The organism is Streptomyces lanatus (genome assembly GCF_014655715.1).
GTDB classification, from domain to species: Bacteria; Actinomycetota; Actinomycetes; order Streptomycetales; family Streptomycetaceae; genus Streptomyces; species Streptomyces lanatus.
In genome coordinates this window covers 1,088,475-1,146,145 of the sequence record NZ_BNBM01000001.1, presented here as the reverse complement: position 1 = coordinate 1,146,145, position 57,671 = coordinate 1,088,475, and the positions used below count along the sequence as shown (strand labels likewise).

Below are 57,671 nucleotides of genomic sequence, written 5' to 3'. Positions count from 1 at the left end.
CAAGGACGGCGCCCCCTTCTGGCTGATGGAACAGACCCCGTCCACGACGGCCTGCCGCGACGTCAACCCCCTGCGCAGACCGGGGGAGTTGAGGCTCGCCACCTTCCAGGCCATCGCCCATGGCGCCGACGCAGCCCTGTACTTCCAGATGCGTGCCTCGCGCGGCGCCTGCGAGAAGTACCACGGCGCGGTGATCGGCCATGCCGGTCGTGACGACACCCGGGTGTTTGGTGAAGTGGCCGATCTGGGGCGGGAATTGGAGACCCTCGGCGACGCGACCCTCGGCGCCCGCACTCCCGCCCGCACCGCCCTCCTCTTCGACTGGGACAGCTGGTGGGCCCTGGAGATCTCCGATGGCCCGTCCCGGCTGGTCAAGTACCAGGAAGTGGTCCACGCCTACTACCGGGCCGCCCGCGAGGCCGGCGCCGACGTGGACGTCGTTCCGGTCACGGCCGACCTCACGGCGTACGACGTGGTCCTCGCGCCGGTCCTGCACATGGTCAAGGGGGACCTGGCGCAGCGCCTGGAGGCCGTGGCAGCACGCGGCGGCACGGTCCTGACGACCTTCCTCTCCGGCCGTGTGGACGAACACGACCGAGCCTTTCTCACCGACGTCCCCGGTCCGCTGGCCCCGCTCATGGGCGTCCGCGTCGACGAATGGGACGCCCGGCAGCCGGAGTTCGCCCAGCCCGTCCCGGAGCTGGACTCGGAGGCCCGCCTTGTCTTCGAGATCGTGCAGCCGCGCGGCGCCGAGACCGTCGCCACCTACGGCACCGACTTCTACGCGGGCACCCCGGCCGTGACCCGGCACGAGTACGGCGACGGCGAGGGCTGGTACGTCGCCACCGCCCTCGACCAGCCCGGCGTCGACCGGATCATCCGCCGCATCCTGGCCCGCCACGACCTGATCGGCCCCTACGCCGACCACCCGACCGTCGAGACCGCGACCCGCGTCGCCCCCGACGGCACCCGCCTCCTCTTCCTCCTCAACCACGCCCCCGACCCGGCCCACCTGACCGCCCACACCACCGCCACCGACCTGCTCACCGGAAAGCGGATCGAGGAGGGGGAACCCCTGGACCTCGACCCGATGGGCACAGCCATCCTCCGGATTCAGGTCTCCGTTGTTTGTAGTGTGCGGAAATGACAAGAAGCGAGCGGCTCGCGGAGCAGTTGGACTGGTACTGGCGCAAGAACCTGCGGCCGCGGCTGGAGGGTCTTACCGATGAGGAGTACTTCTGGGAGCCGGTGCCCGGCTGCTGGAGCATCCGCCCACGTGGCATGTCGGGCGCACCGATGTCGGCAGGTTCGGGGGAGTGGACGATGGACTCCGCGTCCCCCGACACGGTGCCGGCGCCGGCACCCGTGACCACGGTTGCCTGGCGGCTGGCGCACATCATCGTCTCGTGCCTGGGCTATCGGGTCGGATGGTACTTCGGCGGCCAGGACGTCGACTCCGAGACATTCGCCTACGCGGGGACGGCTGACGAGGCGCTGAAACAGCTCGATGAGATGTATGGGACATGGAACGCGGGGGTCCGCGCACTCTCGGACGCCGACCTGGAGAATCCGCCCACGGTGGGTCCCGAGCGGTTTCCCATGGAGAACAGGGTCCTGCACGTCAACAGGGAACTGATCCATCACGGCGCCGAGATTTCCCTGCTGCGCGACCTCTACCGCTGGCAGGACGGAGCCGTACCGCAACCTACGTGGACCCCGTGAGGCCCCGTGGCTGCGAGCTTCAGTGGATGCGGCGCCCATGTGCGTCGGCCACACCCGACTTGCGCAGAAAGTAGCTGTTGATCTGATCGCGCCATTCGCGGGCACTGCGGAGCTGCTCCTCGTAGCGCTCGGCGACCCGCGCGTGGCGCGCCGGGGCCACGAGGCCCGCCAGCCCCTGCCACACCCGCTGAGCCGCCTCCACCTCCTCCACGCCCTCGAAGTGCGTGTCGTACATGTGCTGGATCACCGTCTTCCCGCTGTGGAGGACGTGGTCGTACAACACGTGGTGGAAGAACAGCAGCAGCTCGTCGGGGCAGGAGGTGGGTGATTCATACACCTCGGACCATGGCTTGGCGTACTGGCCGGCGTATCCGGTGCCGGTCGCCACGGTCCGGTCGACGCCGATGCCGTCGCGGTCGGCGAAGTGGTAGGTGCCCCAGGGGCTGTACTCGTAGCCGTCCACGCTCGGCCCGTAGTGGTGGCCGGGCTGCACCATCCAGCCGACCCCGAGCGGTGCCGTGTACTTCTCGTACGTCCGCCATGAACCGTCGAGCACCACGCGCACCCCGGCCGCCGCGTCGGCCTCGAAGGTGAGCCCGATCCATTCGTCGAGGATGCGCCCCGGAACCGCGTCCGGCTGCCAGGCGAGCCGCCCGAAGGTGTACAGGTTCGCCTGGGCCAGCGGATGCCCGGTCCAGAACGGGTCGTCGCCGACGTTCGACACGGCGACGAGCCCGCCACGCGCCAACTGCCCCACGGACGCGCCCTCTTCCGGCCGGAACCGCAGCACCTCGCTCCACATCGGTCCCAGCCAGCACACGTGCCGCTGCTGCCCGGTGTACTCCTGCGTGGCCTGCATCTCCACCGCGAGCCGGGTGCGCGGCATGGCACCGATGAGCGGCGAGACCGGCTCCCGTACCTGGAAGTCCATGGGCCCGTGCTTCACCTGGAGCACGGCATTGGCCGCGAACTGCCCGTCCAGCGGCACGAAATGGTCGTACGCGGCCCGCGCCCGGTCCGTCGTCCGGTCCCGCCAGTCCTGGCGATGGTCGTACACGAACGCCCGCCAATGCACCGTGCCATCGAACGGCTCCAGCGCCGCGGCCAGCACGTTCGCGCCGTCCGCGTGACTCCGGCCGTACGCGAACGGCCCCGGCTGTCCCTCGGAGTCGGCCTTGACGACATACCCGCCGAAGTCGGGGATGGCCTCGTACACGCGTGAGGTCGTCTCCGCCCACCAGCCGCGCACGCCCTCGTCCAGCGGATCGGCCGTCGCCAGCCCGCCAAGGACCATGGGCGCCGCGAAGGTCACCGACAGATGGACCCGGATGCCGTACGGCCGCAACTCCCTTGCGATGTCGGCGACCTCACCGATCCGGTCGGTCAGCAGGTGGGCCTCGGCCTCGTGCACATTGACGTTGTTCACGGCCACGGCATTGATCCCACAGGCGGCGAGCAGCCTGCCGTACGCCCGGATCCGGTCCATGTCGCCGCGCGCCCGGCCGTCCGACCAGAACAGCGATCCGCCGGCGTATCCGCGCTCCACCTGCCCCATCACCGGGTGCACGGCCACGTTGTCCCAGTGGTCGAGCATGCGCAGCGCAAGCTCGGGCCGGTGCTCCACACGCCCGTGCGAGCCCTGGAACGCCGCCTCTCCGAGCCGTACGACGTGGAAGAGGCCGTACAGCAGGCCGGGTCCGCCGGACGCCGTCACCGTCGTACGACCGCCCTCCCGCTCGTAGGTGAAGGCCTCCGAGGAGTCGTCGCCGGTCAGCTCCAGTACGAGGTCGAACGGCTCGGGGGCCGCGTCGCGCTCGACGCGGCCCCCGAACTGCTCACAGGCTCTTGCCACTTCGCCGTGCACGGTGTCCACCAGTGGACCCGTGCCACGGATCAAGGTCCGCCGGGTGCCGATCGGCCGGAACGCCCTGTCCGGCAGCCAAGCCGGATCGACACCCTGCATGAGACCCCAACTCCCTTGTTCAGCCGAGCAGTTCGACCTCCGAAACCACCGCCTCGCCGTCGAACACCAGGCGGTACTTCCCGTACGTACCCGGTGACCCCACGGAGAACGCCCGTGTCTGGCGGTCCCATGCGAAGGACTGCCCGGAGCGCGCGTCCAGAGTCCGCCAGGTCGCCCCGTCGTCCTTCGACGCCTGGAGCTTCCAGCCGGTCGGCGCCTTTGTGCGGTCGGCCGGTGACGTCAGCGTGTACTGCACGGCCTTGGCGCCCTCGGACACCGGCAGGTCCACCGAGGTGACAGCCGCCTCCGTCGCCGAGGTGTTGTCGAACAGCGCGCCGTCGCCCTTCAGCACGTCCGTCCGAGGCGTCGGCACCTTGTCGTCCTGGGTGATGGACACGGGCGCGGCGTTCTTGCCGGTGCCCCAGGACGACGGCTTCGAGCCCATGTCGAACTCCAGGACCCCGCCCTTCGCGATCAGCGAGTGGGGGAGTGAAGTCGACTTCCAGGAGACGCCGTTGACCTTCAGGCCCTGGACGTACACATTGCGGGCGCTGTTCTTCGGCGCCTTGACGACCAGCTCGCGGCCGTTCTCCAGATGGATGGTCGCCTTGGTGAACAGGGGCGAGCCGATGGCGTACTCGCCGCTGCCCATCACCAGCGGATAGAAGCCGAGGGAGGAGAACAGGTACCAGGCCGACTGCTCGCCGTTGTCCTCGTCGCCGTGGTAGCCCTGTCCGATCTCGCTGCCGACGTACAGCCGCGACAGCACCTCACGGACGTTCTTCTGCGTCTTCCAGGGCTGACCGGCTGCGTTGTACATGTAGTTCGCGTGATGGGCGACCTGGTTGGAGTGGCCGTACATGCCCATCCGGACGTCCCGTGCCTCCGTCATCTCATGGATGACGCCGCCGTAGGAGCCGACGAAGTCGGGGGAGGCCGTCTCCGGGGTGGCGAAGTACTCGTCCAGCTTGTCCCCGAGCCCGCTCCGGCCGCCGTAGAGGTTGGCGAGGCCCCGGCTGTCCTGGGGCGCCGTGAAGGCGTACCCCCACCCATTGGTCTCGGTGTAGTCGTAGCCCCACACGCGCGGGTCGTACTTCGAGGACTCGACGCGCCAGTCGCCCTTTGCGTCGCGGCCCTGGAAGAAGCCGGCTTTCTCATCGAAGAGATTCACATAGTCCTGGGCGCGGTTCAGGAAGTACGCCGACTCCTCCTTGTAGCGCTTGTCGCCGGTCTTCTTGTAGAGCGCCTGGCTCATCTTCGCGATGCCGTAGTCGTTGAGGTAGCCCTCCAGCGCCCACGACAGGCCCTCGTGCGTCTCGGTGCTGGTGTAGCCGAGGAAGGGCGAGGTCTCCATGCCCTTGCGGCCCACGCCGGACGACGGGGGGACGACGGTCGCGTTCTTCACGGCCGCGTCGTACGCCGACTTCGCGTCGAAGTCGACGCCCTTGACGTAGGCGTCCGCGAAGGCGACGTCCGATGAGGTGCCGGTCATCAGGTCGGCATAGCCGGGGGAGGACCAGCGGGAGGTCCAGCCGCCGTCCTTGTACTGCTGGACGAAGCCGTCGACCATCTCGCCCGCCTGGCTCGGCGTGAGGAGCGAGTAGGCCGGCCAGGTGGTCCGGTACGTGTCCCAGAAGCCGTTGTTGACGTACACCTTGCCGTCGACGATCTTCGCGCCGGTGTGCGTCGGGGTGTCCGGGTTCGGCATCGGCGAGAACGGCGACGCGTACTGGTACTTCGAACCGACCTTCTCGAAGCCGGAGTTGGGGTACAGGTACAGCCGGTACAGGCTGGAGTACAGCGTGGTCAGCTGGTCCTGTGTCGCGCCCTCCACCTCGACCTTGCCGAGGATCTTGTCCCACTGGCGCTGAGCGCGTGACTTCACCGTGTCGAAGGAGGCGCCGTCGACTTCCTGGCGGAGGTTGTCCTTGGCCTGGTCGACGCTGATGAGGGAGGTGGCGAGGCGGAGCGTGACGGTCCGGTCGTCGCCGGCGTCGAAGCGCAGATGCCCCTTCACCCCGCTGGAGGCCCCGTCGGTCACGGGCTTGTCGAACTCGCCGTAGATGAAGAGCCGGGTCGCCCCGGTCGACAGGCCGGACTTCACGTCCGAGTAGCCGGTGAAGGTCCCGCTCTCCTTGTCGAGCGTGAGCCCCGCCTGGTCCGTCACATTGTCGAAGACGACGCTCGCGTCGTCACCCGGGTAGCTGAAGCGCAGCACCGCCGCGTGGTCTGTGGGCGCCATCTCGGCCTTCAGGCCGTTCTCGAACCGCACCCCGTAGTAGTACGGCCGCGCGGTCTCGTTCTCGTGCCGGAAGGCCAGCTCGCGCGCCTCGCGCCCGGTGTCCGGGGTGCCGGACGCGGCCGACGGCATCACCTGGAAGGTCTGCCGGTCACCCATCCAGGGGCTGGGCTCATGGCTGGCGCTGAACGCCTGGATCGTCGGCAGGTTGTCGTCGTTGTTCGCGCGGGCGTAGTCGTACAGCCAGCTCAGCGAGCCCGCGTTCGTCACCGGCGTCCAGAAGTTGAAGCCGTGCGGCACGGCCGTCGCCGGGAAGTTGTTGCCGCGCGAGAAACCGCCACTGGAGAGGGTGCCTCGGGTGGTGAGCGCGTAGTCGGACAGGTGCGCCTTCGGCTTCTCGGGCGCCACGGACTTCAGCGCGATGTCGTCCAGCCAGCCCCGGAACTTCGCCGGGCCCTTCGGGGAGTCGTACGCCACGAGAATCCGGTCGACGGTCTTGCCGGCCGCGACCGACCCGATCCGCGAGGCGACGTTGTTCCACTGGTTGACGTACAGCACCTTGGCGTCGCCCTGTCCGCGCGGCGACAGCGGGAAGCCGTGCTGGTCGGTGGCGCCGAGGTCGCTGAGGTGGGTGCCGTCGGTGAAGGCGAGGTCGACGGAGACGTTCGTGGCGTCGTAGTCGCGGTCGCCGTCGGCCATCGACGGGAAGATCCGGTAGGAGAGGCGGGTGTCGCGGCCGACGGCGACATCGACGTCGTACACCTTGTTGTACGAGTACGCCCGTCCGTCCGCCGTGTGCCGCCCGGCGTAGCGCAGTGCCCGCTTGCCGGTGAAGCCGGCGCCCGCCTTCGCGGTGGGCGAGCCGCTGGGGCCGCGGTCGACCAGGGAGAGCATGTCCTGCGGTATCGGGCCCTCGCTGCCGCCCGTGGAGAACTGGACGTCGGAGAGTTGCAGGATGTCGGCGCCGTTGTTCTTGGTGACCTCCAGGCGGAAGTGCTGGTACTCGGCCGGTTCCGCGAGGTCGTACGTCTTCGTCTGGAACCGCTCGGCGAAGGTCTCACCCGAGCGGGTGTCGACCGTCTTCCAGTCCTTGCCGTCCGAGGAGCCCTGGAGGGTCCAGTCCTGGGGGTCGCGCTCGGCGAAGTCATTGGCCGAAGTGAGCGCGTACTTAGCGATTTTTACCGGTTCGTCCAGGTCGAACTCCACCCATCCGGTGGGGGCGAAGACCAGCCATTTGCTGCTGGGCTCCCCGTCGACGAGGTTCTCCTTCACCTCGCCGCCGCCGGTGTTCTCCCCGCTCGCCCGTACGTCCGTGACATGGTCCGTCACATTGCCCGGGATGCCGCTGCTGTAGCCGCCGTCCACACCCGAGGCGCGCTTGGTGCCGTCCGGGGCGGTGTCGACGGTGTTGAGCCAGTCGGGTGCCGGGTCGCCCGCCTCGAAGGAGGAGGCGAACTCCCGGTCCGCTGCCGCGGGGGCGTCGGGCAGGGCGACCGCCGCGCCCTGCGAGCCCACGGCCAAAACAAAGGCGGCCGCCGACACGACCGCCGTACCCCATCTGTGCCGAGCTCTCTGCTGCATAAGCCGGTACCCTCCCTGCGCACGGGACAACGTTGTCAACTTCGCTGCGCAAGGATCAGTTGTGGCTCAAGTGCCAAGTATTGTCAAGGGTGTTGGGTGTGGCATTCGGGGCTTATGTCGCGGATTTTTCGGGCAAGCCTCGCACAGGCCGCTCATATTTCCGTGAGGTCTCAACTCGGAAAAGACCACCGGCCAACCTTGCATTCGATCTTGCTCCGCTGGCGGGAAGTGGACTATACCTGTCGGCACTTCACATGATTCCGCACTTCCTGCACAACCCAGCTTGACCCGACCGCGGTGCCGGGGAGGATCCGGTTCACCGCCTGAGTCCTGGAGAAGGCGAGGACTTGAGCATGGGATCCACTCCGGCCCAGAATCCCGAGAACAACGGCTCCGCGCGCGTCGGACGCCGCGATCTGATCAAGCGGTCCGCCGCGCTCGGCCTGATCTCCGTCCCCACGATGAGCTTCCTCTCCGCCTGTGCCAGCGGCGGCGGGAGCGACAACGGGGACAAGGCCAAGGAAGGCAAGAAGACCGCGAAGAACCCGCTCGGCGTCAATGACACCGCGCAGATGGAGTTCGTGCTGTTCGACGGCGGCTTCGGCAAGGAATACGCCGAGGACGCCGTGAAGATCTATGAGAAGAGCTTCCCCGACGTCAAGGTGAAGTTCTCCGCCACCCAGAAGATCCAGTCCACCCTCCAGCCCCGCTTCAACCAGGGCACCCCGCCCGATCTGGTCGACAACTCCGGTGCCGAGCAGATGGACATGGGCATCCTCTCCAGCAAGCAGCAGCTCGCCGACCTCACCCCGCTGCTCGACGCCCCGTCGTACGACGACCCGAACAAGAAGGTCCGCGACACCCTGCGCCCCGGCATCGTGGAGATGGGCCAGCTGGAGGGCGACCCGGTCTGGATCATGTACTACGCCTACACGGTGTACGGCGTCTGGTACTCGCAGAAGGCCCTGGACTCGCTCGACGCCACGTACCCCGAGACCTGGGACGAGATGCTCGCCGTGTGCGAGAAGGCCAAGAAGAAGGGCATGGCCGCCTGGACGTACGCCGGCAAGTACCCGTACTACCTGCCCTTCTCGCTCTACCCGATGATCGGCAAGGTCGGCGGTGTCGAGGTCCTCGACGCCATCGACAACCTGGAGCCGAACGCCTGGAAGCACCCGGCGGTCAAGGCCTGCCTCGAGGCCTACTACGAGCTCTACAAGAAGGGCTACGTCCTCAAGGGCACCCCGGGCCTGGACCACATCCAGTCGCAGACCGCCTGGGCCCAGGGCAAGGCGCTGTTCATCCCGAACGGCTCCTGGGTGGAGAACGAGTCGGCGAAGGTCATCCCGGCCGACTTCGACCTCGCCGTCTCCGCGCCGACGGGCATCGACAGCTCCGACAAGATGCCCTTCGGCACGATCTGGGCCTCCGGCGGTGAGCCCTTCATCGTCCCGGCCAAGGCGAAGAACACCGCGGGCGGCATGGAGCAGCTGCGCATCATGCTGAGCGAGGCCAGCTCCAAGAACTTCACCAGCAAGGTCAAGTCGCTCACCGCCTACAACGGCGGCACCGACGGCATCACCCTCACCCCGGGCCTCAAGTCCGGTGTGGCGGCGCTGGAGAAGGCCGGCCAGAACGTGGTGAACCCGCGGATGCAGGACTGGTACGTGCAGCTGCAGAAGGAGAAGATCGGTGTGTCCTGTCTCGGCGAGATGATGGCCGGACGTCTCACCCCGGCCGAGACCATCAAGAAGATCCAGGCTTTCGCCGACGAGACCGCGAAAGACACGTCGATCAAGCACTACAAGCACCAGTAGGTCCCGTGAGGAACCGTCACCAGCGGCTGCGTCCGCGCGCAGATCGGGGTCGATAGCAATGCAGCACGGCAAGTACAAGTTCATCGTGGGGTTCCTCGCGGTGCCCCTCGGGTTGTACGCGCTCTTTGTCGTCTGGCCTTTCATCCAGTCCATCTACTACTCGTTCACGGACTGGACCGGGCTGAGTCCCGAATTCAAGATGGTCGGCTTCGACAACTACGAGCGCATGCTCGACGACGAGATCTTCTGGAAGTCGTTGCAGCACAGCTTGTGGTTCGCGTTGTTGCTGCCGCTGGTGACCCTGAGTTTCGCGCTGTTCCTCGCCTTCATGATCAATGTGGGCGGACGGCGCAGAAAGGGCGGCCCGGCGGTCAGCGGTGTCCGCGGGTCGGGGTTCTACAAGATCGTCTATTTCTTCCCGCAGGTCCTTTCCATCGCGATCGTCGCGCTGCTGTTCGCTTTCGCGTACAACCCGGACAGCGGCGCGATCAACTCGATCCTGCGCGGAATCGGCCTCGACAGCGTCCAGCCGCTCTGGCTGGGTGACCCGAACCTCGCCCTGTGGGCCGTGATGGCGGTGATCGTCTGGTCCACGGTCGGCTTCTTCGTGGTCCTGTTCTCCGCCGGTATGGCCTCCATCCCGGCGGATCTGTACGAGGCCGCGCTGCTCGACGGGGCCGGCCGCGCCAGTACGTTCTTCCGGATCACCCTGCCGCTGCTGTGGGACACCGTGCAGTCCGGCTGGGTCTATATGGGCATCCTCGCCCTCGGCGCCGAGTCGTTCGCGGTCGTACACATCATGACGACCGGACCCGGTGGCCCCGACTACTCGACCACGGTCATGGTCCTGTACGTGTACCAGAAAGCGTTCCGTGACGGGCAGGCCGCCTACGCCACCACGATCGGGGTGGCCCTGCTCGTCGTCACGCTGGCCTTCGCCGCGATCGTGATGCGGCTCGGGCGGCGCGAGCGGCTGGAGTTCTGAGAGTTGACGTTCTCGTGCCTAAAGGCGGGAGATTCCACGGGTCGCCCCGTGGATTTCCTGCTTCGTCGCCGACTGCCCGCCCGGAGTTCTCCGTTGAGGTCTTACACCAGTTCCACAGGCCGACACTGCCCGTCCGGCAGCCAGAAGATTCTTCGCCGCGTTCACGTCCCGATCGTGGGTCGCTCCGCAGTCACATGTCCAACTTCGGACGTTCAGCGGCATCCTGTCCTGCAAGGCACCGCAGGCGGAGCACAGTTTGGAGGACGGGAACCAGCGGTCCACGACCACGAGGTTCCGCCCGTACCAGGCGCACTTGTACTCCAGCATGCCCCGCAGCTCCCGCCACGCGGCATCAGAGACGGCGCGGGCGAGGCTGCGGTTCTTGACCATGTTGCGCACGGTCAGGTCCTCGATCACAAGCGTTTGGTTTTCACGCACGAGTCGAGTGGTCAGCTTGTGCAGCCGGTCGCGGCGCCGGTCGGCAATCCGGGCGTGGATCTTCGCGACCTTGCGTCGGGCCTTGGCCCGGTTGGTGCCATCACCTTTGGCCTTGCGGGACAGTTCCCGCTGGGCGCGGGCGAGGCGGGCACGGTCCTTGCGTTCGTGCCGGGGGTTGGCGATTTTCTCGCCGGTGGAGAGGCTCACCAGGTGGTCCAGCCCCGCGTCAATGCCGATCTCGGCATCGGTTGCGGGGAGTGGAATCACGGCGGGGTCCTCGCACAGCACCGAGATGAACCAGCGTCCGGCCGCATCCTGCGAAACGGTCACCGTGGAGGGGCTCGCGCCTTCGGGCAAGGGCCGGGACCACATGATGTCCAGCGGCTCCGCCATCTTGGCCAGAGTGAGCTTGCCGTCACGGAACCGGAAGCCGCTGGTGGTGTACTCCGCGCTCTTGCGCGACCTCTTGCGCGACTTGAAGTGTGGGTACTTGGCTCGCCTGCCGAAGAAGTTGGTGAACGCACCTTGCAGATGGCGAAGTGTCTGCTGAAGCGGCACCGAGGAGACCTCGTTGAGGTATGCCAGTTCCTCGGTCTTTTTCCACGCCGTCAGCATCGCGGAGGTGGCGTTGTAGTTGACCCGTTCCTGGCGTGCCCATGCCTCCGTGCGAGCGGCGAGCGCCATGTTGTAGACCTTCCGGACGCAGCCGAAGGTGCGCGACAGCTCCGCTGCCTGCGCATCCGTCGGATAGAAGCGGTACTTGAACGCCCGCTTCACCTGGGTCTTGGCCACTCTCACAAATTAGTGCGCCAGCAAGTAAAGATCAAATCTGTCTGCCAGTGCACTGCGATCCGCCCTGAAGGACGGAGCATTCCCGGAGGCATCAGATGAAGACGACCGAGACCACCGCTCCCGTACCGGCCGAGTCCGGTATGCCCATCACCAAGATCGACGTGACGGCGAAGAAGCCGGGCCGGAAGAAGAAGGAGGGCACCACCCTCAACGTCTTCTCCCACGGCGTCCTCATCATCTGGGCGTTCATGGTCGTCATGCCGCTGCTGTGGGCGGTGATGACGTCCTTCAAGGACGACGCCTCCATTTTCAGCTCGCCCTGGTCACTGCCGGACGAACTGCACTTCTCGAACTGGTCGCGGGCCTGGACCGAGGCCAATATGAGCGACTACTTCCTCAACACCATCCTGGTGGTGGGGGGTTCGCTGATCGGCACCCTGGTGCTCGGTTCGATGGCGGCCTATGTGCTGGCCCGCTTCGACTTCCCGGGCAACCGCTTCATCTACTACCTCTTCATCGGCGGCATGAGCTTCCCGATCATGCTCGCGCTGGTCCCGCTGTTCTACGTCGTGAACAACATGGGGCTGCTGAACACGATCCACGGCCTCATCCTGGTCTACATCGCGTACTCGCTGCCGTTCACGGTGTTCTTTCTCACGGCCTTCTTCCGCACGCTGCCGACCTCGGTGGCGGAGGCGGCCTTCGTGGACGGTGCCTCGCACAGCCGTACGTTCTTCCAGATCATGCTCCCGATGGCCAAGCCGGGACTGATCAGCGTCGGCATCTTCAACTTCCTGGGCCAGTGGAACCAGTACATGCTGCCCACGGTCCTCAACACCGACCCGGACAAGAAGGTCCTCACCCAGGGCCTGGTCCAGTTGGCCGTCAGCCAGGGCTACAAGGGCGACTGGTCGGGGCTCTTCGCCGGTCTGGTGATGGCGATGCTGCCGGTGCTCGCGGCCTACATCATCTTCCAGCGGCAGGTGGTGTCGGGGCTGACGGCGGGGGCGTTGAAGTAGGGGGCCGGGCGTTGAAGCCGTGAAGTAAACGCTGTCTGTTGGCCCCAGCGTGAGGGCCGTGTCACTCCACGTCGACAGTGAGCCACCCCACTAAGGGGTGGCTCACGTGTGCGTGTACACATTCCCGGATCCGGTTCAACCTCTTGACGGGAGGCAACCCGAACGGCTCAGCTTAGAGTTCACTAGTTGGACACGAACGGGGTCTCATCGAAGCGGCCCCGCGCGCAGGAGGTCGTCGTGGAGACTCCGGGGTCGCAGTCGTCGCTGCACCGAGCCAATCTGGAGCGGGTCGTGCGGGCCGTACGGCTGGCCGGATCTCTCACCCAGGCGGAGATCGCGAGGACCACCGGTCTGTCCGCCGCGACGGTCTCCAATATCGTCCGTGAGCTCAAGGACGGCGGAACCGTCGAGGTCACGCCCACGTCGGCGGGCGGCCGCCGGGCCCGCAGCGTCTCGCTGAGCGGGGACGCCGGCATTGTCATAGGGGTCGACTTCGGCCATACGCATCTGCGGGTCGCGGTCGGGAACCTCGCCCATCAGGTGCTGGCCGAGGAGTCCGAGCCGCTGGACGTGGACGCGTCCTCGACACAGGGGTTCGACCGTGCCGAACAGCTGGTCAACCGGCTGATCGCGGCGACCGGCGTCGACCGCTCCAAGATCGCCGGGGTCGGCCTCGGCGTGCCCGGCCCGATCGACGTGGAGTCCGGCACCCTGGGCTCCACCGCCATCCTGCCGGGCTGGACCGGCACCAAGCCCGCCGAGGAGCTGCGGGGGCGGCTCGGCGTGCCCGTGCACGTGGACAACGACGCCAACCTGGGCGCCCTGGGCGAGCTGGTCTGGGGCAGCGGGCGGGGTGTGCGGGACCTGGCGTACATCAAGGTCGCCAGCGGTGTCGGCGCCGGTCTGGTCATCAACGGCAAGATCTACCGCGGCCCGGGCGGCACGGCGGGAGAAATCGGTCATATTACCCTTGATGAATCCGGCCCGGTCTGCCGCTGCGGAAACCGGGGCTGCCTGGAGACCTTCGCGGCGGCGCGCTATGTGCTCCCGCTGCTCCAGTCCAGCCATGGCACCGATCTGACCATGGAGGGCGTCGTACGGCTGGCCAGGGACGGAGATCCGGGCTGCCGTCGGGTGATCGCCGACGTCGGCCGTCATATCGGCAGCGGAGTCGCGAACCTCTGCAACCTCCTGAACCCGAGCCGCGTGGTCCTGGGCGGTGATCTCGCCGAGGCCGGTGAGCTGGTCCTCGGGCCCATCCGGGAGTCCGTCGGCCGCTACGCCATTCCCAGTGCCGCGCGCCAACTGTCCGTTCTTCCCGGGGCACTTGGCGGCCGTGCCGAGGTGCTCGGCGCACTCGCGCTCGCGCTCAGCGAGATGGGTGATTCAACCCTTTTGGACAGCACCCTGCATGCCGCCGCGCCTGCCTTCACTTAGAGAACGGATGGCACCGTTGCCAACCCGTTAAGGATTTACTTCTTGACGTCGCACGTGTGGCCGAGTTGACTTCCAGCCACCTCGGCCGCAACGACGCGGCCTCGTCAGGGAGGTTTCTGAAGTGAACACGCGTATGCGTCGTGCCGCCGTTGCCGTTGCCGCAGGTGCGATGGCCATCTCGCTGGCTGCCTGTGGCAGCGCCGAGGAAGCGGGCGGCGACAACGACTCCACCGCCAGCGCCAGCAAGGGTGACGACATCAAGGTCGGTCTCCTGCTGCCGGAGAACAAGACGGCCCGGTACGAGAAGTTCGACCGTCCCTTGATCGAGAAGAAGGTCAAGGAGCTCACGAACAACAAGGCGGAGTTCCTCTACAACAACGCCAAGCAGGACGCCAACCTCCAGGCCCAGCAGGTCGACACCATGATCACCAACAAGGTGGACGTGCTGATCCTGGACGCCGTGGACGCCAAGGCGATCCAGAACTCCGTGCAGAAGGCCGTCGACCAGGGCATCAAGGTCGTCGCCTACGACCGCCTCGCCGAGGGCCCGATCAGCGCCTACACCTCCTTCGACAACGAGGAGGTCGGCCGGACCCAGGGTGAGGCCCTGCTGACCGCCCTGGGCGACAAGGCCACCAAGTCGACCAAGATCGTCATGATCAACGGCTCGGTCACCGACCCGAACGCCGCCCAGTTCAAGAAGGGCGCGCACTCCGTCCTCGACGGCAAGGTCACCATCGCCAAGGAGTACGACACCAAGGAGTGGTCGCCGGACAACGCCAACTCCGAGATGGAGGCCGCGATCTCCTCCGTCGGCGCGAAGAACATCGCCGGCGTCTACTCCGCGAACGACGGCATGGCCGGCGGTATCATCACCGCCCTCAACGCCGCCGACCTCAAGATCCCGGTCACCGGCCAGGACGCGGAGCTCGCCGCGGTGCAGCGCATCGTCGCCGGTGAGCAGTACATGAGCGTGTTCAAGTCCTACCCGTCCGAGGCCGAGGTCGCCGGTGAGATGGCCGTCGCGCTCGCCAAGGGCGAGAGCCTGGACTCCATCGCCAAGGACAAGGTCGCCAGCGGCAGCGCGAAGGACATCCCGTCGGTGCTGGTCCCGGTCGTCTCGCTGACCACGGACAACATCAACGACACGGTCATCAAGGAAGGCTTCTACACCGCCGCCGAGATCTGCACCGGCAAGTACAAGGCCGCCTGCGACAAGGCCGGCATCAAGTAAGGCCGTACCGGCCACAAGACTCCTCCGGCGTCCCGCGCATACGTCAGCCCCGCAAGCTCGGCGCGGGGCGCCGGACGGAACCCCCCAAAACTTTTCTCTGCACAACCCTTCCGCCGGGTCAGGCGGCGAAGGAGATGGTTCACGTGTCCGCTACGCCCGTGCTGGCGTTGCGCGGGGTCTCCAAGCGGTTCGGTGCCGTTCAGGCGCTCACCGACGTAGAGCTTGAGGTCCACGCCGGTGAAGTGGTCGCCCTGGTCGGCGACAACGGTGCCGGAAAGTCCACGCTGGTCAAGACGATCGCCGGCGTGCACCCCATCGATGAGGGCGTCATCGAATGGGACGGCAAGGCCGTCTCGATCAACCGGCCGCACGACGCCCAGAGCCTGGGCATCGCGACGGTCTACCAGGACCTCGCGCTGTGCGACAACATCGACGTCGTCGGCAACCTCTTCCTGGGCCGCGAGCTGAAGAAGCGCGGCGTCCTGGACGAGGTCGAGATGGAGCGCCGCTCGCGCGAGCTGCTCCAGACCCTGTCGATCCGCATCCCCAGCGTGCGTATCCCGATCGCCTCGCTCTCCGGCGGTCAGCGCCAGACCGTGGCCATCGCCCGCTCCATGCTCGGCGAGCCCAAGCTGGTCATCCTCGACGAGCCCACCGCCGCCCTCGGCGTCGAGCAGACCGCACAGGTCCTCGACCTGGTCGAGCGGCTGCGCGAGCGCGGCCACGCCGTGATCCTCATCAGCCACAACATGGCCGACGTCAAGGCCGTCGCCGACAAGGTCGCCGTGCTGCGCCTCGGCCAGAACAACGGTGTCTTCGAGGTCAAGACGACCTCGCAGGAGGAGATCATCTCCGCCATCACGGGCGCCACCGAGAACGCCGTGACCCGCCGTGCGGCGCGCACGACCGGGGAGGTTTCCAAGTGAGCATCGACAAGACCTCCGCCACGGCGCAGGACCACGAGGTACTCAACACCGAGGCCGCCGCGGCCGCGGTCACCGCGGTCGACCCGCGCCTGCTGGTGCAGGAGCAGGGCCTGGCCGGCTACCTCACCGAGTTCCGGCGCAAGCTGAAGGCCGGTGAGCTGGGCTCCCTGCCGGTCATCCTCGGCCTGATCGCCATCTGCGTGATCTTCCAGAGCCTGAACTCGGCCTTCCTGTCCGCGCAGAACATCAACGACATCACCGTCACGATGGTCGGCACGGGCATGATCTCCGTCGGCATCGTCTTCGTGCTGCTGCTCGGCGAGATCGACCTCTCCGTCGGCTCGGTCAGCGGCGCGTCCAGCGCCATCGCGGCCGTCCTCGCGGTCAACCAGGGCTGGCCCGAGTGGGCGGCCGTGCTCTTCGCCGTCGCGGCGGGTGCCCTCATCGGCGCGGCGCACGGCTTCTTCTTCGCGGTGCTCGGCGCCCCGGCGTTCGCCGTCACACTCGCCGGTCTGCTGTTCTGGCTCGGCTTCATGCTCCAGACGCTGGGCGAGAACGGCACGATCAACCTCGACAGCGACGGTCTGATCGGCAAGCTGACGACGTACTTCTTCACGGACGTGGCCGCCGCGTACGGCCTCGCGGCCGTGGTGACCGCGGTGTTCTTCATCACCTCGTTCCTCGGCAACCGTCGCCGCGAGGCCGCGGGCATCCCGTTCCGGCCGCTGAGCGACACCGTCCTGCGGACGGTGCTCCTGGGCATCGTCTCCTTCGCCGCGGCGATCATGTACAACCAGTACAAGGGCCTGCCGCTGGCCACGGTGATCTTCCTGGTGTTCCTGGTCGGCACGGACTTCCTGCTCCGGCGTACCTCGTACGGCCGCAAGATCTTCGCGCTCGGTGGCAGCGTGGAGGCCTCGCGTCGTGCGGGTATCAACGTCACCGCGGTGCGGATCTCCGTGTTCGCGATCTCGGGCGGGTTCGCGGCCATCGGTGGTCTCTTCCTGGCCTCGAAGATCGCCTCCGCCAACCAGAGCGCCGGTACGGGTGACCTGCTGATGAACGCGATCGCCGCCGCGGTTATCGGTGGTACGTCGCTGTTCGGTGGACGTGGGCGCACCTGGAACGCGCTGCTCGGTGTGCTGGTCATCGTGTCGATCCAGTACGGGCTGCAGCTGGAGTCCATCGCCGAGCCGGTGAAGTACATGATCACCGCAGGTGTGCTGTTGACCACCGTGGTCATCGACTCGATCACCCGTAAGACGCAGAAGACAGCCGGTCGCGCGTAGCGCGGGACGCCGTAGGGGCGTGGGTGGATTGTCGTGTGCCGGTCCGTTGTGGCTGGTCGCGCAGTTCCCCGCGCCCCTTTCGGCGTTGTGCGTCGCGCCCACGCGGCGGTAGCCGCATATGGACACAGCCCCGCGCCCCTGTCGGCGTTGTAGTACGGGGTGTTGTTGGGTAGAGCCGTTTGCGTGACGTATGACAGGTGGGCCGGGAACCTTCCGCTGGGGCGGAACATTAGACTCGACAGGCCCGGCAACAGCTCTACTGCAAGGAGGCACGGGTGCCGCTGCTGACCCGCATCACGGGACCGCGCGATCTGGACCGGCTCAGCCCTGAGCAGCTGGACCAGCTGGCAGAGGAGATCCGGACCTTCCTCGTCGACGCCGTTTCCAAGACCGGCGGCCACCTCGGCCCCAACCTCGGTGTGGTGGAGCTGACCATCGCCCTGCACCGGGTCTTCGACTCGCCCAAGGACAAGGTGCTGTGGGACACCGGCCACCAGTCCTATGTGCACAAGCTGCTCACGGGCCGCCAGGACTTCAGCAGGCTGAAGAAGAAGGGCGGCCTGTCCGGCTACCCCTCGCAGGCCGAGTCCGAGCACGACGTCATCGAGAACAGCCACGCCTCGACCGTCCTCGGGTGGGCCGACGGGCTCGCGAAAGCCAACCAGCTGCGTAACCGCGACGACCATGTCGTCGCCGTCATCGGTGACGGCGCGCTGACCGGCGGTATGGCCTGGGAGGCGCTGAACAACATCGCCGAGGCCAAGGACCGCCCCCTCGTCATCGTCGTCAACGACAACGAGCGGTCGTACGCGCCCACCATCGGCGGCCTCGCGAACCACCTGGCGACCCTGCGCACGACGGACGGCTACGAGCGCTTCCTCAGCCGCACCAAGGAGATCCTCGACCGCACCCCGGTCGTCGGCAAGCCCCTCTACGAGACCCTGCACGGCGCCAAGAAGGGCCTGAAGGACTTCATCGCCCCGCAGGGCATGTTCGAGGACCTCGGCCTGAAGTACGTCGGCCCGATCGACGGACACGACATCGAGGCGCTGGAGTCGGCTCTGGCCCGCGCCAAGCGGTTCGGCGGCCCCGTCATCGTGCACTGCCTCACCGAGAAGGGCCGCGGCTATCAGCCCGCCCTCCAGGACGAGGCCGACCGCTTCCACGGCATCGGCCCCATCCACCCCGACACCGGCCTGCCGATCAAGGCCTCCGGCGCCGACTGGACGTCCGTCTTCGGCGACGAGATGGTCAAGCTCGGCAAGGAGCGCGAGGACATCGTCGCGATCACCGCGGCGATGCTCCAGCCGGTCGGCCTGAAGAAGTTCGCGGACACCTTCCCTGACCGGATCTACGACGTCGGCATCGCCGAGCAGCACGGCGCCGTGAGCGCGGCGGGCCTCGCGACCGGCGGTGTGCACCCCGTCTTCGCCGTGTACGCCACTTTCCTCAACCGTGCCTTCGACCAGGTCCTCATGGACGTGGCCCTGCACAAGTGCGGCGTCACCTTCGTCCTCGACCGCGCCGGCGTCACCGGCACCGACGGCGCCTCCCACAACGGCATGTGGGACATGTCGATCCTCCAGGTCGTCCCCGGGCTGCGGCTCGCCGCCCCGCGCGACGCCGACCAGGTGCGGGCACAGCTGCGCGAGGCCGTCGAGGTCGAGGACGCCCCGACCGTCGTCCGCTTCTCCAAGGGCGCCGTCGGCCCCGCCGTACCCGCCGTGGGCCGCGTCGGCGGCATGGACGTGCTGCGTGAGCCGGGTACGGACACGCCCGACGTGCTGCTGGTCTCCGTGGGCGCGCTGGCCCCCATGTGCCTGGAGATCGCCTCGCTCCTCGACAAGCAGGGCATCACCACCACCGTCGTCGACCCGCGCTGGGTCAAGCCCGTCGACGAGGCCATGGCCCCGCTCGCCGAGCGCCACCGCGTCGTCGTCACCGTCGAGGACAACTCCCGCGTCGGCGGCGTCGGCTCGGCGATCGCCCAGGCCCTGCGCGACGCCGGCGTCGATGTCCCGCTGCGTGACTTCGGCATCCCGCCGCGCTTCCTCGACCACGCCTCCCGCGCCGAGGTGATGACGGAGATCGGCCTCACCGCCCCCGACATCGCCCGCCAGGTGACCGGTCTGGTCTCCAAGCTGGACGGCCGGTACGGCGCTACGGCCGCCGAGGTCGACTCGGTGGAGCCCGCGCGCGACTGACGGCCACTGACGGTCGGATGGGCCGGTTTCAGCACCCATGACGGTGGTGAAACCGGCCCATCTGTATGAATCCGCCCGCGTCGGGGCATGCGTACACCGCCCCCTCTCGATCATGTCGAGGACGACAAGCGTGGGAGGTACGACCGTGAGCAGCACACTCTTCCGGACGAAGAGAGTCGAGCAGTCCATCCTCGATACCGAGGAGCCAGAGCACGCGCTCAAGAAGTCCCTGTCCGCGCTGGATCTGACCGTCTTCGGCGTCGGCGTCATCATCGGCACCGGCATCTTCGTGCTCACCGGCACCGTCGCGAAGAACAACGCCGGACCCGCGGTGGCCCTGGCGTTCGTCGCGGCCGGTGTCGCCTGTGCGCTGGCCGCCCTCTGTTATGCCGAGTTCGCCTCCACGGTCCCGGTCGCCGGGTCCGCCTACACCTTCTCGTACGCCTCCCTCGGCGAACTGCCCGCCTGGATCATCGGCTGGGACCTGGTCCTGGAGTTCGCGCTCGGCACGGCGGTGGTGGCCGTCGGCTGGTCGGGCTATATCCAGTCACTGATGGACAACGCCGGCTGGGAGATGCCCGCGGGGCTCGGCAGCAGAGAGGGCGCCGACGCCTTCGGCTTCGACATCCTGGCCGCCGCGCTCGTCCTCGTCCTCACGGTCATCCTCGTCCTCGGTATGAAGCTGTCCGCGCGGATCACGTCCCTGGTCGTCGCCATCAAGGTGACCGTCGTGCTCGTCGTGATCATCGCCGGCGCGTTCCTGATCGACGGCGACAACTACGACCCGTTCATCCCGGACACCAAGACCGTCGAGGCCGGCAGCAGCCTCCAGGCCCCGCTGATCCAGCTCATGTTCGGCTGGGCCCCCTCCAACTACGGCGTGATGGGTATCTTCACCGCCGCGTCGGTCGTGTTCTTCGCCTTCATCGGCTTCGACGTCGTGGCCACGGCCGCCGAGGAGACCAAGAACCCGCAGCGGGACATGCCGCGCGGCATCATCGGTTCGCTCATCATCTGCACCACGCTGTATGTCGCCGTGTCGATCGTCGTCACGGGAATGCAGCACTACACCAAACTGTCCGTGGACGCCCCGCTCGCCGACGCGTTCAAGGACACCGGCCATCCCTGGTTCGCGGGCTTCATCAGCTTCGGCGCCGCGGTCGGTCTGACGACGGTCTGCATGATCCTGCTCCTCGGCCAGACCCGCGTCTTCTTCGCGATGAGCCGCGACGGACTGCTGCCGCGCTTCTTCTCCCGGGTTCACCCGAGGTTCAAGACCCCGTACCGGCCGACCATCCTGCTCGGTGTGATCATCGCGGTCCTCGCCGGCTTCACCCCGCTGAACGAACTGGCCGCCCTGGTCAACATCGGCACCCTGTTCGCCTTCGTGGTCGTGGCGATCGGCGTGATCATCCTCCGCAGGACCCGCCCCGACCTGCACCGGGCCTTCCGCACCCCCTGGGTGCCGGTCATCCCGATCCTGTCGGTGTGCGCCTCCCTGTGGCTGATGATCAACCTGCCCGCCGAGACCTGGGTCCGCTTCGCCATCTGGATGGTGGCGGGCTTCGGCGTGTACTTCCTCTACGGCCGCTCCCACAGCCGCCTCGGCCGCCACGAGGAGACGACCGTCGCCGAGGTCGAGAAGGGCGAGGGACAGGCCTAGGGCCCGTCCGCTCCCGGGGCCGCGTACGGAGAACCACCCGGCTACGGCCGGACCGTACGCGGCCCTGTCACATCCGCCCCCAACTCCGTCACCCGCCGCCGCAGTTCCCGGTCCGCCGTCACCACCAGACACGGCCGCCCCTCCGAGCGCGCGACGAGGTCGACCATGTGGTCGTCGCCGCTCCCGGCGGCCGACTCCACCCGCACGCCCGGCACCGTCCCGACGCCCCGGGCGGCCCCCTCCACCACGAGCACGATCTCCACCGGCCCGGCATGCCCAGGCACCCCGTCCGCCGCCAGCCGGTCCCGCAGCCGCTCGGCGGCCCCCCGCCGGTCCCGCCACCACCCGTCGGGCACCGAGCCGACGACGTTCGCGGCGTCGACGATCACGAGGAGGGGGACGTCATCGTTCATGGGGCAAGGGTCGCACGGCTCAGTCGGAGGCCACGTCGGGGAAGCTGGCGAAGTACGCCGCCGCCATGTCCTCGTCGCCGTGCCCGAGCCGGGCCGCACGCTCGAAGCGCTCCGCGCTCGCCTCGGCCACGTCCAGACGTACGCCGTGCCGCTCGCCCGCCTCGACGATGAGCCGGGCGTCCTTGGCCGCCGTGCCCACCGCGAACGCGGCCGGGGACAGCCCGCCGTTCAGCACCAGGCCCGTCTTGGCCCGCAGATACCCCATGTCGAGCGGCCCTCCGTCGATCACCTCGAAGAACCGCCGCGGGTCCACGTCCAGGGCCTTGGCGAGGGCCAGCACCTCACCGGCCGCGTTGGTCACCGCCAGCACCCAGCTGTTGGCGACCAGCTTCAGCCGGGTCGCGCTGCCCTCCCCGCCGTCCTCGCCGGTCCACACCGTCCGGGCACCGACCGCGTCGAACACCGGCGTCACCGTCTCCCGGCCCTCGGCCGGCCCCGCCGCCAGCACGGTGAGCTGACCGGCCTCGGCGGGCTGACGGGTGCCCAGCACGGGGGCGTCGTAGAGGACCAGGCCGTGCTCGCGGGCGAAGACCGCCAGGTCGGCGAGGGAGTCGATGCCGGCGGTCGTCGACTGCATCCACACGGCACCGGAGCGCAGCCCGGGCGCCGCCTCCCGCATCACGTCCAGCGTCGCGGGACCGTCGTACAGCATGGTCAGGACGACATCGGCGCCCCGGACCGCCTCGGCGGGACTGTCGGCGACGAACGCGCCGTCGGCGGCCAGCGGCTCGGCCTTGGCCCGGGTGCGGTTCCAGGCGCGGACGGTGTGCCCGGCCCTGACCAGGTTGCGGGCCATCGCGGCGCCCATGATCCCGGTGCCCAGGACGCTCACGGTGAGCTTGTCGGTCATGTCGTCGACTTCCTGTTCTCGTGCGGACGTTACTGCTGTGATCCAGCTTGCCCGGGGTCGGGGCACCCTGGGGCTCCGCCCCCGAATAGAGTGAACCGGTGAACGGCGACTGGCTCATCCGCGGCCGCGACGGCCGCCTCAGCGTCTATCTGCCGACCGAGGACGCCGTGCTGTGCCGGGCGGAACTCGGACCCGGCGGACCCTGGGAACCTCCGCGCAAGGTCGGCGGCGACCAGAAGCTGCGCCCCGGCCCCGCGGTCGGTCAGGGCGCCGACTCCTACGCCCATCTGGCCGCCTGGCGCCCCACCAAGGCGGGCGAGGCGGGGCTGGTGCACTCCACACACTTCCGGCCGCGGCTGGCCGCCCTGGACTGGATCTCCATCGGCCACCCGAACCAGTCCGGCGACAGCACCGGCACACCGGCCGTCACGGTCGACGCGCAGGGGCGGGCCCATGTCTTCGTCCGTAACAGGGGCGGCGGCGTGAGCATGCGCGGCCAGAAGGAGGTGGGCGGCTGGGGTCCGTGGCGTGATCTGAAGGGGGCGGAGGTCGACGACCTGCTGGCCGCCGTGACGGGGGAGTCGGGGCTGGTCGAGCTGTATGCCGCCGTCCCCGGAGCCCTGCTGCACTGGCGCCAGGAGAAGCCGGGCAGCGTCCCGGTCCTGGAGGAGGCGATGGAGACCCCGGTCCGCGCGGGCACCCTGCACGCCCTGGCCACCTCCGCCGACCACACCACGCTCTTCTACGCCGACGACTCAGGCGACCTGTGCGCCTGGCGCCCCGGCACCAAGCCGGTGACCCTGCTGACCTCCGCCGGTCCCGGCCCGGTCTCCGCCATCCGCTGCCAACTCGACGGCCACGACTGCACACTCCTCGCCCAACGCTCGGCCAGCGGCCGCGTCGCCTTCGCCGCGTATCCCACGGAGCAGGAGTCGGCGGGCGCGTGGTGGACCGAGTCCGGACCGCAGCTCCCGGCGGACGCGGTGGTGGGACTGGCGGTGGACGAGGACGAACGGGTGGTGGCGGCCACGGTGTCGCCGTCGGCGGGGCAGCTGCTGGTCACGCGGCGCAAGGATGAGCCGGGGTTGGCGCTGGAGGCGTGGCGGGAGGTCTGAGCGCGGCAGGTATTTCGCAGGACCGTTCAGGTACGTCTGCGCGAGGATGGCCGTCATGGACACAGAAAGCCTGGTCGAGGTCTGGCGGCGGATCCTGGGGCCCTCGGGGGCCTCTTGGGTGCTCTTCGAGCACGGGACGTGCGTGGTGCTGAAGGAGCCCGCGGGCGATCTCGCGGGACAGGCCTCGGGGATTCTCGGCGAGTTCGGCCCGGTGCACGTGGGCTCCTCGGCCGGTGACTTCAATGTGCTCACGCTCAAGGACAACCTGGGCTGGCTGGTCACCGGCCATCACCCGGACGTCGTCACCCACGTCGCCCTCGACGAGCCCGTCGACCCGTCGCACCTGGCCATCGGCATCCACGGCCGCGACAAACGCCACCAGGACGGCACGTCCCTCCATGTCGTCCATGTCGAGGACCGCCGCCCGGACGCCGGCTGAGAACGCCGGTGCCCCGCACACCAGCAGGCATGCGGGGCACCGGAATGCACAGCGGAGCGCTTACGCGGGGACGCTCGCCACGCCCGGCTCCAGGAACTTCTTGCCGTTCACGCGCTCCGAGACGCCCTCGCGGTCCAGGTACGGCGTGATGCCGCCCAGGTGGAAGGGCCAGCCGGCGCCCGTGATCAGGCAGAGGTCGATGTCCTGGGCCTCGGCGACGACGCCCTCGTCGAGCATCAGGCCGATCTCCTGCGCCACCGCGTCCAGGACATGGTCACGGACCTGCTCCTCGCTGAGGACCGAGTCGCCCTGCTTCAGCAGCGCGGCGACCTCCGGGTCCAGCTCCGGCTTGCCGGAGTCGTAGACGTAGAAGCCGCGCTTGCCCGCCTTGACGACGGCCGCGAGGTTCGGGGAGACCGTGAAGCGGTCCGGGAAGGCCCGGTTGAGGGTCTCCGAGACGTGCAGGCCGATGGCCGGGCCGACCAGTTCGAGGAGGACCAGCGGGGACATCGGCAGGCCCAGGGGCTCCACCGCCTTCTCCGCGACCTCGACCGGGGTGCCCTCGTCGATGACGTTCTGGATCTCACCCATGAAGCGGGTCAGGATGCGGTTCACGACGAACGCCGGGGCGTCCTTCGTCAGCACCGCGGTCTTCTTCAGCTTCTTGGCCACCGCGAAAGCGGTCGCCAGCGAGGCGTCGTCCGTCTTCTCGCCGCGCACGATCTCCAGGAGCGGCAGGACCGCGACCGGGTTGAAGAAGTGGAAGCCCACGACCCGCTCGGGGTGCTGAAGCTTCGACGCCATCTCCGACACCGACAGCGACGACGTGTTCGTCGCGAAGATCGCGTGCGCCGGGGCGACCGCCTCGACCTCCGCGAACACCTGCTGCTTGACGCCGATCTCCTCGAAGACGGCCTCGATGACGAAGTCGGCGTCGGAGAAGCCCTCGGCCTTGTCCAGGACACCGGTCACCAGCGCCTTGAGGCGGTTGGCCTTGTCCTGGTTGATACGGCCCTTGCCGAGCAGCTTCTCGATCTCGGCGTGGACGTAGCCCACACCCTTGTCGACGCGCTCCTGGTCGATGTCCGTGAGGACGACCGGGACCTCCAGGCGGCGCAGGAAGAGCAGCGCGAGCTGGGAGGCCATCAGGCCGGCGCCGACCACGCCCACCTTGGTGACCGGGCGGGCCAGGTTCTTGTCCGGGGCGCCCGCCGGGCGCTTGCCGCGCTTCTGCACCAGGTTGAAGGCGTAGATGCCGGAGCGCAGTTCGCCACCCATGATCAGGTCGGCGAGGGCCTTGTCCTCGGCGTCGTAGCCCTGCTGCAGGTCGCCGTTCTTGGCGGCGGCGATGATGTCGAGGGCGCGGTAGGCGGCCGGAGCGGCCCCGTGCACCTTGGAGTCCGCGATGAAACGGCCCTTGGCGACGGCCTGGTCCCAGCCCTCACCGCGGTCGATCACCGGACGCTCGACCTCGACGTCGCCCTTCAGCACCTGGGCGGTCCAGATCAGCGACTGCTCCAGGAAGTCGGCGCCCTCGAAGATGGCGTCGGCGATACCGAGGTCGAAGACCTGCTGGCCCTTGAGCTGCTTGTTCTGGTTGAGGCTGTTCTCGATGATCACCGAGACGGCCTTGTCGGCACCGATCAGGTTGGGCAGGATCGTGCAGCCGCCCCAGCCGGGCACCAGGCCGAGGAAGACCTCGGGGAGCGAGAAGGCGGGCAGCGCCTTGCTGACGGTGCGGTACTTGCAGTGCAGACCGACCTCGACGCCACCGCCCATCGCGGCACCGTTGTAGTACGCGAAGGTCGGCACGGCGAGGGCCGACAGGCGCTTGAACACCTCGTGGCCGCCCTTGCCGATGGCCAGCGCGTCCTTGTGCTCCTTCAGCAGCTCGACGCCCTTGAGGTCGGCGCCGACGGCGAAGATGAACGGCTTGCCGGTGATGCCGATGCCGACGATGTCGCCGTCCGCGGCCTCCTTCTCGACCTGGTCGATGGCGGTGTTGAGGTTCGCCAGCGAGGCCGGGCCGAAGGTGGTCGGCTTGGTGTGGTCGAAGCCGTTGTCCAGCGTGATGAGCGCGAAGCGCCCGGCGCCGTACGGCAGGTCGAGGTGGCGTACGTGCGCCGACGTCACGACCTCGTCGGGGAACAGCTCGGCCGCACCCTTCAAAAGCTCAGCGGTGGTGCTCACTTGCTGCCTCCGTCGAAGTTCGGGTTCTCCCAGATGACCGTCGCGCCCATGCCGAAGCCGACGCACATGGTGGTCAGGCCGTAGCGGACATGCGGCTGCTCCTCGAACTGGCGGGCGAGCTGCGTCATCAGACGCACACCCGACGACGCCAGCGGGTGACCGAAGGCGATCGCGCCGCCGTACTGGTTGACGCGCTCGTCGTCGTCCGCGATGCCGTAGTGGTCGAGGAGGGCCAGGACCTGGACGGCGAAGGCCTCGTTGATCTCGAAGAGACCGATGTCGGAGATGTCGAGGCCCGCCTTGGCGAGCGCCTTCTCCGTGGCCGGGATCGGGCCGTAGCCCATGACCTCGGGCTCGACGCCGACGAAGGCGTACGAGACGAGGCGCATCTTCACCGGGAGGTTGTTCTCGCGGGCGAAGTCCTCGGAGGCGATGATCGAGGCGGTGGCGCCGTCGTTCAGACCGGCCGCGTTACCGGCGGTGACCCGGCCGTGGACGCGGAACGGGGTCTTCAGACCGGAGAGGTTCTCCAGCGTGGTGCCCGGGCGCATCGGCTCGTCGGCGGTGACCAGGCCCCAGCCCGTCTCACCGGCCTCGGGGTTGGTGCGGCGCACGGACACCGGCACCAGGTCGGCCTGGATCTTGCCGTTGGCGTACGCCTTGGCGGCCTTCTCCTGCGAGCGCACCGCGTATTCGTCGGCGCGCTGCTTGGTGATGTGCGGGTAGCGGTCGTGCAGGTTCTCCGCCGTCATGCCCATGAACAGGGCGGACTCGTCGACCAGCTTCTCGGAGACGAACCGCGGGTTCGGGTCCACGCCCTCGCCCATCGGGTGACGGCCCATGTGCTCGACACCACCGGCGATGACGGCGTCGTAGGCGCCGAAGGCGATGGAACCGGCGACCGTGGTGACGGCGGTCAGCGCGCCGGCGCACATACGGTCGATGGAGTAGCCGGGCACCGACTGGGGGAGACCGGCGAGGATGCCCGCCGTACGGCCGATGGTCAGGCCCTGGTCGCCGATCTGCGTGGTCGCGGCGATGGCGACCTCGTCGATCTGCTTCGGGTCGAGACCGGGGTTGCGGCGCAGCAGCTCCCGGATGGCCTTGACGACGAGGTCGTCGGCACGGGTCTCGTGGTAGATGCCCTTCGGGCCCGCCTTGCCGAACGGGGTGCGGACGCCGTCGACGAAGACGACGTCCCTGAGGGTACGAGGCACGATGGCTCTCCTCCAGAAGGTGCGGGACGCTGAGCGCTTGCTCATGGCCATGCTACTTATGAGTAACGTAGCTGCACAGTCCTGAGGGGTGGAGCGGCGAAGGTCACATTCAAACGTCACCTGGGCGGAGCCGTGGACCCCCGAGGAGTCAGCACCGGGGTGGGCACGGGATGCGACCCCGCCCCGTCCCCCATGATCACCCCGAACAGCGTCCGGGCCACCTCCGCCCCGAACCCGTGCACGTCATGGCTCATCGCCGACAACGTCGGATGCGTCAGCCGGCACAGCTGAGAGTCGTCCCACGCCAGCAGCGACACGTCCTCCGGCACCCGTAGCCCCATCTCCGCCGCCACCGCCAGCCCCGCCACCGCCATGATGTCGTTGTCGTACACGATCGCCGTCGGCCGATCGGCCGCGGCGGCGGTGAGCAGCGACCGCGTGGCCCGCGCCCCCGCGTCGCCCGAGAAGTCCGTCGCGACCTGCCACGCCCCGGCCAGCGCCAACGCCCCCGCCGCCTCGTCGAAGGCGGCCGTACGGATCGACGTATGACCGAGCGCCGCCGCCCCGCCCACCCGGGCGACCCGCCGATGCCCCAGCGCGGCCAGATACCGCACGGCCTCCGTCACGGCGGTGGCGTCATCGGTCCACACCGAGGTCAGTCCGCCCGTCAGCGACGGATGCCCGACCGCGACGACCGGTATCCCGAGCCGCCGGGCCACCGCGACGCGAGGGTCGTCCGCGCGGAAGTCGACCAGGATCGAGCCGCCGATCTGCCGCCCCCGCCACCACGTCTCCTGGAGCCCGGCCTCCTCCTCCACGGTCCGCACCAGCCGCAGCAGCAGCGAGCAGGAGTGCTCGGTCAGCACGCTCTCCACACCCGAGACGAACTCCATGTAGAAGGGTTCGAGCCCGAGCATCCGCGCAGGACGGCAGATCGCCAGACCCACCACGTCCACCCGCGAACCGGCCAGCGTGCGCGCCGTGAGGTTCGGCGCCCAGCCCAGCTCCCGCGCGGCCCGGAAGATCCGGTCGCGGGTCGCCTCCGACAGCCCCGGTTTGTGGTTGAAGGCGAGGGAGACGGCCCCCTTGGACACACCGGCGCGCGCGGCGACGTCCTTGATGGTGACGCGGGAGGCCGGCTGAGCGGTCATCGGGAGGGCTCCATGCAGTACAGGGCGGACCGGGCGGCGGCCGCGTCCGGAGTCTTCCAGCCGGACACGCCGATGGTCACCTCCTCACCGGGCAGCAGCGTCACGAGCCCCCGGTCGGCACGGGCGTCCGGATCCAGCCGGTCGGCCTGGAGCAGCAGATCCCGTACGAGGGTACGGGCCGTCACCGACACTCCACCCGGCACGAGCGCGACATCGAACTCCGGCCGCGGATACGGCACTTCGCGATCCGGCACCGGAAAATGCACGGCCCGCACCCCGTCCGCGTCCGCCACCAGGAACTCCTTCGGCCCGACGGGCGCCATTTCCTTCGGTACGCCGACCCTGGCCACCGCACGCCGCCCGGCACTGAGATCCACGCTCGCCTCGCCGAGCAGCGCCCCCTCGACCGACATCCGCCGCAGCCGCACGACCCCGGCCCACTCCTCGGTCCCCTGATTGACGATGGCCAGCTCCCGCACGCCCAGCGTCAGCAACCGGTCCGCGTACAGCCGCCGCAGCTCGTGGTACAGCGGCTTCTCCCGCCCGTCCCCGTCGATCGCCGCCCAGGACGTCACCGGCCAGCAGTCGTTGAGCTGCCAGACGACCGTGCCCGCGCACACCGGCCAGTGCGACCGCCAGTGCTCGATACCGGCGGCGACGGCCCGCGCCTGATTGACCTGGGTGAGGTAGTGCCATCGGTCGAAGTCCCCCTCGACGGCTCCCGCGAAATGCCGCTCAAGGCCCCGCCGCAGCTTCCCGTTCCCGTCGTCCGCCTTCTGGTGGTGCAGCATGCCGGGGGAGTCCGGCGCGAGCTCCTCACCCGGCAGCGCCCGCCGCAGAGTGGCGTAGGCGGGGGGCGCCTGCCACCCGAACTCGGCGACAAATCGCGGCACTTCCCCTCGATACTCGGCGTAGTCCTCCCGGTTCCACACCTCCCAGGAGTGATGCGTGCCGTGCGCCGGATCGTTCGGATGCCGGTGCCACGACCCCGACCAGGGACTCCCCGCCGTGTACGGCCGCGTCGGATCCAACTCGGCCACCACCCGCGGCAGCACGCCCAGGTAGTACCCCTCGCCCCAGGAGTCCCCGGCCAGCCGTTGCTCCCAGCCCCAGTCCCGGAACCCCCACAGGTTCTCGTTGTTGCCGTTCCACAGCACCAGCGAGGGATGCGGCATCAGCCGTACGACGTTCTCCCGTGCCTCGGCCTCCACCTCCCCGCGCAACGGCTGCTCCTCCGGATAGGCCGCGCACGCGAACGGGAAGTCCTGCCAGACCAGCAGCCCCAGCTCGTCGCAGGCGTCGTAGAAGTCCCCGCTCTCATAGATCCCGCCGCCCCAGACCCGTACGAGATCCACGCCCGCGTCGGCGGCTTGCTCCAGCCGCCTCCGGTACCGCTCCCTCGTCACCCGGGACGGGAACACGTCGTCCGGGATCCAGTTGACGCCCCGCGCGAAGAGCCGCTCGCCATTGACGACGAGGGTGAAACCGGTGCCGTCGGCGTCGGCCCCGCGATCCAGTTCCACGCTCCGGAAGCCGATCCGCCGCCGCCATACATCCAGCGCGTCCTCGCCGTGCAGCAGCCTCAACTCGACGTCGTACAGCGGCTGTTCGCCGTAGCCGCGCGGCCACCACAGTCGTACGTCGGGCACCCGCAGTCGTACGACCCCACCCGTCCCGTCGATCTCCGCGCGCGCCCGCACCCCACCGGCGGAAGCCTCGACCGTGAGCGGCGCCTCCACCCTGGTTCGCTCGACGTCCACCGCCAACTCCACGACTCCCGCGCCCTGTTCGACCGTCACGAGCGGCCGCACGCGCGCGATCCTGGCCGTCGACCAATGCTCAAGCCGCACCGGCCGCCAGATCCCGGCCGTCACCAGCGTCGGCCCCCAGTCCCAGCCGAAGGAGCAGGCCATCTTGCGCAGGTACTGGTAGGGCTCGGCGTAGGCCGCGGGCCGTTCACCCAGCTTGCCGCGCACAGCCTCGGCCTCGGCGTACGCGGAGGCGAAACGCACCGAGAGCCGTCCGCTGAGCCCGGTCACGTCGAAGCGGTACGAGCGGTGCATGTTCCTTACCCGGCCCAGGAGTTGGCCGTCCAGCAGGATCTCCGCGACCGTGTCGAGCCCCTCGAAGACCAGGTCCGTCTGCTCATGGGCGGACCTGGCGTCCAGGTCGGTCTCGTAGGTCCAGTCCCGCCGCCCCACCCACGCCACCTCGCGCTCGTTCAGCCCGAGAAAGGGGTCCGGGATCACGTCGGCTGCCAGCAGGTCGGTGTGTACGCAGCCGGGCACGGCGGCCGGGAGTTCGGCCCCCTCGTGCCGCAGGATCCATCCGTCGGTGAGCGGTGTCGCCTGAAGCATGCGCGCACTCCTAAACCGTTTAATCCCAGGGCTGGGAAGGGTTTGGGCATCGTTGGCGGGATTGGGACTTTACCGGTTTAGAAAACATTGTCAGAGTTCCGAACCAGCCAACCCGCACGTGCTCGTCCGTCCCGAGAAACGTCCCGCGAACGGAGCTGATGCACATGAACCGCCGTACAGTTCTCGCCGTCACGACAGCCACCCTGCTGCTCTCGGCCTGCACCGGCACCGGAGGAAGCTCAAAGGGCGCGGAGGCCAAGGCGCCTGACGACCCCACAAAGGTCAGCGGCACCATCACCGTCCTCACCCATCGCACCGACCTCGTGCAGGACGGGACGATGGAGAAGTACGCAGCCGAGTTCAACAAGACGTACCCCGAGGTGAAGGTCGAGTTCGACGCCATCACCGACTACGAGGGCGAAGTCAAGATCCGTATGAACACGGAGAACTACGGCGACGTCCTCATGATCCCGGCCGTGGTCGAGAAGAAGGACTACCCCAAGTTCTTCGCGTCCCTGGGCAGTCAGGCAGAGCGGAGCAAGACGTACCGCTTCACCGACTACTCCACGGTCGACGGCAAGGTCTACGGCCAGAGCCCGATCGGCGCGGTCCCCGGGTTCATCTTCAACAAGAAGGTGTGGGAGCGGGCGGGGATCAGTGACTGGCCGACCACACCGGCCGCGTTCCTCGCCGACCTCAAGGCCATCAAGTCGAAGACCGACGCGATCCCCTACTACACCAACTTCAAGGACATGTGGCCGCTCACCCAGTGGACCGACGTCAACGGCGCCGTCAGCTGCGACGAACAGGCCACGTCCAGGCTCGCCGAGGGCGATCCCTGGGCCGAGGGCGCCGACCTGCGGACCGCGGACACGCTGCTCTACGACATCGTGCGCGAGGGCCTGATCGAGAAGGACCCGACGACCACCAACTGGGAGGCGTCCAAGCCCCGTATCGCCAAGGGTGAGATCGCCACCATGTGGCTCGGCTCCTGGGCGGTCATCCAGATGCGGGGCGCGGCGGAGCAGGCCGGCGCCGACCCCGACGACATCGGGTTCATGCCGTTCCCCGCCCAGAAGGACGGCACGTTCTGCGCGGTGGCGAAGCCCGACTACAACCAGGCCGTCAATATCCACTCCGAGCACAAGGAGGCGGCCCGCGCCTGGATCGACTGGTTCACCGACAAGTCCGGTTACGCGGCGGACAACCTGGCCCTGTCCCCGCTCAAGCAGGCCCCGCTGCCCGACGTCCTGAAGCCGTACGAGACGGCGGGCGTCAAGATCATCGACCTGGACGACACCAAGGGCGCCCAGGTGAAGTCCATCGACAACCAGTCCGAGGTCGGCATCTACAAGCCCGCCTACCGCCAGGACCTCGTCGACCTCGCACGCGGCGCCACGAAGGGCAGCCTGGACGACTTCCTGGCCGGCCTCGCGAAGAAGTGGACCGACACACAAGCGTCCCTGGGGTCCTGATGACGGACGACACGATCGAGAAGACGGCCCCCGTCACCCGGGCCCCCGCACCGGCCCCCGCCCCGCGCCCGGCACGGCTGTGGCGCGGGGCCACCCCCTGGCTCTTCCTGCTCGCCCCGCTGGCCCTCCTGCTCACCTTCACCTATGCGCCGATCGCCAACATGGTCGCGTACAGCTTCACCGACTGGGACGGAGTGAGCCCCGAGCTGCACTACACGGGCGCCGAGAACTACGGCGAACTCTTCACCCGCTCCGACCTGTTCGAGGTGTTCTGGGTGAGCGGCTACTACCTGGCCGCCTCCGTCGTCCAGATCGTGGCCGCCCTCTACTTCGCCACGATCCTCAGCTTCAACGTCCGTTTCCGGAACTTCTTCAAGGGCGTGCTGTTCTTCCCGTATCTGATCAACGGCGTCGCGATCGGCTTCGTCTTCCTGTACTTCTTCCAGGACGGGGGCACTCTGGACTCGGTGCTGAGCCTGTTCGGGGTGGAGACGGACCGCGCCTGGCTCGGCACGCCCGAGTCCGCGAACACCTCCCTCGCCGCCGTCTCCGTCTGGCGCTACCTGGGCCTGAACTTCGTGCTCTTCCTGGGTGCGATCCAGTCGATCCCCGGGGAGCTGTACGAGGCGGCCGAACTGGACGGCGCGAACCGCTGGCACCAGTTCCGGCACATCATCGCGCCCGGCATCAAGCCGGTCCTGAGCCTGACGGTGATCCTCTCGATCTCCGGCTCGCTGGCGGTCTTCGAGATCCCGTACATCATGACCGGCGGGGCGACCGGCACCGAGACCTTCGTGATCCAGACCGTGAAGCTGGCCTTCCAGTTCAACAAGACGGGGCTCGCATCGGCGGCCGCGGTCGTGCTGCTGCTGATCGTCCTGGCGGTGACCTGGGTCCAGCGGCGCCTCGTCCCCGACGACAGGGTGGACCTCGTATGACCCGCCGCACCGTGGCCCGCACCCTGGTGTACGTGTCCCTGATCGCCGCGACCGCGGTGATCCTGCTGCCGCTGGCCGCCGTGGTCCTGACGTCCCTCAAGTCGGAGCGCGAGATGGCGAACGGCAGTGGCGCGCTGGCCCTCCCCGACGACCTGCTGAACCTCTCCAACTACGCGACGGCGTTCCAGGACGGCCGGATGCTCTCGGCGTTCGCCAACACGGCGGTCATCCTGCTCTTCGCCATCGGCGGCACGGTGCTCATCGGCTCGATGACGGCGTACGCCATCGACCGCTTCACCTTCCGCTTCAAGAAGCTGGTTGTGGCCCTGTTCCTGGTCGCCGCCCTGGTGCCCGGTGTCACGACCCAGGTGGCGACCTTCCAGATCGTCGACAGCTTCGGCATGTTCGACAGCCTCTGGGCGCCGATCGTCCTCTACATGGGCACGGACATCGTCTCGATCTACATCTTCCTGCAGTTCGTCCGCTCGATCCCGGTCTCACTGGACGAGGCGGCCCGTCTGGACGGCGCCAATGCCTTCACGATCTACCGCCGGATCATCTTCCCGCTGCTGAAACCGGCCATCGCGACGGTGGTGATCGTCAAGGGCATCACGACGTACAACGACTTCTACATCCCGTTCCTGTACATGCCCTCGGAAGATCTTGGCGTGATCTCGACCTCGCTGTTCCGCTTCAAGGGCCCGTTCGGAGCGCACTGGGAAACGATCTCGGCAGGAGCGGTCCTGGTGATCCTGCCGACCTTGATCGTCTTTCTGTTCCTGCAGCGCTTCGTCTACAACGGCTTCATGAAGGGGGCGTCCAGGTGAGGCACTAGGCGGACAGGGCGGCGACCAGCACCGGAGTGACCTGCTCGACCTGCCAGGGCCGGGCACCGTGACCGGCCAGCGCCTGTGCGACCGACTCGGCGTCGACCACCTTCGGCGGCTCCCAGCAGACCCGCCGCACGGTGTCCGGAGTGATCACGTTCTCCTGAGGCATGTTCAGCTGCTCGGCCAGCACCGACACCGCGGCCCGTGCGGCGGAGAGCCGAGCCGCGGCGGCCGGGTCCTTGTCGGCCCACGCCCGCGGCGGAGGCGGCCCCGATACGGGCTGTCCCGGCGCCGGCAGCTGCGACTCGGTCATGGCCTTCGCACGATCGACGGCGGCCTGCCACTGCTCCAGCTGCCGTCGGCCCATCCGATGGCCGAAACCGTTCAGTGCGGCCAGGGCGTGCACATTGCCCGGCACGGCGAGCGCGGCCTCCACGATGGCCGCGTCACTGAGCACCTTGCCCGGCGACACGTCCCGCTTCTGCGCGATCCGGTCCCGCGCCTGCCACAGTTCCCGCACCACACCCAGCTGCCGGCGTCTGCGCACCTTGTGCATCCCGGACGTCCGCCGCCAGGGGTCCTTGCGCGGCTCGGCCGGCGGTGCGGCGGCGATCGCGTCGAACTCCTGCCGCGCCCACTCCAGCTTCCCCTGCCGGTCCAGCTCCTTCTCCAGCGCGTCGCGCAGATCCACCAGGAGCTCGACATCCAGCGCCGCATACCGCAGCCACGGCTCGGGCAGCGGGCGGGTCGACCAGTCGACGGCCGAGTGGCCCTTCTCCAGCACGAACCCGAGCACGCTCTCGACCATCGCGCCGAGGCCGACCCGCGGGAACCCGGCGAGCCGCCCGGCCAGCTCGGTGTCGAACAGCAGGCTCGGCACCATGCCTATCTCACGCAGACACGGCAGATCCTGCGTGGCGGCGTGCAGCACCCACTCCACGCCGGACAGCACCTCGCCGAAGCCGGACAGATCGGGGCAGGCCACGGGGTCGATCAGTGCGGACCCCGCGCCCGCGCGGCGCAGCTGCACGAGATACGCGCGCTGGCCGTAGCGGTAGCCGGACGCGCGCTCGGCGTCGACGGCGACCGGGCCCGAGCCCGCGGCGAAGGCGGCGATCACCTCGGCGAGCGCGGCCTCGTCGGCGATCACGGGCGGAATGCCCTCGCGGGGCTCCAGCAAAGGGATCGGCGCCTCCGTAACAGAAGATCCGTCGTCTTCCGGAGGGGCGCCTCCGGTGGTTCGCAGTGAACTGTCTGCTGCGGTGTCTTGGGCGTCGGTCACATGTCAAGGGTATCTGTGTATGGACAGCCCCCGCCGACGGAACGTTCCGTCGGCGGGCGTCCGAGGGTCGTAAACCAGTCAGTCAAGTGACGGAACCGGTCGGCGACGGGGAGGGGGCGTGGGCGGGATCAACGGGTGATTTCGTTCACGTCAGTGAATGATCAAGTGGTCAATCGTCGCCGGGGGCGGCCGGGTGGAGCGTGGAGACGAAGGTCCGCGTATGACTCCTCGGCTCACGCTTCTTGCGGGCCTCGTACGCTCAGGAGGTCGTCTCGTCCGCCTTGATGTCGTAGCTGATCTTGTTGCCGTCGACGGAGGTGACCTTGACGGTCACGCCGAGGCTGGTGCCGTCGCTCGCGGTGAGTTTGCAGCGCAGTGAGGTGCCGACCTTGCCGACGAGGTCCTCGGGGCAGGTGACGTCCGGCTTGGGCTGGCCGGTCTGTGCGGCGAGCTTCTCGGCCACCGTGTCCGCCACCTCGTCCTTGGGCAGCTTGGCCTCCGACGTGCAGCCCACCAGCAGCGCGGCGGCGGCCGCGGCGGCGAGGCCCCGGGCAGCCAGGGAGGCGGGGGACTTGGGCATGACGGGCTCCGTTCGGGGCGGGTGGGCCACGAGGGTCGGGAGGCGACACTCGTCGGTGGCCCTGTCTATCAGCCAGGGCCGCCCGCCCGACCGGTCTTCACAGCCTCCCGCTGCCGCCCGCGAGTGATCTTCACGGACATCGCCGGGAACGCCGAGCGCCCGCCGACGGAACGTTCCGTCGGCGGGCGCGCAGGGGTCGGTCAGCCAGTCATTGATCAGGTGGGTCGGTCGGTAAGGAGGGAGCTCAGTGGATGATGCCGGTCCGCAGGGCCACGGCGACCATGCCGGCGCGGTCACCGGTGCCGAGTTTGCGGGCGATACGGGCGAGGTGGCTCTTGACGGTCAGGGCGGACAGGCCCATCGAGACGCCGATCGCCTTGTTCGACTGGCCCTCCGCCACCAGCCGCAGCACCTCGACCTCACGGCCGGACAGTTCGCGGTAGCCGCCCGGGTGGCTCGGGGCACCCGGGTGGCGACGGTGCATTCGGGCGGCGGCGGCGCCGATGGGGGCGGCACCGGGCCGGGTGGGGAGCCCGACGTTGGTGCGGGTGCCGGTGACGACGTAGCCCTTCACACCGCCCGCGAGGGCGTTGCGTACGGCGCCGATGTCGTCGGCGGCGGAGAGGGCGAGGCCGTTCGGCCAGCCCGCGGCGCGGGTCTCCGACAGGAGGGTGAGGCCCGAGCCGTCGGGCAGATGGACGTCGGCGACACAGATGTCGCGGGGGTTGCCGATGCGGGGACGAGCCTCCGCGATGGACGAGGCCTCGATGACGTCGCGAACACCGAGCGCCCAGAGGTGGCGGGTGACGGTGGAGCGGACGCGCGGGTCGGCCACGACCACCATGGCGGTCGGCTTGTTCGGGCGGTAGGCGACCAGGCTTGCGGGCTGCTCGAGGAGAACGGACACCAGGCCTCCTGGGGTGCGGGGACGACTTCAAGGTCACAGTCGTCTTCGGCACCAAACCCGTGGCCCTTTAGGGAAAGATCACGATTTAGTGAGTAACAATCAGGGCAATTCGGACGCATGGTCGATCATTCGGCGCGTGGATGGCTTCGATCATGGGCGATTCCTGACCGAAAGTGGCCGTATCGACAAAGTGACGGTCAAGCGTGTAGCGGTCCGGGGCCGGCAGTGATCAACGGGACTGCGGATCGCGGCGCTGCGGCAGCGTCACCACCGACGCGTCCCCCGGCCCCGCCGGGGGCAGACCCGCGACCTGGGCCAGCAGATCGCACCACGACGCCAGATGGGCCCCGGTGTCCGGCACCCCGCCCAGACCCTCACGCGGGGTCCAGGAGGCACGGATCTCGATCTGCGAGGCCGCGGGACGCTCGGACAGACCGCCGAAGTAGTGCGAGCTCGCCCGCGTGACGGTGCCGCTCCCCTCGCCGTACGACAGCCCGCGCGCCTGGAACGCCCCGGTCAGCCAGGACCAGCACACCTCCGGCAGCAGCGGGTCGGCGGCCATCTCCGGCTCCAGCTCCGCGCGCACCAGGGTCACCAGCCGGAACGTGCCCCGCCAGGCGTCATGGCCCGCCGGATCGTGCAGCAGCACCAGACGGCCGTCGGCCAGATCCTGGTCACCGTCGACGACCGCCGCCTCCAGCGCGTACGCGTACGGAGCCAGCCGCTGGGGCGCCTTGGTCTGCTCGACCTCGATCTGCGGCCGCAGCCGACTCGCCCGCAACGCGTCGACAGCGGCACGGAACGCCGCTGGAGCCGTACTGTGCGAATGCCGGTCCCCCTCCCCGGCCTCCTTCGCGTCATCCATCCCGCCCGTGCCGTCCGACAGTCTTCCCTGAGCCGCAGCCATGCCGGGAAGATTAAGGGGAACCGGGCCTTCGTGCAGGGAGGGACACCCGGACAACACGGCGACCCCTGCGCTCACGCCTTCGCGGCCGTGCGAGACTTGGCCCCGTGAGTGCCAACCAGACGCCGCCGCCAGCCACGTACGACTCCGCCTTCCTCAAGGCGTGCAGGCGCGAGCCCGTGCCGCACACGCCGGTGTGGTTCATGCGGCAGGCCGGGCGCTCCCTGCCGGAGTACCGCAAGGTGCGCGAGGGCATCCCGATGCTCGAGTCCTGCACGCGGCCCGAGCTGGTGACCGAGATCACCCTGCAGCCGGTGCGCAGGCACGACGTGGACGCGGCGATCTACTACAGCGACATCGTCGTACCGCTCAAGGCCATCGGCATCGACCTCGACATCAAGCCGGGCGTCGGCCCGGTCGTCGAGCAGCCCATCCGTACCCGCGCCGACCTGGCCCGACTGCGCGACCTCACCCCCGAGGACGTCTCCTACGTCACCGAGGCCATCGGCCTGCTCACCGCCGAGCTCGGCCCGACCCCCCTCATCGGCTTCGCCGGCGCGCCTTTCACCCTTGCGAGTTACCTCGTCGAGGGCGGTCCGTCGCGCACGTACGAGAACGCCAAGGCGATGATGTACGGCGACCCGGAGCTCTGGGCCGACCTGCTCGACCGTCTCGCCGACATCACCGCGGCCTTCCTGAAGGTGCAGATCGAGGCCGGCGCCTCCGCGGTCCAGCTCTTCGACTCCTGGGCCGGCGCCCTCGCCCCCGCCGACTACCGCCGCTCGGTGATGCCCGCCTCGGCGAAGGTCTTCGACGCGGTCGCCGGGTACGGCGTCCCGCGCATCCACTTCGGCGTCGGCACCGGCGAGTTGCTGAAGCTCATGGGCGAGGCCGGCGCGGACGTCGTCGGCGTCGACTGGCGCGTCCCCCTCGACGAGGCCGCCCGCCGCGTCGGCCCCGGCAAGGCGCTCCAGGGCAACCTCGACCCGACGATCCTGTTCGCCACGCCGGAAGCCGTCGAGGCGAAGACGCGTGAGGTGCTGGACGCCGCGGCAGGCCTTGAGGGCCATGTCTTCAACCTCGGGCACGGCGTGATGCCGTCCACCGACCCGGACGCCCTCACCCGGCTCGTCGAGTACGTCCACACGCAGACGGCTCGCTAGCGGCGCTCACCATGTGTGCCGGGGCCGCGCCCGCCTGCCGAACAGCAGGCCCCGCGGCTCCGGAGGCGGCGGTGTCCCCGGTTTGAGCGGCCAGGCGAGCAGCATGCCCGCGAGGAAGCCCACGATGTGCGCCGCGTACGCCACCGTGCCCGCCTCGGAGACGCCCTCGCCGGACGAGTACACGGCCTGCAGCACGAACCAGAAGCCGAGCACCAGCCAGGCCGGCAGCCGCAGCGGCAGGAAGATCAGGAACGGCACCAGGACCCACACCCTGGCCCTCGGATACAGCACCAGATAGGCGCCCAGGACGCCCGCGATGGCGCCGGACGCGCCGATCAGGGGATCGGCCGACTCGTCGTTGAGGAACGCGAAGCCGTAGGACGCCGCGTAGCCGCAGACGACGTAGAAGACGAAGTACCGCACATGTCCCATGCGGTCCTCGATGTTGTTGCCGAAGATCAGCAGGAAGAGCATGTTGCCCAGCAGGTGCAGCCAGCTGCCGTGCAGGAACATCGCGGTGAAGACCGACAGCGCCGGGGACTTGTCGTAGTCCGGCCGGCCGATCACACAGCCGGGGCCGTTCGGGCCCACGGCGACCTCGCCCGTGGGGACCACCCCCGGCAGCTGGTCGTGGATCAACTCCCGCGGCACCGCCGCGTAGTGGTCCAGGAACGCGTGCAGATGGCACAGCTGGGCCAGCTGGCTCTCACCGGCCACGGAGCCGGCTATGCCGGGCGTGGACAGGAAGACGAGGACGTTCGCGGCGATCAGCGCGTATGTCACCCAAGGGGTGCGGCGCACCGGGTTCACGTCATGGACGGGGATGACCACGAGGGTTTTCTGCCCGGGATACGTCCGGCGAATCGGTGAACGCGAGTGTGGCGGCGTGCGTATGTCTCGGCAACCTACGTGAGGAACAGCGATGAACGACCGGGTTACACCTCCCGCGATCCACGCGTTGCCGGATGGTGAGGCCGAGATTTCCGTGGTGGTGCGGCTGCCGTGGGAAGACGTCGCGAGGCTCGGCCAGGAGGCCGGGCGGCTTGCTTCGCAGATGCAGCGGCCGGTGACGCTGGATGAGGCGGTTAGTCATCGGTTGCGGTCAGCGCGGGCTGCTTCTCATGCGAAGCCTGCGGGGGAACAGCCTGCTGCTGCCGCCATGCCGACCAGTGCGTCTGTGTCTTCGTTGCCTTCTCGGCCGCCGGGTGAGCAGGCTCGGCAGGCCATTGAGAGGATCAATGGATCCGCCTAGTCGCCGTAGGGGTGTGGGTGATTTGGCGGGTGCGGGCTCATTGTGGCGGGTCGCGCAGTTCTCCGCGCCCCTTACGGCGTTCTCCCGCTGCCTGTTATGAGGTGGCGGACATCACTGCCTTCGTCGCCTTGCGGGCCGCCACCAGCACCGGATCCCAAACCGGTGAGAACGGGGGCGCGTATCCCAGGTCCAGGGACGTCATCTGTTCCACCGTCATCCCTGCCGTCAACGCCACCGCCGCGACGTCCACCCGCTTCCCCGCGCCTTCCCTGCCCACGATCTGTGCGCCCAGCAGTCTGCCGGTGCGGCGTTCCGCGAGGAGTTTGACCGTCATCGTCTCGGCGCCCGGGTAGTAGCCCGCGCGGCTCGTGGACTCGATGGTGGCTGTCACGTACTGGAGGCCCGCCCGGCGGGCGTCCTTCTCGCGCAGGCCCGTGCGGGCGATCTCCAGGTCGCAGACCTTGGACACGGCGGTGCCGACGACACCGGGGAACGTGGCGTAGCCGCCGGCGGCGTTCGTGCCGATGATCTGGCCGTGTTTGTTGGCGTGGGTGCCGAGCGGGACGTGGCGTTCGCTGCCGGAGACCAGGTCGAGGACCTCGACGCAGTCGCCGCCCGCCCAGATGTTCTCGTGGCCGCGGACCCGCATGGCGAGGTCGGTGAGCAGGCCGCCGTGCTCGCCGAGGGGGAGGCCGGCCGCTCGCGCTAGGGCCGTTTCCGGGTGGACTCCGATGCCGAGGACCACCACGTCGGCCGGGTACTCGGCGTCCTCGGTGGCGACTGCGCGGACCCGGCCGTCCCCGCCGGTGAGGATCTTGGTGACCTCGGCGTCGTCGACCATGGTGATGCCCAGGCCCTCCATGGCCTCGTGCACCAGGCGGCCCATGTCCGGGTCGAGGGTGGACATGGGTTCGCTGCCACGGTTGACGACCGTCACCTCGTAGCCGCGGTTGATGAGCGCCTCGGCCATCTCCACGCCGATGTAACCGGCGCCGACCACGACCGCGCGACGGCCACGCGTGTGTGCCAGCGTGTCGAGCAGGGCCTGGCCGTCGTCCAGGGTCTGCACACCGTGCACGCCGGGCGCGTCGACGCCCGGCATGTCGGGGCGGATCGGACGGGCGCCGGTCGCGATCACGAGCTTGTCGTACGACGTCCAGGACTCGGCGCCCGAATCGACGTCACGCGCGCGTACCCGCCCGCCGGCCACGTCGATCTCCACGACCTCGGTCCGCATGCGCAGATCGATGTCCCGCGCGCGGTGCTCCTCCGCCGTACGGGCGATCAACTGGTCCCGTTCGGGGACGTCGCCGCCCACCCAGTACGGGATGCCGCAGGCGGAGAAGGAGGTGAAGTGGCCGCGCTCGAAGGCCACGATCTCCAGTTCGTCCGGCCCCTTGAGCCGCCGGGCCTGCGACGCCGCGGACATCCCCGCGGCGTCGCCCCCGATCACGACCAGTCGTTCCCGCTTCCCCGGCACACCCCTCGCAGCGCTCATGCTCATGCGAACACGCTAAGGGTGCCGGGCATTTCACTCCTGCTCGCCCTCCTCATCGGCCGCACGCGCGGGACGCGGTGCGGGGCGCGCCATCGGCATCGGGCCCAGTGCGCCGGCCGCGGGCGCGGGCGCCGGGCGGCGCGGCAGCCGGGGCCGCAGCACCTTCAGCCACAGCAGCACGAGCAGCGCCGCCACCGCCGCGAACGGCAGCACCGCGCCCAACGCCACGGCGAGCCAGCGCAGCATCGTCACGAACGCGTTCCAGCCACCCGAGAGCGCGTCCAGGAAACCGGGGTCGTCGTCCTCCACGGCCTTCTTCACCGGTGTCTCGGAGAGGGAGAGGGTGATGGTGGCGAGGCTGGTGCGGTCCTTCAGGGACGCCTGCTGCGCCAGCAGTGCCTCCAGGTCGGCCTGGCGGGTGCTCAGCTCGCCCTCCAGCGTGACGACGTCGCTGAGCTTCGTCGCCCGGTCCATCAGCTCGCGGATCCGGGCCACGCTGGCCCGCTGCGACTTGATGCGGCTCTCGACGTCGACTACCTGGTCGGTGACGTCCTGCGCCTTCGCGCTGCGGTCGAGCAGCTTGCCCGCGCCCTCCAGGTCGGCGAGGACCTCGGCGTATCTGTCGACGGGCACGCGCAGGACCACGCGGGTGCGCTCACGGCCCTCCGCGTCCCGGGTGGTGGTCTCGTTGCCGACGTAGCCGCCCGCGTTCTCGGTGGTCGTACGGGCCTCGTCGAAGGCCTTCGGTACGTCCTTGACCTGCACGGTCAGTGAGGCGGTGCGGATGATGCGGCTCGCGGTGACCTTGGGCGGCGTGGTGGCCCGTCCAGCGGAGGAGTCGCTGCCCGAGGCGCCCTCCTGCTGCGCTGCCCCCGAGGGCGCCGTCAGCGCGGCCTCGTCCTTGGCGGCGGCGCCGCTGCTGCTGCCGCCCGAGTCGTCCGTGCCGCTGCAGCCGGTGAGCGCGAGGGCGGTGGCCAGCAGGAGGCCGGCCAGGGCCTGGACTGGTCGGGCGGATCGTGCGGAACGTCGTGTGCGCATGTGGGCGTACCCCCGAGGGTCGTCGTGACGACTGATGTCACTTCGACGCCGGGGTCCGGCGGAACGTTGGCGGGAAACGGTCCCGATGCGGTCACGGTCGGGACTCGTGCCGGACACCGGGGCCGCGGTCGGTTGTCAGTGGGGTCTGAGAGGCTGTGGATATGCGCGAAGCACAGACTCGTACGGAAGCGGGCCAGGTCGTCGTCATCGGCGGCGGGATCGCCGGACTGGCGGCGGCCCACCGGGTGCTGGCCGGTGGCAGACGCGTGACGGTGCTGGAGGCGTCCGATCGGGTCGGCGGCAAGCTGCTGCCCGGCGAGATCGCGGGGGTGCGCGTGGACCTCGGCGCCGAGTCGATGCTGGCCCGCCGCCCGGAGGCCGTCGCCCTCGCCCGCGAGGTCGGCCTCGCGGGGCGCCTCCAGCCGCCTGCCACCGCGACCGCCTCGATCTGGACCCGGGGTGCCCTGTGCCCGATGCCCAAGGGCCATGTCATGGGCGTCCCCGGCACCGCCGCCGCCCTGGCCGGGGTGCTGTCCGAGGAAGGGCTGGCCCGTATCGAGCGCGACGCCGACCTGCCGCGCACCGAGGTCGGGGACGATGTCGCGGTCGGCGAGTATGTCGCGGCGCGGCTGGGCCGCGAGGTCGTGGACCGGCTGGTCGAGCCCCTGTTGGGCGGGGTCTACGCGGGCGACGCGTACCGCATCTCGATGCGCTCGGCCGTCCCGCAGCTCTACCAGGCCGCGCTGACCCATGACTCGCTCACCGAGGCCGTCCGCGAGATCCAGGCCAAGGCCGCCGCCAACCAGCAGACCGGCCCGGTGTTCATGGGCATCGAGGGCGGCGTGGGCCAACTCCCGCTCGCCGTCGCGGAGTCGGTGCGCGCGCGGGGCGGCGAGATCGTCACCGGGGCGCCCGTGACGGAGCTGCGCCGCGAGGCCTCCGGCGGCTGGCGCGTCGTCGCCGGTGACCGGGTGCTGCGGGCCGACGCGGTCGTCGTCGCCGTACCCGCCCCGGCCGCCGCCGCCCTGCTGCGCGCCGAGGCGCCCGGGGCCGCCGCCGAACTGGCCGCCGTCGAGTACGCCTCCATGGCGCTGATCACCCTCGCCTACCGCCGCGCCGACACCGCCCTCCCGGCGGGCAGCGGCTTCCTGGTGCCGCCGGTCGACGGGCGCACCATCAAGGCATCGACGTTCGCCTCCCAGAAGTGGGGCTGGATCGCCGACGAGGACCCGGACACGCTGGTCCTGCGCACCTCCGTCGGACGGTACGGCGAGACGGACATCCTGGGCCGCGACGACGCCCACCTCGTCGACGTCTCACGCCGCGACCTGAAGCAGGCCACCGGCCTCGACGCCACCCCCGTCCGGACCCGCGTCACCCGCTGGACCGACGGTCTGCCCCAGTACCCGGTCGGCCACCACGCGCGCGTGGCCCGCGTCCGCGAGCACATCGCCAAGGTGCCGGGCCTCGCCGTGTGCGGCGCGCAGTACGACGGCGTGGGCATCCCGGCGTGCATCGCGAGCGCGTACGCCGCCGTGGACCAGCTGGACGGAGACCTGAGCGGTGTGCAGGACCTCACCGCCAACCCGGTGCAGAGTCTCCACGGAGGAGCAGGAGAATAGGGACATGAGTGACGACGCCCCCACCACCGAGCCCGGTCGGATCCCGAACAAGGGCAAGCTGGCCAAGGACCTCAACGAGGTCATCCGCTACACCCTCTGGTCCGTCTTCAAGCTGAAGGACGTGCTCCCCGAGGACCGCGCGGGCTACGCCGACGAGGTCCAGGAGCTCTTCGACCAGCTCGCCGCCAAGGACGTGACGATCCGCGGCACCTACGACGTGTCAGGCCTGCGCGCCGACGCCGACCTCATGATCTGGTGGCACGCCGAGACCGCCGACCAGCTCCAGGAGGCGTACAACCTCTTCCGCCGCACCAAGCTGGGCCGGGCCCTTGAGCCCGTCTGGTCGAACATGGCGCTGCACCGCCCCGCCGAGTTCAACCGCTCGCACATCCCGGCGTTCCTCGCCGACGAGACGCCGCGCAACTACGTCAGCGTCTACCCCTTCGTGCGCTCCTACGACTGGTACCTGCTGCCCGACGAGGACCGCCGCCGTATGCTCGCCGACCACGGCAAGATGGCCCGCGGCTACCCGGACGTCCGCGCCAACACGGTCGCCTCGTTCTCGCTGGGCGACTACGAGTGGATCCTCGCCTTCGAGGCCGACGAGCTGTACCGCATCGTCGACCTCATGCGTCACCTGCGTGCCTCCGAGGCCCGGATGCACGTCCGCGAGGAGGTGCCGTTCTACACCGGCCGCCGCAAGTCCGTGGCCGAGCTGGTCGCCGGGCTCGCCTAGACCGACGTACGACGAAGCCCCGCACCCCTCGACGGGGTGCGGGGCTTCGCCGTGTGAGCCCGGACGGCTATGGACGGGCCGCGGTCTCGTGCCGGTCCTTGTGCTGCGCGGCCGACTTCTTCGTCTTGCGCTCGCCCGCCCGCTGCGGCTTCGGCTCGGGGTGCCCCTCGCACGACGCGTGCCGCGTCGGCAGACGGCCCTCCAGCAGATACGCGTCGACGTAGCCGTTCACGCACTTGTTCGGCCCGTACGCGATGCCGTGCGTCCCGGCGTCCCGCTCGGTCACCAGTACCGAGCCCGCGAGCCGCCGGTGCATCTCCAGCGCCCCGTCGTAGGGGGTGGCGGCGTCCCGCTCGGCGGCCAGGATCAGCGTCGGCGGCAGCTCACCCGGCCCGGTCCGCACATCCAGCGGCTGCTGCCTGGGCGCCTGCCAGAAGGCGCACGGCAGATTCATCCAGGCGTTGTCCCAGGTCTCGAACGGCGCCACGCGCGCGAGCCGGGTGTTGTCCCGGTCCCAGACCGCCCAGTCCGTCGGCCAGGGCGCGTCGTTGCACTCCACGGCCGTGTAGACCGCGTTCGTGTTCTCCTCCTCGGCCGCCGCCTCCGTCGCCGGCGAGGCCAGCTCGACCAGCGGCTTCGTGTCGCCCTTCAGATACGCCGACAGCGCGTGCGCCCGCGAGGGCCAGTAGTCGTCGTAGTAACCGGCCTGCAGGAACGCCTCCTGCAGCTGCCCCGGCCCGATCTTCCCGCCCGCCGGCTCCGAGGCCAGCCGGGTGCGCACCTCGTCGTAGTTGTCCAGCACCTCGGCGGCCGTGATGCCGAGCCCGTACACGTCGTCGTGCTCGGCGACCCACTCCCGGAAGTCCGCCCAGCGCCCCTCGAACGCGGCCGACTGGGCCAGGTTGTTGTGGTACCAGATCTGCTTGGGGTCCGGGTTCACCGCCGAGTCGAACACCATCCGCCGTACATGCGACGGGAACAGGTGCGCGTACAGCGCCCCGAAGTAGGTGCCGTACGACGCGCCCATGAACGTCAGCTTCGACTGGCCCAGCGCGGCCCGCAGGACGTCCAGGTCACGGGCGTTGTTGAGGGAGTTGTAGTACTGCAGGGCGCTCCCGGCGCGCTCGGCGCAGCCGCGTGCGTAGGCCTTGGCGCGGGCGACGCGCTCCTTCTTGTACGACTCCGAGGGGTACGTCGGTGCCTGCGCGGGCCCCTTGAGGTAGTGCTTGGGGTCCTGGCAGGACAGCCGGGCGGACGGCCCCACCCCGCGCGGGGCGTAGCCCACCAGGTCGTAGGCCGCGGCCAGCCGCTTCCACGCCGGGAGGACCCCGATCAGCGGGAACTGAAGGCCGGACGCGCCCGGTCCGCCCGGGTTGTAGACCAGCGGGCCCTTGCCGGGCACCCGGTGCTTGCTGTTGTGCGGGTCCTTGTGCGTGGCCGGCGCCCGGCTGACCAGGAGCCGGATCTGCTTGCCGTCGGGCCGCGCGTAGTCCAGCGGGACGGACACCGTGCCGCACCGCACATGGCCCGGCAGCCCCTGGTCCTTGGGGCACCGGTCGAAGTCGATGCCGGCGGCCCTGGCGCGCGCGGCGGCCACCGCCGTGCCGCGCTGTTCGTCGGCGGCCGGTGCGGCACCGGCGTGGCCGGCCGGGGCCAGGGAGAGGGCGGACAGGAGCATGGCCCCCGCGGCCGAGTAGAGGGCGGCAGCTCTCATCGGGTATCCCTTCGGTGCACGGCAGCAACAAAAGGGATATTTCGTTCGTCTGTTGATGAAGGCAAGCACCGCCTCGCCGAAGTTGCCGCATTGCCCCCTATGCGTCACCAACTCCGCGACCCGGCCCGCCCCGGAGCCGCGTCAGTCGGGCCAGTGCGACGCCCCGTGCGCGCGATGTGCGAAGGCCGCACGCAGTTCCGGTTCGCCGACCGCTCGCACGCCCCGTACGGCGACGAAGGTCAGATACGTACGGTCGTCCCCGCCCCCGGAGCGCCGGATCAGGCCGCTCAGCAGCCGCTGCCCGGCCGGGGAGGCCCACTGCGCGTACGGGTGGATCTCGACGCGGGCGATGGCCAGACAGCTCAGGGTGAGGACGAAGGGCAGCGCGAACCAGAGGGCGACCAGATGGGCCGGCATGTCCGACTGGGCGGGCGCCAGCAGCGCGACGGCGCCGAGCGCCAGGACGACCGCCGCGGCGAGCCGCACCTGGCGGATCGCGGAACCGATGCCGTCACGCGCCGCGTCGGGCACCGCGAGCCCCGCGCTGACCAGCCGGTCGGCGAGGCTGCCCACGGCCTCGGCGGCGGCCGCGGCGTCCCGCACCGGCTCGATCCGGGACTGGCCCTCCGGCCCGATGGCCCCTATCACCGAGCGCTCCATCTCGTCCCGGCCGCGCGGATCGACGACCGTCGCCCAGCCGGTGTGCGCGAGCAGCAGCCGCTGCTGCCGGGCCATGGAGACGAGGGTCAGATCGGCGACCCGGCGGGGGCCGCCGGACAGGAACGCGGCCTCGTACAGCGTCAGATCGTGGTCCCGGGCCGTGGTCGCCTCTTTCCTTTCCATGGCCGCGGTTTGCACGGCGGCCAGGCACAGCCGCGTGCACGCCGTGCCGGCGACGGCCCAGGCCAGCAGCAGAAGAAGCACCCAGAACATGCCGTGTTTCTATGCCAGATGCTCCGTCGAACACCATGCCTTGTTCACAATGCGGACCGAGAGTTGCCGGGATGTGACGTTCCGGATCCGGCCGAGCGGGGCGTCAGGACGGGCGCGGGCTGGTCGCGGCCGGAGGCAGGGTGTAGGTCGGCGACGGGGGCGGGGTCATCGGGACGGCCGGAGCGGGGTCGGCGGTCGGACCCGGCGGGGCGGGCGGCGCGGTGAGCGGCGGCGTGCTGTCGGCGACCATGTCCCGGGCCAGCGCGTCGAAATCGACGTAGCCGGTGGCCTCCAGGACCGTGATGTGGTCGAGGACGGTGGTGTTGGCGTCGTCGGCGAGCTTGCGCACCAGGGAGTTGCGGGTACTGGCCCGGACCTGGGCGACGACGGAGAACACCTTGCCGTGCGCCAGGCGCAGGATGTTGGCGAACTGCCGGTCGTACTCCACGCCCTGGGCCGAGTCCAGGGTCGCCAGCCACTGCCGCTGCTGTTCGGTGGCCTCGTTGGGCAGCGCGAGGCTGAGCTTGGCGGCGACGTCGCGCACCCGCTCGTCCAGGAACGCGTGCCCCTCGATGAGATGCTCCCCGGCGGTCCGTACGGCCGGAGTCGTGCCCTTCGTCCGGGCCTGCTCACCGGCGGGCAGCTCCCACAGCCCGGCCAGCCGGACCTTGGTGAGGAAGTCGCGGTCGAGGGCGGACAGCGGCCCGTAGCCGGTCGAGACGGTCTCCGCGTTCAGCACGTCCAGACCGGTCCCGGACCGGTCGGCGTACGACCAGATCGGGAAGATCATCGCCAGCAGCGTCGCCGCCAGGCCGGTGATGATGAGCCCGGTGCCGCTGAAGATGCCTCGGCCTTTGATCGGGGGTCGCGGTCGCGGTCGCATGGTGCCTCCTGTTGCGGCACCGCACGTTAGTGCGCTTCGGGGGTGGGGTTGGCATATTACTTCGGCTCGCTTCGGCGCCTACGCCAACCGCCGTACAGGAGGGAATGGTTGCAAGCGGGGTGGATACGGGCGAACGGGGAGGTTCGACGGGCCGCTCAAGTCGGCATTATGGGGCGAAGCGGGCAGGTCGCCCGCGTCCCGGACCGAGGTGTTAACCCCGGCACACTCACCGCCGCCACCCGCGTCCACCGGTGGGACGGAAGCTGACGTATCCGACACCCGCTCAGCGTCGCAGCAGCACCCGACGCGTGGCACGGGCCAGCCGCACCCCCGGCCGCCGCGACCGCGGCTTCGGCCCCGACCGCTCCAGCCACCACTCCCGCAACTCCGCGCGCGTCCCTACGTCTTCGCAACGCCCCTCGGCCAGCAGATACCCTGCGAAGTCCAGCGCGTCGCGCCGATAGCCGTCGGTCATCGGCTGCCCGTTCGCGTACGCGAGGAACGCCCGCCGATACCCGCCACCGAGGATCACCGGCAACTCCGGCGCGACCTTCGCCACGACGTCCGCCCGCTTCCCCGCGAGCGCCCGCGCCTGCACCCCGACCCGCACCCGGTCGAACCCCTCGGGCACGGGCGTCCCGGCGACGAGCGCGGAGAGCAACGCGGCCTGCGCGAGGGCGAGCCGCTGACGGGCGGGGGCGAGGTCGGGTGCGGAGGACTCGTGGGGTGACGGAAGCCGGTCCGCTGACGTGGCCCGGTTCCCGGACGCCGACGCGCGCCGCTCGGCCGCCCCCTTCTCCAAGGCCCTCCGGATCGCCCCCAACTCCCCCTCCAGCTCTGCCGGTTCGGGGAAGTTCTCGTCCCTCTCCAGGAGGACTCCCGGCGGGGACACTCGGGACGCGAGGTCCGTCAGGATGTCGAGGACCGGCTGGGGGACGGGGTGGGCGTGGCTGTCGTGCCAGACGCCGTCGCGTTCGAAGCCGCCCGCGACATGGACGTACGCGATGGCCTCCAGCGGCAGCTCGGCGAGCGCCTTGGCCGGGTCCTCGCCGCGGTTGACGTGGTTGGTGTACAGGTTGGCGACGTCGATGAGGAGTTTCACGCCGGTGCGGTCGGCCAGCTCGTACAGGAACTGTCCCTCGCTCATCTCCTCGCCAGGCCAGGCGATCAGCGCGGCGATGTTCTCCACGGCGAGCGGCACGGGCAGCGCGTCCTGGGCGATACGGACGTTCTCGCACAGCACGTCCAGGGCGTCCCGGGTGCGGGGGACCGGCAGCAGATGCCCCGCCTCCAGACGCGGGGACGCCGTCAGCGGCCCGCCCGCCCGTACGAACGCGATGTGCTCGGTGACCAGCGGCGCCCCCAGTGCCGCCACCCGCTCGGCGAGCGCGGCCAGCCGGTCGGCGTCGGGGCGGTCCGCGCCGCCCAGGCCCAGCGAGACGCCGTGCGGGATCACGGTCACCCCGCGCTCACGCAGCCGTACCAGGGACTCCGGAAGATGCCCGGGACAGACGTTCTCGGCGACGGTCTCGACCCAGTCGATGCCCGGCATGCGCTCCACCGCGTCCGCGATCTCCGGACGCCATCCGATTCCCGTACCCAGTCGCTCCATCGTCCCCTCCTCGGCCTCTTCCGCCCCCGCCTGTTCCGCGTGACGGGGGTATGGCCCCGCGGGCTCGGCCCGAACCCCTCGGGGGCCACCTTCAGAGCAACATTTGAGGTTGGGACCCGCCCGGACATCAGACCCGTACCGGGGGATACGCGCGGGACGGCGGGAGCGTTCAGGAGGAAGACGCATGGCCGCGCCTACCGCAGCGCCGGATGATCCGCGACCACCGTGCACGACCCGGGCGCGATCTCCGTGAACCCCGCGTCCCGCACCAACGGCAGCCCACCGCCCGTCAGCTCACGCCAGGGCCCGGGCTGCGCGGTGCGTACGGCCAGCGGGAACCCCGCGTCGCGCCAGGCGGCCCGCTCCTCGTCGGACAGTTCCCACCAGGCGAGCTGCGCCGCGTGTCCGGTCTGCGCCATCGTCTTGCCGGCCGACATGTCGAGCTCGGGGTTAAGCCAGAGGACGGGGCCGGAGGGATCGGCGTCGACGGGCGGTTCCGGGTCGTCGAGATCGGTGCCGGAGACCTGGAGCTTGGCCAGTTCCTTGGGCCAGCCGTCCAGCGGCACCGGCGGGAAGACCCGCACCTCGGCCGACTTCCCGGTCACCGTGATCCCGGGCAGCTCCTCCGCCCGCCGCCACTCGGCCCCGCGGGCCCGCCGCACGACCTTGCGGATCCGCGCGTCCTGCCAGTCGCGCATGGCCTCGGCCCACTCGCCGTCGCCGAGGGACCGCTCGTCGCTGAGGATGGTCAGGACGGCACGGGCGGAGGTCTCCAGGGCGTCGGTGCGGGCCGGGGGAGCGGACCGTTCGATGCGTACGACCAGGGGCAGGACGAACTGCGGGGCCTCGTCCCGGGTGCTGGGCTCGGACCTGAAGGGGCTGTCGATCGAGGGATCACTGTTCACACGGTCCAGTCTGCCAACCCGGGCGGTAGGAGAGGATGCCCCCATGCAACGCGATCTTCGTCTGGACAACGTGGGCCGCCGCTACGGCCTACGGGGCCCATGGGTCTTACGCGGCATCCACCTCACCGTGCCCCCCGGCACCCTCATTCGCATAGAAGGCCCCAACGGCACCGGCAAGTCCACCCTCCTGCGCCTCCTGGCCCGCATAGACGCCCCCAGCGAGGGCCGCGTCAGCGGAGCGCCCCGTACCGCCTACGTCCCCGAACGCTTCCCCACCGCCCTCCCCTTCACCGCCCTCGGCTATCTGACCCACCTCGGCACCGTCCACGGCCTGTCGCGGCCCGCGGCCACCCGTGCCGCCCTGGAGTGGCTCGACCGCTTCGGCGCCGCCCCCTACGCCCGTACCCCCATGGCCCAGCTGTCCAAAGGCAGCAGCCAGAAGGTCGCCGTCGTCCAGGCCCTCCTCGCCGAACCGGAGCTGCTCGTCCTGGACGAGGCGTGGACGGGCCTCGACTCCGACGCCCGCGCGGAGCTGGAGAGGGCCGTCGCCGAACGCACCGCGGGCGGCACCGCCGTCGTCTTCGTGGACCACGATCCGCGTCGGCTCGCGGGGGTGCCCGACGCGACGTACACCGTGCGGGACTCGGGACTCGACCTCCGTACCGAACAACCGCCCGAGGAGGCCGCCGGGCCGCGCGTGACCGTCGTCGCCCAGGGGCCGAGCGGCGGGCAGCTACCCGGCGACGCGCAGCGCGCCGTCGTCGCGGCCGAGGAACCGGCCCCCGGCACCCACCGTCTCACCGTGCCCGCGTCCCACTCCGACATCCTGCTGCGCGCCCTGCTGACCGCGCGGCCGCCCTGGCACGTGGTGAGCGTGCGCCAGGAGCCGGCCGGCCCCGACACCGAGAGCCGCCGATGACCGCCCTGCTCAGATACCAGGCCGCCCTGCTCGTCCGCTCGCAGCGCTGGCTGCCGCCGTTCCTCCTGTACGTCGTGTTCCTCGGGATCGGCGTGCAGGGCGGCCAGCCCATCCTCGACTCGCTCGGCTACACGGCCGCGGCGCTGCTGCCCGTCACCGCCTGGCTGGTGCGGATCTGCGTCACCAACGAGCCGCCCGCCGCCCGCAGTTGTGTCTCCGCGGCGGTCGGCCCCGGGCGCGCCCACCTCGCCGCGCTGCTGGTGGCGCTGGGTACCGCGGTGGCCCTGGGCGTGGTCGCCACCGTCGTCGTGACGCTGATCAGCAACCCTGCGAGCGCGGATCTCCAGACGCGCGTACCGCGCCTTCCGGCGGGCGCGGCCGGGCTGCTCGCCGTACTGGCCTGCGCCCTGCTCGGCACGGCCGTCGGCGCGCTCACCACCTGGCCGCTGCTGCGCTCCACCGGCCGTGCGATCCCGGCGATGCTGCTCGCGGCCCTGCTGTCGGTGGTGGTGACGGGCTCCCCGGCGCAGGCGGCGGTGAGCGGCCTGGTCACCGGCTCCAACTCGGGCCGGGTCCCGATGCCCGTACTGCCCCTGGCTGCGGCGGCCCTGCTCACGGCGGCGGCGATCGCCGTGGCCTGCGCGCTCACCTCCCGCAGATCACCCTGAGCAGGCGGTGCGCTGTGCCTCCTGCCACTCGCAGACGGGGCAGAGGGTGATCCCCTTGTAGGACTCCGGGTACTCGGTCGGCTCCCGGCACAGCACACACTCGGCATACGGCGGCCCGTCCTCCCCCACTGCCTTAAGGGCGTGGGGGGACCCCCAGGGCGGCTTCACCGCGTCGGCGATCGTGCAGTAGTCCTCGCTCATACCTCCAGCGTAGGACGCTCACCGCCGGGTGCCCGAGGCCCGGATCAGCTCCGACACCTTCACGAACCGGAAGCCTTCACGACGCAGCTCCGGCACCACACCGCGGACCACCCGCTCCGTCGTCGGAGCGGCACTGCGCGTGCAGTGCAGCACGACCACCGACCCGGGCCGCACCTCGTCCAGCACCCCCCGCGCGACCGCGCCCGCATCCGTCGCGAACGCGTCCCCGCTCACCACGTCCCACTGCACCGCCGTGACCCCGACCGGGGTCAGCGCCCGCAGCGCCCGCCGGTCGTAGCACCCGCCCGGAAACCGGAAGTACGGCATCGCGTCCCGCACCCCCACCTTCCGGAACACCGCGTACGCCCGCTCCACATCCGCCCGCATGCGTTCCTCGGCGATGGTCGGCAGCCCGTAGCAGTCGTCGGTGAAGGAGTGGTGGCTGTAGGAGTGGTTGGCGACCTCGAAGAGCGGATCCCGCCCGATGGACCGGGCCTGCTCCGGATACTCCTCGGCCCATCGCCCCGTCATGAACACGGTCGCCGGCACCTTCAACTCCCGCAGCGCCACGATGAGCCCCGGATTGTCGAACCGTTCGCCCTGCGCCGCCCGTGGCCCCTGATCGGCGGTCATATCGGCGTCGAAGGTCAGCGCGACGGCCTTGTCCCCGCTGCGGGGACCGTGCTCGAAGACCGGGGCCGTGCCGCCGGGCCCCGGGGCGAGCGTCGGAGCCCTGAGCGAGGGGGAGACGGAGGCCGTGGCACTGGGCGCCGGCAACGGAGCCCGGGTCATCTCCTCGGGCCCCGCACACGAGGCGAGCACACTGAGCGCCGCGCCCAGGGCACAGAGGGCGGTGACGCGTCGTACGAGAGTGATCACCGCATGAAGATATGATGATCAAACGGTCATTTCGGTGTATCGGCGGGTGCGCCGGGCCGGTGTCACCCACCCGGCCGCCGGATCGCTCAGCCCTTGCGGGTGCAGCGGCCCGTAGGCGCGTCGGCCGGTGGGCGGCACTGGAGGAGGAACTCGGTCGCGTCGTTGCTCAGATAGCGGCCCATGCAGGTGTTCGCCGTGGTGCGGTCGTGCTTGGCGCAGAAGGTGAGGGCCGCGCGGCCGTTGGCGAAGGGGCCGGGGGCGTAGAAGACCCAGTAGCCGGCGCGCAGGGAGGCGTAGTCGCCGCTGCGCAGGACCTTGGTCCCCGGAATGGTCTCGCGGAGGGTGGCGAGTCTGCGGTCGCGGTTGGCGATGCCGGCGGAGACCGGTTCGGAGTGGAGCTGGGCGATCCAGCGGCCGGCCGGGGCGGGGCCGGTGGGGAGGGGTGTCGGGGGAGCCTCCAGCTCGTTCCCCGGGGTCGAGGGACCGGCGGTCGTGGTGGCCGGGGGTTTCGGCGTCGCGTCGGCCTTGTTGTCCGCGGCCGTGTCGCCTGCGCGGAGGGCTAGGACCAGCGCCGTGGCCGCCGCGATCGCCAGTACCGCGGTGCCGGCCACCACCAGGGGTGTACGGCGCCGGGGCCTGGTCAGTGCTTCCGGAGTCGTGGGGCGCGGCGTGTCCAGCTGAGTGGGCGTCGGCTGCGGCGCGGTCGCGGTCATCGTCGGCTGGGCGGCCCACTGCGGTGTCGTCCCCGACTCCACCTGCGCCAGCATCATGTCCAGGCGGGCGGCGTCCGGGCGGGCCGCAGGGTCCCGGACCAGCAGGGCTTCGAGCACCGGGGTCAGCGGGCCCGAGCGGGACGGTGCGGGGAGCGGGTCGTCGAGTACGGCGGCCAGGGTGGCGAGGGTCGTCGGGCGGCGCAGGGGACTGACGCCCTCCGTGCAGACGTACAGGACCACGCCCAGCGACCAGAGGTCGGCGGCCGGGCCGTCGTCATGGCCCCTGATCCGCTCCGGGGCCATGTACTCGGGCGACCCGACGAACTCGCCCGTGGCCGTCAGACCCGTCGTGCCCTGGAGGGCGGCGATGCCGAAGTCGGTGAGTACGGCGCTGCCGTCGGGGCGCAGCAGGATGTTGGCGGGCTTGACGTCCCGGTGCTGGATGCCCGCCGCGTGCGCGGCACGCAGCGCGGCGAGCACCTGACGGCCCAGCCGGGCCGCCGCGGGCGGCGTCAACGGGCCGTTGTCCAGGTGCTGTTGGAGCGAGATGCCCGGGACCAGCTCCATCACGATCCACGGGTGCGGCTCCGCGTCCACGATCTGATGGACCGTCACCACATGGGGGTGGCTGAGCCGGGCCAGCGCCCGCGCCTCCCGCATCACACGCTCACGCACCAGACCGACCGTGTCCGCGTCGGAGCGGACCGCCTTGAGCGCCACCTCGCGGTCGAGCACCGTGTCGCGCGCCCGCCACACGGTGCCCATGCCTCCGCTGCCGAGCCGCTCCACCAGCTCGAAACGGCCGTCGACGAGATCCCCCGGTGCGTTCATGCCGCACAGGTTAGAGGACGCCGCGGAGGGGCCGCTTCCGCCGTGAGGTGCCCGTGATCAGGCCGTCACTTGCGCCAGGGGCCGGTCACCGCGAACGTCGTGCCGGGTGCGTAGCAGTTGACGTACATCGTCCCGCCGTCCGGCGAGAAGGTGACCCCGGCGAACTCGCCCCACTCCGGCTCCTCGGGCGTCCCCAGGTTCTGGGCGTTGCGGGCCATCGCGTACACCTCGCCGTGCCGAGTCACACCGAAGACGTGCTGGGCGCCGTTGCCGTCCTCGCAGACCATGAGGCCGCCGCTGGGGGCGAGACAGATGTTGTCCGGTGACTCACCGGGCAGCTGCACATCCGTGTCCGGACCGAAGACGATCACCAGGGTGAGACGGCGCTCGGTGGGGTCGTAGCGCCAGATCTGGCCGTAGTGGTCCGCCGCCGAACCCTCCGCGCTGTGCGCGAAGGAGGAGACGAAGTAGACGCTGCGGCCACCCCAGTAGCAGCCCTCCAGCTTCTGCGCGTGCGTGATGCCCTTGGGGCCGAAGTCCTGGAGGCGGATAGGGGTCCGGGCGGCGAGTGGATCCGGTACGTCGACCCACTCGATGTTCCCGAAGGTCGCGCCCGGCTCCTGGATCGACGACAGGTCCGGTACGCCGGGTACGCGCATCGCCTGGAGCCGGCCGCCCGCGCGCAGGGTGCCCAGGCCGCCGTGCGGCTGGTGGGGCAGGAAGCGGTAGAAGAGGCCGAAGGGCTTGAGGAAGGCGTCCTCGGTCTCGTAGACGACACCGCGCCTCGGGTCCACCGCGATCGCCTCGTGCTGGAAGCGGCCCATCGCGGTCAGCGGGACCGCGCCGGAGGCGTACGGGTTCGCCGGGTCGACCTCGAAGATGAAGCCGTGGTCCTTGGTGTAGCCGTTGGTGCCGGCCTTGTCCTCGGTCTCCTCGCAGGTCAGCCAGGTGCCCCAGGGGGTCGGCCCGCCCGCGCAGTTCACCGCCGTACCGGCGATGGCGACCCGTTCCGACAGGACGTGGCCGTGCCGGTCGAGCGTCAGGGCCGTACAGCCGCCCTTGCCGGCCGGGTCGTACGTCAGGCCCGGGACCGTGGGGACGGGGACCCTGCCGTCGGCGCGGTTCTCATGATTGCGGACGAGGTGGACGCGGCCGCCTCTGCCGGGCAGGGCCGTCATGCCGTCGTGGTTGGAGGGGACGGGGCCCTCGCCGGAGCGCAGCCGGTCGCCCTCGCGGGAGAGGACCCGGTAGCGGAAACCTTCCGGCAGATCGAGCAGACCGTCGGGGTCGGGGACGAGCGGGCCGTATCCCGTGTGGCCCAGGTTCTGTGCGGCGGCCGTACCGGCGAAGAGCTCGGTGACGTTTCCGGCGAAGGCGATCGAGACGCCCAACGCGCCGGTACGGGCGAGGAGCTGACGGCGGGTGGTGGAACCGCCGGCTGTCGTGTTCTCGGACATGGGGCAGCCTTCCTGCTGGCGGACAGGAACTTTGACCCCGCCGTGTCTATCACCTGGCGTCGGCCGCTGGAACCACGCGCGTAGCACGTGTCACTTTCCCGAGGCGTCCTCGATGATGTCGTCGATGGTCCGCTCGACCTCCCGCTCGGGCGGCGGCTCGACGGCCGGCCGGTCGCCGTCCTCGGGGGACTCCTCCAGGGCCTCAGCGGTGTAGCGCCGTGGGGGATGCCCCTCGTGTTCCTCGCCGCCCCGCTCCAGGAAGCGCAGCAGCTCCACCGGGATGGGCAGGACCAGCGTGGAGTTCTTCTCCGCGGCCACCGCCATCACCGTCTGGAGCAGGCGCAGTTGGAGTGCGGAGGGGGTGTCCTCCATCTGATGGGCGGCCTCGGCCAGCTTCCTGGAGGCCTGGAGCTCGGCGTCCGCGTTGATGATGCGGGCCCGCCGCTCACGGTCCGCCTCGGCCTGCCGGGCCATGGAGCGCTTCATCGACTCCGGCAGCGACACGTCCTTGATCTCGACACGGTCCACCTGCACGCCCCAGCCGATCGCCGGGCTGTCGATCATCAGCTCCAGGCCCTGGTTGAGCTTCTCGCGGTTGGAGAGCAGATCGTCCAGATCGCTCTTGCCGAT

47 protein-coding genes and 1 pseudogene (2 of these 48 cut by a window edge) are annotated in these 57,671 nt (G+C 69.9%); 22 read left to right on the top strand and 26 right to left on the bottom strand.

Going from position 1 to position 57,671, the window contains the following annotated elements:
• Window positions 1-1,147, top strand: the 3' portion of a protein-coding gene (locus tag IE325_RS05035) for a beta-galactosidase (protein ID WP_190068414.1). Its footprint begins 893 nt before the window's first position; only the last 1,147 of its 2,040 coding nucleotides appear in the window; its start codon lies beyond the left edge, outside the window; it ends in the stop codon at window positions 1,145-1,147.
• Window positions 1,144-1,722 (top strand): DinB family protein, encoded by a 579-nt coding sequence (locus IE325_RS05030; protein WP_190068413.1) that lies wholly within the window; start codon window positions 1,144-1,146, stop codon window positions 1,720-1,722. Before IE325_RS05035 ends, IE325_RS05030 begins: the two co-directional genes overlap by 4 nt.
• 19 nt (window positions 1,723-1,741) lie before the next feature.
• Here IE325_RS05030 and IE325_RS05025 read toward each other — a convergent pair whose 3' ends face one another.
• Complete coding sequence (locus tag IE325_RS05025) at window positions 1,742-3,685, bottom strand: alpha-glucuronidase (protein ID WP_190068412.1); 1,944 nt, start codon at window positions 3,683-3,685, stop codon at window positions 1,742-1,744.
• Window positions 3,686-3,704: 19 nt separating this feature from the next.
• The gene (locus tag IE325_RS05020; RefSeq protein WP_190068411.1) at window positions 3,705-7,505 is read right to left on the bottom strand and encodes a GH92 family glycosyl hydrolase; all 3,801 of its coding nucleotides are present in this window, start codon (window positions 7,503-7,505) and stop codon (window positions 3,705-3,707) included.
• Window positions 7,506-7,858: 353 nt separating this feature from the next.
• Here IE325_RS05020 and ngcE point away from each other — a divergent pair, with 353 nt between their 5' ends.
• Complete coding sequence (gene ngcE, locus IE325_RS05015) at window positions 7,859-9,322, top strand: N-acetylglucosamine/diacetylchitobiose ABC transporter substrate-binding protein (RefSeq protein ID WP_190068410.1); 1,464 nt, start codon at window positions 7,859-7,861, stop codon at window positions 9,320-9,322.
• 58 nt (window positions 9,323-9,380) lie between these two features.
• A complete protein-coding gene (locus tag IE325_RS05010; RefSeq protein WP_190068409.1) occupies window positions 9,381-10,307 on the top strand; it encodes a carbohydrate ABC transporter permease in 927 nt (308 codons plus the stop codon).
• Between the two features lie 37 nt (window positions 10,308-10,344).
• Here IE325_RS05010 and IE325_RS05005 read toward each other — a convergent pair.
• Window positions 10,345-11,537: pseudogene (locus IE325_RS05005) on the bottom strand (RNA-guided endonuclease InsQ/TnpB family protein); the annotation flags it as partial.
• Window positions 11,538-11,632: 95 nt separating this feature from the next.
• On the opposite strand from IE325_RS05005, the gene IE325_RS05000 reads away from it, so the two are divergent.
• The 7 genes from IE325_RS05000 to IE325_RS04970 all read left to right on the top strand — a co-directional run bounded on the left by IE325_RS05000 (window position 11,633) and on the right by IE325_RS04970 (window position 21,309).
• A complete protein-coding gene (locus IE325_RS05000) occupies window positions 11,633-12,556 on the top strand; it encodes a carbohydrate ABC transporter permease (protein ID WP_190068407.1) in 924 nt (307 codons plus the stop codon).
• A 237-nt stretch (window positions 12,557-12,793) separates the two neighbouring features.
• Window positions 12,794-13,993 carry an ROK family transcriptional regulator gene (locus IE325_RS04995; protein ID WP_190068406.1) on the top strand — a complete coding sequence of 400 codons (1,200 nt, stop codon included), beginning with the start codon at window positions 12,794-12,796 and terminating at the stop codon, window positions 13,991-13,993.
• 133 nt (window positions 13,994-14,126) lie between these two features.
• The gene (locus IE325_RS04990; protein ID WP_190068524.1) at window positions 14,127-15,227 is read left to right on the top strand and encodes a sugar ABC transporter substrate-binding protein; all 1,101 of its coding nucleotides are present in this window, start codon (window positions 14,127-14,129) and stop codon (window positions 15,225-15,227) included.
• 134 nt (window positions 15,228-15,361) lie between these two features.
• Window positions 15,362-16,153 (top strand): ATP-binding cassette domain-containing protein, encoded by a 792-nt coding sequence (locus tag IE325_RS04985; protein ID WP_190068405.1) that lies wholly within the window; start codon window positions 15,362-15,364, stop codon window positions 16,151-16,153.
• On the top strand, window positions 16,150-17,442 hold the full coding sequence (locus IE325_RS04980; RefSeq protein ID WP_190068404.1) for a sugar ABC transporter permease: 1,293 nt from the start codon (window positions 16,150-16,152) through the stop codon (window positions 17,440-17,442). The genes IE325_RS04985 and IE325_RS04980 overlap by 4 nt, the downstream gene beginning before the upstream one ends.
• 275 nt (window positions 17,443-17,717) lie before the next feature.
• Window positions 17,718-19,646 (top strand): 1-deoxy-D-xylulose-5-phosphate synthase, encoded by a 1,929-nt coding sequence (dxs, locus tag IE325_RS04975; RefSeq protein WP_190068403.1) that lies wholly within the window; start codon window positions 17,718-17,720, stop codon window positions 19,644-19,646.
• A gap of 145 nt (window positions 19,647-19,791) precedes the next feature.
• Entirely contained in the window at window positions 19,792-21,309 is a 1,518-nt protein-coding gene (locus IE325_RS04970) for an amino acid permease (RefSeq protein ID WP_190068402.1), read from the top strand.
• Between the two features lie 41 nt (window positions 21,310-21,350).
• Here IE325_RS04970 and IE325_RS04965 read toward each other — a convergent pair whose 3' ends face one another.
• Complete coding sequence (locus tag IE325_RS04965) at window positions 21,351-21,722, bottom strand: PIN domain-containing protein (RefSeq protein WP_190068401.1); 372 nt, start codon at window positions 21,720-21,722, stop codon at window positions 21,351-21,353.
• 19 nt (window positions 21,723-21,741) lie between these two features.
• Entirely contained in the window at window positions 21,742-22,632 is an 891-nt protein-coding gene (locus IE325_RS04960; protein ID WP_190068400.1) for an NAD(P)-dependent oxidoreductase, read from the bottom strand.
• Window positions 22,633-22,730: 98 nt separating this feature from the next.
• Here IE325_RS04960 and IE325_RS04955 point away from each other — a divergent pair, with 98 nt between their 5' ends.
• On the top strand, window positions 22,731-23,747 hold the full coding sequence (locus IE325_RS04955) for a PLL family lectin (RefSeq protein WP_190068399.1): 1,017 nt from the start codon (window positions 22,731-22,733) through the stop codon (window positions 23,745-23,747).
• 46 nt (window positions 23,748-23,793) lie between these two features.
• Window positions 23,794-24,186: a hypothetical protein gene (locus tag IE325_RS04950; RefSeq protein WP_190068398.1), complete on the top strand. Its 393-nt coding sequence runs from the start codon at window positions 23,794-23,796 to the stop codon at window positions 24,184-24,186.
• Window positions 24,187-24,246: 60 nt separating this feature from the next.
• Here the strand turns inward: IE325_RS04950 and IE325_RS04945 are convergent, their stop codons facing one another.
• The 4 genes from IE325_RS04945 to IE325_RS04930 form a co-directional block, all read right to left on the bottom strand.
• Entirely contained in the window at window positions 24,247-26,376 is a 2,130-nt protein-coding gene (locus IE325_RS04945) for a 3-hydroxyacyl-CoA dehydrogenase NAD-binding domain-containing protein (protein WP_190068397.1), read from the bottom strand.
• On the bottom strand, window positions 26,373-27,593 hold the full coding sequence (locus IE325_RS04940) for a thiolase family protein (protein WP_190068396.1): 1,221 nt from the start codon (window positions 27,591-27,593) through the stop codon (window positions 26,373-26,375). The genes IE325_RS04945 and IE325_RS04940 overlap by 4 nt, the downstream gene beginning before the upstream one ends.
• Before the next feature lie 116 nt (window positions 27,594-27,709).
• Window positions 27,710-28,744, bottom strand: a complete 1,035-nt coding sequence (locus IE325_RS04935; protein ID WP_190068395.1) for a LacI family DNA-binding transcriptional regulator — start codon at window positions 28,742-28,744, stop codon at window positions 27,710-27,712.
• Window positions 28,741-31,101: a glycoside hydrolase family 2 protein gene (locus tag IE325_RS04930; RefSeq protein WP_190068394.1), complete on the bottom strand. Its 2,361-nt coding sequence runs from the start codon at window positions 31,099-31,101 to the stop codon at window positions 28,741-28,743. Before IE325_RS04930 ends, IE325_RS04935 begins: the two co-directional genes overlap by 4 nt.
• 164 nt (window positions 31,102-31,265) lie before the next feature.
• Here IE325_RS04930 and IE325_RS04925 point away from each other — a divergent pair, with 164 nt between their 5' ends.
• Genes IE325_RS04925 through IE325_RS04915 form a run of 3 tightly spaced genes read left to right on the top strand, consistent with a single transcriptional unit; the run spans window position 31,266 to window position 34,341 of the window.
• On the top strand, window positions 31,266-32,576 hold the full coding sequence (locus IE325_RS04925; protein WP_190068393.1) for an ABC transporter substrate-binding protein: 1,311 nt from the start codon (window positions 31,266-31,268) through the stop codon (window positions 32,574-32,576).
• A complete protein-coding gene (locus IE325_RS04920; protein ID WP_190068392.1) occupies window positions 32,576-33,514 on the top strand; it encodes a carbohydrate ABC transporter permease in 939 nt (312 codons plus the stop codon). The genes IE325_RS04925 and IE325_RS04920 overlap by 1 nt, the downstream gene beginning before the upstream one ends.
• Complete coding sequence (locus tag IE325_RS04915) at window positions 33,511-34,341, top strand: carbohydrate ABC transporter permease (protein WP_190068391.1); 831 nt, start codon at window positions 33,511-33,513, stop codon at window positions 34,339-34,341. The genes IE325_RS04920 and IE325_RS04915 overlap by 4 nt, the downstream gene beginning before the upstream one ends.
• 4 nt (window positions 34,342-34,345) lie before the next feature.
• Here IE325_RS04915 and IE325_RS04910 read toward each other — a convergent pair whose 3' ends face one another.
• The 4 genes from IE325_RS04910 to IE325_RS04895 form a co-directional block, all read right to left on the bottom strand.
• Window positions 34,346-35,626, bottom strand: coding sequence for a ribonuclease D (locus IE325_RS04910; RefSeq protein WP_190068390.1), 1,281 nt, complete (start codon window positions 35,624-35,626; stop codon window positions 34,346-34,348).
• Window positions 35,627-35,885: 259 nt separating this feature from the next.
• The gene (locus IE325_RS04905) at window positions 35,886-36,206 is read right to left on the bottom strand and encodes a DUF4333 domain-containing protein (protein WP_190068389.1); all 321 of its coding nucleotides are present in this window, start codon (window positions 36,204-36,206) and stop codon (window positions 35,886-35,888) included.
• Window positions 36,207-36,450: 244 nt separating this feature from the next.
• Window positions 36,451-37,113, bottom strand: coding sequence for a response regulator transcription factor (locus tag IE325_RS04900; RefSeq protein WP_003997051.1), 663 nt, complete (start codon window positions 37,111-37,113; stop codon window positions 36,451-36,453).
• Window positions 37,114-37,342: 229 nt separating this feature from the next.
• Window positions 37,343-37,978, bottom strand: coding sequence for a DUF3000 domain-containing protein (locus IE325_RS04895; RefSeq protein ID WP_373315095.1), 636 nt, complete (start codon window positions 37,976-37,978; stop codon window positions 37,343-37,345).
• A gap of 146 nt (window positions 37,979-38,124) precedes the next feature.
• Between IE325_RS04895 and hemE the strand changes: the two genes are divergently transcribed.
• Window positions 38,125-39,180 (top strand): uroporphyrinogen decarboxylase, encoded by a 1,056-nt coding sequence (gene hemE / locus IE325_RS04890; protein WP_190068387.1) that lies wholly within the window; start codon window positions 38,125-38,127, stop codon window positions 39,178-39,180.
• Between the two features lie 6 nt (window positions 39,181-39,186).
• Here the strand turns inward: hemE and IE325_RS04885 are convergent, their stop codons facing one another.
• Window positions 39,187-40,011: a rhomboid family intramembrane serine protease gene (locus IE325_RS04885; protein WP_190068386.1), complete on the bottom strand. Its 825-nt coding sequence runs from the start codon at window positions 40,009-40,011 to the stop codon at window positions 39,187-39,189.
• A gap of 91 nt (window positions 40,012-40,102) precedes the next feature.
• Between IE325_RS04885 and IE325_RS45955 the strand changes: the two genes are divergently transcribed.
• A complete protein-coding gene (locus tag IE325_RS45955) occupies window positions 40,103-40,432 on the top strand; it encodes a hypothetical protein (protein ID WP_229911646.1) in 330 nt (109 codons plus the stop codon).
• A 94-nt stretch (window positions 40,433-40,526) separates the two neighbouring features.
• Here the strand turns inward: IE325_RS45955 and IE325_RS04880 are convergent, their stop codons facing one another.
• Window positions 40,527-41,936: an FAD-dependent oxidoreductase gene (locus tag IE325_RS04880; RefSeq protein ID WP_190068385.1), complete on the bottom strand. Its 1,410-nt coding sequence runs from the start codon at window positions 41,934-41,936 to the stop codon at window positions 40,527-40,529.
• Window positions 41,937-41,963: 27 nt separating this feature from the next.
• On the bottom strand, window positions 41,964-42,968 hold the full coding sequence (locus tag IE325_RS04875; RefSeq protein WP_190068384.1) for a DUF4349 domain-containing protein: 1,005 nt from the start codon (window positions 42,966-42,968) through the stop codon (window positions 41,964-41,966).
• A 161-nt stretch (window positions 42,969-43,129) separates the two neighbouring features.
• Here IE325_RS04875 and hemG point away from each other — a divergent pair, with 161 nt between their 5' ends.
• Together hemG and hemQ are read left to right on the top strand one after the other, a co-directional pair.
• Entirely contained in the window at window positions 43,130-44,590 is a 1,461-nt protein-coding gene (hemG, locus tag IE325_RS04870; RefSeq protein ID WP_190068383.1) for a protoporphyrinogen oxidase, read from the top strand.
• A gap of 4 nt (window positions 44,591-44,594) precedes the next feature.
• Entirely contained in the window at window positions 44,595-45,326 is a 732-nt protein-coding gene (hemQ, locus tag IE325_RS04865) for a hydrogen peroxide-dependent heme synthase (protein WP_190068382.1), read from the top strand.
• 67 nt (window positions 45,327-45,393) lie between these two features.
• Here the strand turns inward: hemQ and IE325_RS04860 are convergent, their stop codons facing one another.
• From IE325_RS04860 to IE325_RS04840, 5 genes are all read right to left on the bottom strand, one after another.
• Complete coding sequence (locus tag IE325_RS04860; protein WP_190068381.1) at window positions 45,394-47,040, bottom strand: alpha/beta hydrolase; 1,647 nt, start codon at window positions 47,038-47,040, stop codon at window positions 45,394-45,396.
• 141 nt (window positions 47,041-47,181) lie between these two features.
• Window positions 47,182-47,973 (bottom strand): TIGR04222 domain-containing membrane protein, encoded by a 792-nt coding sequence (locus IE325_RS04855; RefSeq protein WP_190068380.1) that lies wholly within the window; start codon window positions 47,971-47,973, stop codon window positions 47,182-47,184.
• Between the two features lie 103 nt (window positions 47,974-48,076).
• Window positions 48,077-48,856, bottom strand: coding sequence for a DUF4142 domain-containing protein (locus tag IE325_RS04850; protein WP_190068379.1), 780 nt, complete (start codon window positions 48,854-48,856; stop codon window positions 48,077-48,079).
• Window positions 48,857-49,139: 283 nt separating this feature from the next.
• The gene (locus IE325_RS04845) at window positions 49,140-50,468 is read right to left on the bottom strand and encodes an MbnB/TglH/ChrH family RiPP precursor modification enzyme (RefSeq protein WP_190068378.1); all 1,329 of its coding nucleotides are present in this window, start codon (window positions 50,466-50,468) and stop codon (window positions 49,140-49,142) included.
• A 194-nt stretch (window positions 50,469-50,662) separates the two neighbouring features.
• Window positions 50,663-51,418: an aminoacyl-tRNA hydrolase gene (locus IE325_RS04840; protein WP_373315086.1), complete on the bottom strand. Its 756-nt coding sequence runs from the start codon at window positions 51,416-51,418 to the stop codon at window positions 50,663-50,665.
• Here IE325_RS04840 and IE325_RS04835 point away from each other — a divergent pair.
• The gene (locus IE325_RS04835) at window positions 51,417-52,292 is read left to right on the top strand and encodes an ABC transporter ATP-binding protein (RefSeq protein ID WP_190068376.1); all 876 of its coding nucleotides are present in this window, start codon (window positions 51,417-51,419) and stop codon (window positions 52,290-52,292) included. The two genes, IE325_RS04840 and IE325_RS04835, sit on opposite strands and share 2 nt — an antisense overlap.
• The gene (locus IE325_RS04830) at window positions 52,289-52,960 is read left to right on the top strand and encodes an ABC transporter (protein WP_190068375.1); all 672 of its coding nucleotides are present in this window, start codon (window positions 52,289-52,291) and stop codon (window positions 52,958-52,960) included. Before IE325_RS04835 ends, IE325_RS04830 begins: the two co-directional genes overlap by 4 nt.
• Here the strand turns inward: IE325_RS04830 and IE325_RS04825 are convergent.
• From IE325_RS04825 to IE325_RS04805, 5 genes are all read right to left on the bottom strand, one after another.
• Window positions 52,952-53,161 carry a hypothetical protein gene (locus IE325_RS04825; protein WP_190068374.1) on the bottom strand — a complete coding sequence of 70 codons (210 nt, stop codon included), beginning with the start codon at window positions 53,159-53,161 and terminating at the stop codon, window positions 52,952-52,954. The two genes, IE325_RS04830 and IE325_RS04825, sit on opposite strands and share 9 nt — an antisense overlap.
• A gap of 18 nt (window positions 53,162-53,179) precedes the next feature.
• A complete protein-coding gene (locus IE325_RS04820) occupies window positions 53,180-54,040 on the bottom strand; it encodes a polysaccharide deacetylase family protein (protein WP_190068373.1) in 861 nt (286 codons plus the stop codon).
• An 86-nt stretch (window positions 54,041-54,126) separates the two neighbouring features.
• Window positions 54,127-55,584: a serine/threonine-protein kinase gene (locus IE325_RS04815; protein WP_190068372.1), complete on the bottom strand. Its 1,458-nt coding sequence runs from the start codon at window positions 55,582-55,584 to the stop codon at window positions 54,127-54,129.
• Window positions 55,585-55,649: 65 nt separating this feature from the next.
• Window positions 55,650-57,041 (bottom strand): PhoX family protein, encoded by a 1,392-nt coding sequence (locus IE325_RS04810; protein ID WP_190068371.1) that lies wholly within the window; start codon window positions 57,039-57,041, stop codon window positions 55,650-55,652.
• Between the two features lie 90 nt (window positions 57,042-57,131).
• Window positions 57,132-57,671, bottom strand: the 3' portion of a protein-coding gene (locus IE325_RS04805; protein ID WP_190068370.1) for a slipin family protein. The gene runs 369 nt beyond the window's last position; the window shows 540 of its 909 coding nt (coding positions 370-909); its start codon lies beyond the right edge, outside the window; its stop codon occupies window positions 57,132-57,134.

What these genes read in the sequence shown, in the direction of transcription:
- IE325_RS05030 (WP_190068413.1), top strand. Translation starts at nt 1,144, where the DNA reads ATGACAAGAAGCGAGCGGCTCGCGGAGCAGTTGGACTGGTACTGGCGC.
- IE325_RS05025 (WP_190068412.1), bottom strand. Translation starts at nt 3,685, where the DNA reads ATGCAGGGTGTCGATCCGGCTTGGCTGCCGGACAGGGCGTTCCGGCCG.
- IE325_RS05020 (WP_190068411.1), bottom strand. Translation starts at nt 7,505, where the DNA reads ATGCAGCAGAGAGCTCGGCACAGATGGGGTACGGCGGTCGTGTCGGCG.
- ngcE (WP_190068410.1), top strand. Translation starts at nt 7,859, where the DNA reads ATGGGATCCACTCCGGCCCAGAATCCCGAGAACAACGGCTCCGCGCGC.
- IE325_RS05010 (WP_190068409.1), top strand. Translation starts at nt 9,381, where the DNA reads ATGCAGCACGGCAAGTACAAGTTCATCGTGGGGTTCCTCGCGGTGCCC.
- IE325_RS05000 (WP_190068407.1), top strand. Translation starts at nt 11,633, where the DNA reads ATGAAGACGACCGAGACCACCGCTCCCGTACCGGCCGAGTCCGGTATG.
- IE325_RS04990 (WP_190068524.1), top strand. Translation starts at nt 14,127, where the DNA reads ATGCGTCGTGCCGCCGTTGCCGTTGCCGCAGGTGCGATGGCCATCTCG.
- IE325_RS04985 (WP_190068405.1), top strand. Translation starts at nt 15,362, where the DNA reads ATGGTTCACGTGTCCGCTACGCCCGTGCTGGCGTTGCGCGGGGTCTCC.
- IE325_RS04965 (WP_190068401.1), bottom strand. Translation starts at nt 21,722, where the DNA reads ATGAACGATGACGTCCCCCTCCTCGTGATCGTCGACGCCGCGAACGTC.
- IE325_RS04960 (WP_190068400.1), bottom strand. Translation starts at nt 22,632, where the DNA reads ATGACCGACAAGCTCACCGTGAGCGTCCTGGGCACCGGGATCATGGGC.
- IE325_RS04950 (WP_190068398.1), top strand. Translation starts at nt 23,794, where the DNA reads ATGGCCGTCATGGACACAGAAAGCCTGGTCGAGGTCTGGCGGCGGATC.
- IE325_RS04935 (WP_190068395.1), bottom strand. Translation starts at nt 28,744, where the DNA reads ATGACCGCTCAGCCGGCCTCCCGCGTCACCATCAAGGACGTCGCCGCG.
- IE325_RS04930 (WP_190068394.1), bottom strand. Translation starts at nt 31,101, where the DNA reads ATGCTTCAGGCGACACCGCTCACCGACGGATGGATCCTGCGGCACGAG.
- IE325_RS04925 (WP_190068393.1), top strand. Translation starts at nt 31,266, where the DNA reads ATGAACCGCCGTACAGTTCTCGCCGTCACGACAGCCACCCTGCTGCTC.
- IE325_RS04920 (WP_190068392.1), top strand. Translation starts at nt 32,576, where the DNA reads ATGACGGACGACACGATCGAGAAGACGGCCCCCGTCACCCGGGCCCCC.
- IE325_RS04915 (WP_190068391.1), top strand. Translation starts at nt 33,511, where the DNA reads ATGACCCGCCGCACCGTGGCCCGCACCCTGGTGTACGTGTCCCTGATC.
- IE325_RS04905 (WP_190068389.1), bottom strand. Translation starts at nt 36,206, where the DNA reads ATGCCCAAGTCCCCCGCCTCCCTGGCTGCCCGGGGCCTCGCCGCCGCG.
- IE325_RS04895 (WP_373315095.1), bottom strand. Translation starts at nt 37,978, where the DNA reads ATGGATGACGCGAAGGAGGCCGGGGAGGGGGACCGGCATTCGCACAGT.
- IE325_RS45955 (WP_229911646.1), top strand. Translation starts at nt 40,103, where the DNA reads ATGAACGACCGGGTTACACCTCCCGCGATCCACGCGTTGCCGGATGGT.
- IE325_RS04880 (WP_190068385.1), bottom strand. Translation starts at nt 41,936, where the DNA reads ATGAGCATGAGCGCTGCGAGGGGTGTGCCGGGGAAGCGGGAACGACTG.
- IE325_RS04875 (WP_190068384.1), bottom strand. Translation starts at nt 42,968, where the DNA reads ATGCGCACACGACGTTCCGCACGATCCGCCCGACCAGTCCAGGCCCTG.
- hemG (WP_190068383.1), top strand. Translation starts at nt 43,130, where the DNA reads ATGCGCGAAGCACAGACTCGTACGGAAGCGGGCCAGGTCGTCGTCATC.
- hemQ (WP_190068382.1), top strand. Translation starts at nt 44,595, where the DNA reads ATGAGTGACGACGCCCCCACCACCGAGCCCGGTCGGATCCCGAACAAG.
- IE325_RS04860 (WP_190068381.1), bottom strand. Translation starts at nt 47,040, where the DNA reads ATGAGAGCTGCCGCCCTCTACTCGGCCGCGGGGGCCATGCTCCTGTCC.
- IE325_RS04855 (WP_190068380.1), bottom strand. Translation starts at nt 47,973, where the DNA reads ATGTTCTGGGTGCTTCTTCTGCTGCTGGCCTGGGCCGTCGCCGGCACG.
- IE325_RS04850 (WP_190068379.1), bottom strand. Translation starts at nt 48,856, where the DNA reads ATGCGACCGCGACCGCGACCCCCGATCAAAGGCCGAGGCATCTTCAGC.
- IE325_RS04845 (WP_190068378.1), bottom strand. Translation starts at nt 50,468, where the DNA reads ATGGAGCGACTGGGTACGGGAATCGGATGGCGTCCGGAGATCGCGGAC.
- IE325_RS04835 (WP_190068376.1), top strand. Translation starts at nt 51,417, where the DNA reads ATGCAACGCGATCTTCGTCTGGACAACGTGGGCCGCCGCTACGGCCTA.
- IE325_RS04840 (WP_373315086.1), bottom strand. Translation starts at nt 51,418, where the DNA reads ATGGGGGCATCCTCTCCTACCGCCCGGGTTGGCAGACTGGACCGTGTG.
- IE325_RS04830 (WP_190068375.1), top strand. Translation starts at nt 52,289, where the DNA reads ATGACCGCCCTGCTCAGATACCAGGCCGCCCTGCTCGTCCGCTCGCAG.
- IE325_RS04825 (WP_190068374.1), bottom strand. Translation starts at nt 53,161, where the DNA reads ATGAGCGAGGACTACTGCACGATCGCCGACGCGGTGAAGCCGCCCTGG.
- IE325_RS04815 (WP_190068372.1), bottom strand. Translation starts at nt 55,584, where the DNA reads ATGAACGCACCGGGGGATCTCGTCGACGGCCGTTTCGAGCTGGTGGAG.
- IE325_RS04810 (WP_190068371.1), bottom strand. Translation starts at nt 57,041, where the DNA reads ATGTCCGAGAACACGACAGCCGGCGGTTCCACCACCCGCCGTCAGCTC.